The organism is Methylobacterium sp. 13MFTsu3.1M2 (assembly GCF_900112625.1).
Classification (GTDB): domain Bacteria; phylum Pseudomonadota; class Alphaproteobacteria; order Rhizobiales; family Beijerinckiaceae; genus Methylobacterium.
The window spans coordinates 1-57273 of record NZ_FOMM01000002.1 but is presented as its reverse complement, the minus strand read 5'-3'; the positions used below and the strand labels follow the sequence as shown (position 1 = coordinate 57273).

At 71.0% G+C, this 57273-nt stretch carries 48 protein-coding genes and 2 pseudogenes (1 of these 50 only partly in view); 27 read left to right on the top strand and 23 right to left on the bottom strand.

The features are described 5' to 3' along the window. The 5 genes and pseudogenes from BM314_RS00265 to BM314_RS30880 all read right to left on the bottom strand — a co-directional run. Window positions 1–317, bottom strand: a pseudogene (locus BM314_RS00265) (transposase) (its annotated part extends 270 nt beyond the left edge of the window); the annotation flags it as partial. Between the two features lie 254 nt (window positions 318–571). Next, window positions 572–763 (bottom strand): hypothetical protein, encoded by a 192-nt coding sequence (locus tag BM314_RS00260; protein ID WP_020095026.1) that lies wholly within the window; start codon window positions 761–763, stop codon window positions 572–574. A gap of 92 nt (window positions 764–855) precedes the next feature. Further along, on the bottom strand, window positions 856–1026 hold the full coding sequence (locus BM314_RS30430) for a hypothetical protein (protein ID WP_170855082.1): 171 nt from the start codon (window positions 1024–1026) through the stop codon (window positions 856–858). A 200-nt stretch (window positions 1027–1226) separates the two neighbouring features. Beyond that, entirely contained in the window at window positions 1227–1784 is a 558-nt protein-coding gene (locus BM314_RS30885; protein WP_244539813.1) for a hypothetical protein, read from the bottom strand. A 923-nt stretch (window positions 1785–2707) separates the two neighbouring features. Further along, a pseudogene (locus tag BM314_RS30880) lies at window positions 2708–2911 on the bottom strand (hypothetical protein); the annotation flags it as partial. Between the two features lie 389 nt (window positions 2912–3300). Here BM314_RS30880 and BM314_RS00230 point away from each other — a divergent pair. The 3 genes from BM314_RS00230 (at window position 3301) to BM314_RS00220 (ending at window position 6825) form a co-directional block, all read left to right on the top strand. After that, window positions 3301–4287 carry an NAD(P)H-binding protein gene (locus BM314_RS00230; RefSeq protein WP_091976368.1) on the top strand — a complete coding sequence of 329 codons (987 nt, stop codon included), beginning with the start codon at window positions 3301–3303 and terminating at the stop codon, window positions 4285–4287. A 314-nt stretch (window positions 4288–4601) separates the two neighbouring features. Beyond that, window positions 4602–5225, top strand: coding sequence for a glutathione S-transferase family protein (locus tag BM314_RS00225; RefSeq protein WP_091676605.1), 624 nt, complete (start codon window positions 4602–4604; stop codon window positions 5223–5225). Window positions 5226–5814: 589 nt separating this feature from the next. Beyond that, the gene (locus tag BM314_RS00220) at window positions 5815–6825 is read left to right on the top strand and encodes a glycosyltransferase (RefSeq protein WP_091976367.1); all 1011 of its coding nucleotides are present in this window, start codon (window positions 5815–5817) and stop codon (window positions 6823–6825) included. Window positions 6826–7148: 323 nt separating this feature from the next. Here BM314_RS00220 and gcvA read toward each other — a convergent pair whose 3' ends face one another. Beyond that, entirely contained in the window at window positions 7149–8039 is an 891-nt protein-coding gene (gene gcvA, locus BM314_RS00215; protein ID WP_091976366.1) for a transcriptional regulator GcvA, read from the bottom strand. Window positions 8040–8134: 95 nt separating this feature from the next. On the opposite strand from gcvA, the gene BM314_RS00210 reads away from it, so the two are divergent. The 5 genes from BM314_RS00210 (at window position 8135) to BM314_RS00190 (ending at window position 15135) form a co-directional block, all read left to right on the top strand. Continuing rightward, complete coding sequence (locus BM314_RS00210) at window positions 8135–9091, top strand: zinc-dependent alcohol dehydrogenase family protein (protein ID WP_091976364.1); 957 nt, start codon at window positions 8135–8137, stop codon at window positions 9089–9091. A gap of 831 nt (window positions 9092–9922) precedes the next feature. Further along, window positions 9923–11050 carry a Gfo/Idh/MocA family protein gene (locus BM314_RS00205; RefSeq protein WP_056527789.1) on the top strand — a complete coding sequence of 376 codons (1128 nt, stop codon included), beginning with the start codon at window positions 9923–9925 and terminating at the stop codon, window positions 11048–11050. A gap of 2 nt (window positions 11051–11052) precedes the next feature. After that, on the top strand, window positions 11053–12135 hold the full coding sequence (locus tag BM314_RS00200; protein WP_091976363.1) for a Gfo/Idh/MocA family protein: 1083 nt from the start codon (window positions 11053–11055) through the stop codon (window positions 12133–12135). Between the two features lie 794 nt (window positions 12136–12929). Continuing rightward, window positions 12930–13361 carry a helix-turn-helix domain-containing protein gene (locus BM314_RS00195; protein ID WP_056527784.1) on the top strand — a complete coding sequence of 144 codons (432 nt, stop codon included), beginning with the start codon at window positions 12930–12932 and terminating at the stop codon, window positions 13359–13361. Window positions 13362–13527: 166 nt separating this feature from the next. After that, window positions 13528–15135, top strand: a complete 1608-nt coding sequence (locus BM314_RS00190) for a putative bifunctional diguanylate cyclase/phosphodiesterase (protein WP_244539812.1) — start codon at window positions 13528–13530, stop codon at window positions 15133–15135. A gap of 37 nt (window positions 15136–15172) precedes the next feature. Here BM314_RS00190 and BM314_RS00185 read toward each other — a convergent pair whose 3' ends face one another. After that, window positions 15173–16075, bottom strand: a complete 903-nt coding sequence (locus BM314_RS00185; protein ID WP_091976360.1) for an MBL fold metallo-hydrolase — start codon at window positions 16073–16075, stop codon at window positions 15173–15175. A 243-nt stretch (window positions 16076–16318) separates the two neighbouring features. Here BM314_RS00185 and BM314_RS00180 point away from each other — a divergent pair, with 243 nt between their 5' ends. From BM314_RS00180 to BM314_RS00165, 4 genes are all read left to right on the top strand, one after another. Then, the gene (locus BM314_RS00180; protein ID WP_091976359.1) at window positions 16319–16984 is read left to right on the top strand and encodes an SCO family protein; all 666 of its coding nucleotides are present in this window, start codon (window positions 16319–16321) and stop codon (window positions 16982–16984) included. 87 nt (window positions 16985–17071) lie between these two features. Next, a complete protein-coding gene (locus BM314_RS00175) occupies window positions 17072–18661 on the top strand; it encodes an OpgD/OpgG family glucan biosynthesis protein (protein WP_091976357.1) in 1590 nt (529 codons plus the stop codon). A gap of 93 nt (window positions 18662–18754) precedes the next feature. After that, the gene (locus tag BM314_RS00170; RefSeq protein WP_091976355.1) at window positions 18755–18985 is read left to right on the top strand and encodes a hypothetical protein; all 231 of its coding nucleotides are present in this window, start codon (window positions 18755–18757) and stop codon (window positions 18983–18985) included. Between the two features lie 4 nt (window positions 18986–18989). Next, complete coding sequence (locus BM314_RS00165) at window positions 18990–19355, top strand: hypothetical protein (protein WP_091976354.1); 366 nt, start codon at window positions 18990–18992, stop codon at window positions 19353–19355. A 9-nt stretch (window positions 19356–19364) separates the two neighbouring features. On the opposite strand, the gene BM314_RS00160 is transcribed toward BM314_RS00165, so the two are convergent. Both BM314_RS00160 and BM314_RS00155 read right to left on the bottom strand, forming a co-directional pair. Then, the gene (locus BM314_RS00160) at window positions 19365–19631 is read right to left on the bottom strand and encodes a DUF6894 family protein (RefSeq protein ID WP_020095045.1); all 267 of its coding nucleotides are present in this window, start codon (window positions 19629–19631) and stop codon (window positions 19365–19367) included. A 685-nt stretch (window positions 19632–20316) separates the two neighbouring features. Further along, window positions 20317–21036 carry a Crp/Fnr family transcriptional regulator gene (locus BM314_RS00155; RefSeq protein WP_020095047.1) on the bottom strand — a complete coding sequence of 240 codons (720 nt, stop codon included), beginning with the start codon at window positions 21034–21036 and terminating at the stop codon, window positions 20317–20319. A gap of 425 nt (window positions 21037–21461) precedes the next feature. On the opposite strand from BM314_RS00155, the gene rpoN reads away from it, so the two are divergent. The 4 genes from rpoN (at window position 21462) to BM314_RS00135 (ending at window position 27781) form a co-directional block, all read left to right on the top strand. Continuing rightward, a complete protein-coding gene (rpoN, locus tag BM314_RS00150) occupies window positions 21462–23036 on the top strand; it encodes an RNA polymerase factor sigma-54 (RefSeq protein WP_091927410.1) in 1575 nt (524 codons plus the stop codon). Between the two features lie 75 nt (window positions 23037–23111). Next, window positions 23112–24488: a bifunctional UDP-N-acetylglucosamine diphosphorylase/glucosamine-1-phosphate N-acetyltransferase GlmU gene (glmU, locus tag BM314_RS00145; RefSeq protein ID WP_091976352.1), complete on the top strand. Its 1377-nt coding sequence runs from the start codon at window positions 23112–23114 to the stop codon at window positions 24486–24488. A gap of 146 nt (window positions 24489–24634) precedes the next feature. After that, window positions 24635–26461 (top strand): glutamine--fructose-6-phosphate transaminase (isomerizing), encoded by a 1827-nt coding sequence (gene glmS / locus BM314_RS00140; protein ID WP_020095050.1) that lies wholly within the window; start codon window positions 24635–24637, stop codon window positions 26459–26461. A 168-nt stretch (window positions 26462–26629) separates the two neighbouring features. After that, the gene (locus BM314_RS00135) at window positions 26630–27781 is read left to right on the top strand and encodes a M20 family metallopeptidase (RefSeq protein WP_091927408.1); all 1152 of its coding nucleotides are present in this window, start codon (window positions 26630–26632) and stop codon (window positions 27779–27781) included. 4 nt (window positions 27782–27785) lie between these two features. Here the strand turns inward: BM314_RS00135 and BM314_RS00130 are convergent, their stop codons facing one another. Then, on the bottom strand, window positions 27786–28781 hold the full coding sequence (locus BM314_RS00130) for an aldo/keto reductase (RefSeq protein WP_091976350.1): 996 nt from the start codon (window positions 28779–28781) through the stop codon (window positions 27786–27788). A 93-nt stretch (window positions 28782–28874) separates the two neighbouring features. Between BM314_RS00130 and BM314_RS00125 the strand changes: the two genes are divergently transcribed. After that, on the top strand, window positions 28875–29762 hold the full coding sequence (locus BM314_RS00125) for a LysR family transcriptional regulator (protein ID WP_091976348.1): 888 nt from the start codon (window positions 28875–28877) through the stop codon (window positions 29760–29762). Window positions 29763–29776: 14 nt separating this feature from the next. Here BM314_RS00125 and BM314_RS00120 read toward each other — a convergent pair whose 3' ends face one another. The 5 genes from BM314_RS00120 to BM314_RS00100 all read right to left on the bottom strand — a co-directional run bounded on the left by BM314_RS00120 (window position 29777) and on the right by BM314_RS00100 (window position 36774). Beyond that, window positions 29777–30907, bottom strand: coding sequence for a serine hydrolase domain-containing protein (locus BM314_RS00120; RefSeq protein WP_091976346.1), 1131 nt, complete (start codon window positions 30905–30907; stop codon window positions 29777–29779). A gap of 143 nt (window positions 30908–31050) precedes the next feature. After that, the gene (locus BM314_RS00115) at window positions 31051–32028 is read right to left on the bottom strand and encodes an FAD:protein FMN transferase (RefSeq protein ID WP_091976344.1); all 978 of its coding nucleotides are present in this window, start codon (window positions 32026–32028) and stop codon (window positions 31051–31053) included. Then, on the bottom strand, window positions 32025–34199 hold the full coding sequence (locus BM314_RS00110; protein WP_244539811.1) for a 4Fe-4S binding protein: 2175 nt from the start codon (window positions 34197–34199) through the stop codon (window positions 32025–32027). Before BM314_RS00110 ends, BM314_RS00115 begins: the two co-directional genes overlap by 4 nt. A 317-nt stretch (window positions 34200–34516) precedes the next feature. Then, complete coding sequence (locus tag BM314_RS00105; RefSeq protein WP_091976343.1) at window positions 34517–35524, bottom strand: YVTN family beta-propeller repeat protein; 1008 nt, start codon at window positions 35522–35524, stop codon at window positions 34517–34519. Further along, window positions 35521–36774, bottom strand: a complete 1254-nt coding sequence (locus BM314_RS00100) for an ABC transporter substrate-binding protein (protein WP_091976341.1) — start codon at window positions 36772–36774, stop codon at window positions 35521–35523. The genes BM314_RS00105 and BM314_RS00100 overlap by 4 nt, the downstream gene beginning before the upstream one ends. A 217-nt stretch (window positions 36775–36991) precedes the next feature. On the opposite strand from BM314_RS00100, the gene pedF reads away from it, so the two are divergent. The 9 genes from pedF to BM314_RS00055 all read left to right on the top strand — a co-directional run bounded on the left by pedF (window position 36992) and on the right by BM314_RS00055 (window position 45149). After that, the gene (gene pedF, locus BM314_RS00095; RefSeq protein ID WP_210187337.1) at window positions 36992–37420 is read left to right on the top strand and encodes a cytochrome c-550 PedF; all 429 of its coding nucleotides are present in this window, start codon (window positions 36992–36994) and stop codon (window positions 37418–37420) included. After that, on the top strand, window positions 37410–38270 hold the full coding sequence (locus BM314_RS00090; RefSeq protein ID WP_091976340.1) for a substrate-binding periplasmic protein: 861 nt from the start codon (window positions 37410–37412) through the stop codon (window positions 38268–38270). The genes pedF and BM314_RS00090 overlap by 11 nt, the downstream gene beginning before the upstream one ends. Before the next feature lie 347 nt (window positions 38271–38617). Next, window positions 38618–40387, top strand: coding sequence for a PQQ-dependent methanol/ethanol family dehydrogenase (locus tag BM314_RS00085; RefSeq protein ID WP_056527719.1), 1770 nt, complete (start codon window positions 38618–38620; stop codon window positions 40385–40387). A gap of 174 nt (window positions 40388–40561) precedes the next feature. Continuing rightward, window positions 40562–41221, top strand: a complete 660-nt coding sequence (locus tag BM314_RS00080) for a response regulator (protein WP_020095062.1) — start codon at window positions 40562–40564, stop codon at window positions 41219–41221. A gap of 258 nt (window positions 41222–41479) precedes the next feature. Continuing rightward, window positions 41480–41611 carry a hypothetical protein gene (locus BM314_RS31210; protein ID WP_020095063.1) on the top strand — a complete coding sequence of 44 codons (132 nt, stop codon included), beginning with the start codon at window positions 41480–41482 and terminating at the stop codon, window positions 41609–41611. Next, complete coding sequence (locus BM314_RS00070; RefSeq protein WP_091976338.1) at window positions 41608–43656, top strand: FUSC family protein; 2049 nt, start codon at window positions 41608–41610, stop codon at window positions 43654–43656. Before BM314_RS31210 ends, BM314_RS00070 begins: the two co-directional genes overlap by 4 nt. Continuing rightward, window positions 43653–43862 (top strand): DUF1656 domain-containing protein, encoded by a 210-nt coding sequence (locus BM314_RS00065; RefSeq protein WP_091976337.1) that lies wholly within the window; start codon window positions 43653–43655, stop codon window positions 43860–43862. Before BM314_RS00070 ends, BM314_RS00065 begins: the two co-directional genes overlap by 4 nt. Beyond that, a complete protein-coding gene (locus tag BM314_RS00060) occupies window positions 43859–44785 on the top strand; it encodes an efflux RND transporter periplasmic adaptor subunit (RefSeq protein WP_091976335.1) in 927 nt (308 codons plus the stop codon). The genes BM314_RS00065 and BM314_RS00060 overlap by 4 nt, the downstream gene beginning before the upstream one ends. 73 nt (window positions 44786–44858) lie before the next feature. After that, complete coding sequence (locus BM314_RS00055) at window positions 44859–45149, top strand: hypothetical protein (RefSeq protein ID WP_020095067.1); 291 nt, start codon at window positions 44859–44861, stop codon at window positions 45147–45149. A gap of 82 nt (window positions 45150–45231) precedes the next feature. On the opposite strand, the gene BM314_RS00050 is transcribed toward BM314_RS00055, so the two are convergent. Genes BM314_RS00050 through BM314_RS00025 form a run of 7 tightly spaced genes read right to left on the bottom strand, consistent with a single transcriptional unit; the run spans window position 45232 to window position 53746 of the window. Continuing rightward, on the bottom strand, window positions 45232–46704 hold the full coding sequence (locus tag BM314_RS00050) for an NAD-dependent succinate-semialdehyde dehydrogenase (protein WP_020095068.1): 1473 nt from the start codon (window positions 46702–46704) through the stop codon (window positions 45232–45234). Beyond that, a complete protein-coding gene (locus tag BM314_RS00045; RefSeq protein WP_091976333.1) occupies window positions 46697–48709 on the bottom strand; it encodes an acyl CoA:acetate/3-ketoacid CoA transferase in 2013 nt (670 codons plus the stop codon). Before BM314_RS00045 ends, BM314_RS00050 begins: the two co-directional genes overlap by 8 nt. Before the next feature lie 24 nt (window positions 48710–48733). Beyond that, complete coding sequence (gene phaC / locus BM314_RS00040; RefSeq protein ID WP_091976332.1) at window positions 48734–49864, bottom strand: class III poly(R)-hydroxyalkanoic acid synthase subunit PhaC; 1131 nt, start codon at window positions 49862–49864, stop codon at window positions 48734–48736. Further along, window positions 49857–50687: a poly(R)-hydroxyalkanoic acid synthase subunit PhaE gene (locus BM314_RS00035; RefSeq protein WP_091976330.1), complete on the bottom strand. Its 831-nt coding sequence runs from the start codon at window positions 50685–50687 to the stop codon at window positions 49857–49859. The genes phaC and BM314_RS00035 overlap by 8 nt, the downstream gene beginning before the upstream one ends. Window positions 50688–50701: 14 nt before the next feature. Further along, entirely contained in the window at window positions 50702–50878 is a 177-nt protein-coding gene (locus tag BM314_RS30425) for a hypothetical protein (RefSeq protein ID WP_170868012.1), read from the bottom strand. Beyond that, window positions 50875–52050, bottom strand: coding sequence for an iron-containing alcohol dehydrogenase (locus BM314_RS00030; protein ID WP_091976329.1), 1176 nt, complete (start codon window positions 52048–52050; stop codon window positions 50875–50877). The genes BM314_RS30425 and BM314_RS00030 overlap by 4 nt, the downstream gene beginning before the upstream one ends. A 43-nt stretch (window positions 52051–52093) precedes the next feature. Next, the gene (locus BM314_RS00025) at window positions 52094–53746 is read right to left on the bottom strand and encodes an acetolactate synthase large subunit (protein WP_091976328.1); all 1653 of its coding nucleotides are present in this window, start codon (window positions 53744–53746) and stop codon (window positions 52094–52096) included. 264 nt (window positions 53747–54010) lie between these two features. Here BM314_RS00025 and BM314_RS00020 point away from each other — a divergent pair, with 264 nt between their 5' ends. Further along, window positions 54011–55498, top strand: a complete 1488-nt coding sequence (locus BM314_RS00020) for a DUF2252 domain-containing protein (RefSeq protein WP_091976326.1) — start codon at window positions 54011–54013, stop codon at window positions 55496–55498. A 174-nt stretch (window positions 55499–55672) separates the two neighbouring features. Here the strand turns inward: BM314_RS00020 and BM314_RS00015 are convergent, their stop codons facing one another. Beyond that, on the bottom strand, window positions 55673–56611 hold the full coding sequence (locus BM314_RS00015) for a LysR family transcriptional regulator (protein ID WP_020095076.1): 939 nt from the start codon (window positions 56609–56611) through the stop codon (window positions 55673–55675). Between the last annotated feature and the right edge of the window lie 662 nt (window positions 56612–57273).

The window sequence follows — 57273 nt, the reverse complement described above, 5'->3', positions numbered from 1 at the left end:
TCGTTCGGATGCTACGAGGCTCCGGCCGCCACGTCCGCCAACATCTGCTTCTTCAAGGTCAGATCGGCCACGAGCCGCCGCAGCCGAGCCTTCTCGCGCTCCGGATCCTTCATCTTCCGAGCCTGATCGACTCGGAGACCGGCGTACGCCTTGCGCCAGCGTGAGGCACTCTGCTCAGAGATCTCCGCTTCCGCGCACGCAAGCGCCAAGTTCTTGCCCCGGTCTGTCTGCACCTCGATCTGGTGCAGCTTCGGCGCGACCTGCTCCGCGCGCGTCGTCCGACCGCGCCGCCTGTCCGGCTCCTCCGGTCCTGGCAGATCCTCTCGATCAGCTCGGTCCGAAGGCGGCCGGTCAGGTCAGCCTGGACGCAGGCCGGGCGCCGTCCTCGTCGGAGGCTTAAACCGTCCCGCCTGCCCACGCGTCGACCGGGACTCGGCATGCCCTCGAGGCTACCGCCTTCAGCCCCGACGGCACCGTCGCGCGGGACGTTCTCGCTGCTGCTGCACGCCCGCCGGGGCTCGAATCCGGACGGGCCGCCCGGTTCGCCGGTCGGAGCCTTCTTGTCTCGCCCCTAGGCCTTCATCTCGGCGAGCATCTTCGCGCCCTCGGTCAGAAAGAACGCCTTGATCTTCGGATTGCGGACTCGCAGGGCGCAGTGTCTCGCGATCTCGCTCATCGACCGGTTCTTCGGATTGTTGAGGAGATCGGTCAGGTACGTCTGAGCCTGGGCCTCGGTGTCGATGGTGAATGGCTGGGGGTCCACGAAGCACCTCTCGCTTTGACCTGCCCGGCGCGCCGTGGCGCGCCTCTCGATGCCCCGCCGACCGATGAATGGCGAGTCCGTGTCGAGCGCCCTTAGCGCGTCGCCTGCAAATCGATGATCGGGCCGCCGATGTCGAAGAATTCGTCGTCGGTGAACTCTGCCAACTCGATCTCCTCGCGCGGACGCTGAAACGGCAGGAACGCGGAGATCATTCCGAGACACAGCGCCCCGGCAATCAGGACGGCCAACAGCGCGAGGGTCATGGTCAACATCGGAACGCAATGCGATGTCAGACTTATAGAACGGTAATCTTAAAACTTGCTTTCGGTGCATGGGATACCGCCCGGTAACCGCCGGCCGCGAACCTGCCGCCGGGCCGCGTTGCGTATCGGCTCGGCTCACACGCTGGTGAGATCAGGCGCTCCCCCGCCCCGTGAGCAGATCGGGGCGGGGCCGAGCGGGCTTACCGACCGAGGGACGGGCCGCCCGACGTGCCGCCAGTGCCGGGCGGCCCGCTCGTGGGGGTGCCGCCAATGTTGACGCCCGGCGTCGTGCCCGGGATCGACGAGTTGCTCGGGTTGGCCTCATTTCCACGGGTGACCGGGCTCGGTCCGAGATCCCGGGCACCCGGGCCGGCACCTCCGGTTGTCGCCGGCGGGGCGACCCCGGTGTTTCCCGCGCCGCCCGTCACCGTTTGCGCTGAGACCGGCGCGGCCAGGGCGATGGACAAGGCTCCTGCGAGCGCCGCGAGCGTGCGAGTCATGAAGTCGTCCCTGCGATTGCTGTGGCACAGGAACGGTTGATGTCGAGGGAAGTTCAGGGACGGGCGCGTCGCTCGCCAGCCCGCGGCCTCGACCTCGCGGCAGAGTAAGCGCTCGCCGGAGCCCGTGTCGATCACGGTCCGGTCGTAGTCCCTGCTTCCGGGAAGCTGGTCGATCTCGTCGCCCTCGCGCGGGATGTCGCCCTCGATCGCGCAGACAGCCCGCGTGAGCGCTACCGTGGGCGCCGCGGGCTTCTCCATTTCCGGCCGGTCTCGACGCCACTGGCGCACTCGGCACGCTTCCAGTCCGACGGCGGATGCGGGTCCCGCAGATCACCCCGGTGTCGCCGTCGGTGACCGAAACGCGGCTGATCGGTAAACGCGCGGATCAGCCCGCAGCGATGAAAACCGGTCAGACTGACCTCACCCGCAGCCTGTTCCCTCGGCGACAGCGCTATCGAGGGGGGCAGCAACGGCGGTGCGCATCCCGGTGCACCCAGAGGGTGACTGATCTGAGCAGGCGTCTCGCTGGTCCAGAAATAAAGAGTTCGTCGCGGGACTGTCGAGCATTTCGCCTGTGCGAGACCACCATTCGAGCTCGAATGTATCACCGCGCGACGTTATTTAGTTGCAGGCCCGCGCATTGGCCGCGATTCCAGCTCAAGTGAACAATGTTATATCATCATCGACGGGTAAATTATTACTGAATTATCATCTGGCCGACATCGAGGCTCAGCGTATGGAAATATAGATCCAGCTCGTCCGGCTGAATTCTGCAGTGGCCCCTCACTGCTGCCGGAGGGAGCCGCATTCCATGTGCATCGTGAGACAAAGGTGCAAGTGCTCGACCCGCGTTCGGTATCAAATCGGGCAATCGCTTGGTTCACGCGACAAGTGCGCGCATCCGGTCGTGCGCTGGATCGGCTTCTCTAAACGTCGACGTAGTGAGATATCTCGGAGACGATCTGTCGGACAAGAAAGAATCAGCGTCATTCAGTTGAGTTGGGCACAGACATTTGGTCGACCGGTCAGTGTAGCGACGACCGGAATCGTTCAGCCTATGGCGACGGTGGTGCCGTTCGAATCGCCCTCGCGTTGACCGGCTCGAAGCCGATCGCGAGACGAAGAGACCGTTCTCGAGACGGCCGGTCTGGGGGTTCGCGGCCGAGGGGCGCGGCTAACGATCAGCCCTGCAGGCTGTCGGCGACGTCGTCGGGGATCTGCACCCCACTGTCCGGAAATCGTGACGCTCTCCGCCTCGCCGGTTTCACCGCCGGCCACCACCTTCGGCGCCGCTGCGCCCGGCATCCGGCGTCCGGCATTCGCTTGGCCAGATTCTCGGCCTTCTTCGCCACCCCGCTCCCGGCCTGCGCCGGCGTCCTGTCCGCGGCCGACGGTTCCTCGAAGGCGCGCTGGAACTGCCCCGCTGGCGCGTGCCGAACCCGCCCGCCACCTTCCTGCGGCGTAGCGCGGGCTCGTCAGGGAGGGCACCGGCAAGTTCGCGTTGCGCACCCCGCGTTGCGCGACGCAAGTGAGCGAACTGCCGGTTGCGCACGTACAGGGTGCGCACCGTCCGGCTTCGCGACTGCCTGGGGTGGCGAGCGGAAGCCACCTCAGGCCGAGGGTCGACACTGGACAGGCGGTCTCGCGCAGCTGAACGTCAAGATTGACGCGGATCATTCTGCGGATCCCGTCGTATCTTCGCTTTCGCCGTTCGACGGGGCAGCGCAAGCGTCGCCGTCGCGCTAGGATGGTTGAACGTCGTGATGAAGCGATCATGAAAGCGAATCGACCGGACGGTGTGAGGCCGCGCCGTGTCCTCTTCCTGGGAGCGACCGGCACAATCGGCCGGGCAACGGTTCGGGCACTGGTCTCGCGCGGCCACGAGGTCGTCTGCCTCGTCAGGCGCCCTGCCGAAACCGCGATCCCGTCAGGCGCTACCGCGCGCATCGTGGATCTGACCGACACGGTGTCGCTGGCGCGCGACGGTGTCCGCGGCGAACGCTTCGACGCCCTGGTGTCGTGCCTCGCCTCGCGCACGGGGCTGCCCGACGATGCCTGGGCGATCGATTACGGCGCGCAGGTCGAGGCCTTGCACGCGGGCCGGACGGCCGGCGTCACGCATGTCGTCCTTCTGTCGGCGATCTGCGTCCAGAAGCCGATCCTCGCTTTTCAGCACGCCAAGCGCGCCTTCGAGGCAGAGCTGATCGCATCGGGGCTCGACTACACGATCGTTCGGCCCACCGCCTTCTTCAAATCGCTCTCGGGACAGATCGAACGCGTGAAACGCGGCAAGCCATTTCTGGTGTTCGGGGACGGGACCTTGACGGCCTGCAAGCCGATCAGCGACGACGACCTTGGCCGCTATCTCGCGGACTGCCTCGACGATGGGGACCGCCGCAATCGCGTTCTGCCGATCGGCGGCCCGGGCGAGGCGATCACGCCACGCGCGCAGGGCGAGCGGCTCTTCGCCCTTCTGGGGCGCGAACCGCGCTTCACGCACATTCCGGTCGTGCTGCTGGACGCGATCGTCGTCGTTCTGACGACGATGGGCCGATGGGTGCCGGCCCTGGCCGCCAAGGCCGAACTCGCGCGGATCGGGCGCTACTACGCGACGGAGTCCATGCTCGTCCTGGACCCGGCGACCGGGCGATACGATGCCCAGGCGACTCCGTCGACGGGATCGGAGACGCTCTTCGACTACTATGCGCGCGTGATCCGTGGCGAGGCGGTCGCCGAGCGCGGCGACCACGCGGTGTTCTGACGACGCGCGACAGGAGGTGTCGGCTCTTCCGGCAGTTTCACTCCGGAGCAGACCAGCATCTTTCGGCCACCTTCTGCCGCCGCGCATGGCTCTCCCCAACGTCTCAGATGGATGGTTCCCTGCCCGACCGCATCTGGATTGTGGACGCATCGAAGCGGGCGTAGCCGTGGACATCGCTCGAGATCCTCTCGAGGTCGCTCGCTGCATCCGCTTTGCGCACTTGAGACAAGGGCGGTTAACTTCGCGGGTGGAAGATGCAACCACGCCCTCTGTGGTCGTCTCTTCATCATTCCAGCGTTGACTAACCCGCTCCCATGATCCGCATTCTCGGCAAGGCCAGTTCGATCAATGTTCGCAAGGTGCTTTGGACCTGTGCCGAGATCGGATTGGATTACGATCGCCAGGACTACGGCAGCGGCTTCCAAGCAACGGATACCCCGGAATTTCTGGCTCGCAACCCGAACGGCCTCGTGCCCGTGATTGAAGACGCGGCAGGGGCCTTGTGGGAGTCAAATACGATCTGCCGCTACCTCGCTGCGAGCGCCGCTCGGACGGATCTGCTCCCTGCTGACCCGCGTGGACGCGCTCTGGTTGAACAATGGATGGACTGGCAAGCGACCGAGTTGAACGCGTCTTGGCGGGCGGCTTTCCTCGGCCTCGTTCGTCGTGATCCGGCCTACGCCGATCCAGACCGGATAGTGGCGGGGGTCGAGGCCTGGAACGCGAATATGGGGATCCTTGACCACCATCTCTCCTCAACCGGAGCTTATGTGGCCGGAGGAGCCTTCACGTTGGCGGATGTCGTTCTCGGCTTGTCCGTAAACCGTTGGCGCATGACGCCAATGGAGCGCCCGAGCTATCCCGCCGTCTCGGCCTATCATGATCGCCTTCTCGCTCGATCCGGCTACCGAGACCACGGGGCGAATGGGATTCCTTAGTGGGATGCCAACCGCGCCTTCAATCCGAGGTTGCTGGACGATCGATAAGTGGCGGCTTTCGGCAGGCAACGACCGCTCTCCGAACGCCTGGGTTGGGTAGCTTGCGAATCGGCAACGTGGCGTGGATTCCCGCCGGTCAGCTTCGGCGACGCAGATCTGTCGGAGCGCACGCCGTCATCCGGCCGCGTCGATATCCCTTCCGGCCCCCGGCGGGTACAGGTCAATGATCGGAACGTGCAGAACAAGAACTTCATTAGCGCTCTTGCTTTTTGTGGCGAAGGCTATAGACAGTACCGACGACTAAGATGATAAATCAACAGCCTCCGCGTCGGCGCAAAGCGCCACTCTCGAGTTTAAGAAAGACGTTCTTGGTCGGCATCTTACCGAGAGAAGGGAGCAGAATATCTGCTTCGGCCGCCACAGCTCCGTTCATTTATTTGCACCCAAATTCGTTCGATTAAGACTGTGGCCCCAAATGAATACGCGCTCACCCGATGGCAAGAACTCGAGAGGCCAACCGTGACCGAGAGATGGTCTGATTGTTGCTCCGACCGCAGAAGATAGCAATCCGTTTCGTCAGGACATCATCATGCGATACGAACATGGTGTTTCTGTTGTTCTTGCCACGCATAACGGATCGAGATTTATCCGCGAACAGCTTGAAACTCTCGTCGGGCAAACAGTCCATCCTCTTGAGATCATCGTTTCCGACGATGCATCTACGGATGACACGCTAGAAATTGTCCGAAATTTCTCTTGCGGCAGCGCAATCGAGTTCAAAATCCATGAGAACGTGCCCGCGCTCGGCTTTCGAAGCAATTTCTTGAGAGCCGCTCGGTTGGCGCGTGGAAAATTCGTCGCCTTCTGCGATCAGGACGATATCTGGGACACGAAGAAGATCGAGTTTTGCTCGCCCTATCTGGACGATCGCAGCGTCTCGATGATCGCCCATACGGCCATCACTATCGACTCCAACAATCGCGAGCTTGGCGTCTTTCGGCAAGGCATTCATCGTACCGGACTCAGAAAACCGCTCACCTACGATCCGTGGTTGACGTTCTTCGGATTTTCGATTGTCTTTCGACGGGAACTCTTGGATCTGTGGGATGTCGATGACCGTTTCATCGATTTCATTGTCCCCAGCGAGATGATCGCTCATGACCGGTGGGTAATGTTTCTGGCGCAAGTCGTCGGTCAGACCGTCGAGCTCGATGTACCCCTGGTCCGCTATCGGCAGCACGCCCATAATCTGTTCGGACACGGTGAGCGCGAGCGGAGCGCGGGTCGGAGGACGGTAGCTGGGGGCTTGGATCCCTACAGGGAAGCCACGACCGCCATGATCGATATCGTCGAGCGGCTTCCGGAAGCGACGGCTGAGCATTTTCCACTCTTCGATCGGGCAAGGGCGGCCGCTTTCTTTCGCAGCGCGCTTGACCAGCTCGAGAAGCGCGAAGCGATCTATCGAACTGAGACGCGCCTGGAGGCACTCCAGGGCCTGTCGGCACGTGTCGCCGGCGGAACCTATCGGGCGGTTCACAACGGCCGTCCACGATGGCGATCGATCGCGAAAGATCTCAGATTCGCACTCCTTCGTCGTTGACCGCCTTGGCGGGCTTGCAACAGGTCCCGTCGAACGTCTTCATCCACGCCTTTACGACACAGCGTCGCCTGTCATTCTGACTTAAGCTTCGGTTTTACCGGACACTGGGTTTAGGCTTGCTATGACGCCGAGATTTGCCGGCGATCGGCGAAAATTTTCCTCCATGACGAGTACTGCGATCGAGCAGGGAGTTTGGGCCAACGCTTCGGACGGTCGCCGCATCATGGTCGAGATGCCGGGTCCCGCCCCGAACAAAGATTGCCGAACCGCCGACGGATGGCCGCTCGCGAACCGTCATACAGACCTCGCCACATGGTCCTGCGTCACCGGATGGCTGCGTTGCGCAGCCAGTCGATCAGCACCCCGACGCGTCCCGCCCGGGCCGGATGTCGCGGGTGGACGACCCAGTAGGGGTGCGCGTCGAGGACGGGCCCGAAGGGCTGAACCAGCGTGCCGCTCGCCAGGTCGTCGGCGGTCAGTACGACCGAGACCAGCGCTATGCCCTGACCGGCGATCGCGGCCTGGATGACGTGACCTTCGTCGCTGAAGCGGATGCCCGCACCGCCATCGATATCGGTGATCCCGGCCTTCCGCAGCCAGGCCGGCCAGGTCGGCGTCTCGTCGGTCAGGTCGGGCCACTCGAAGTGCAGCAGGGGGTGGCGGGCCAGATCGCTCTCGGATCGAATGGCGAGACGCGGACTGCAAGCGGGTGCGACCCGGTCGACCACCAGCCTGTGCGCGTCGAGGCCGGGATAGGGACCGGGCCCGTATCGGACGGCGACGTCCACGCCGTCGCGGGCGAAGTCGACCAGGCTGTCGGACGCGTGCAGTCGCAGATCGCAATCGGGATGCGCGGCCCGGAAGTCGGCGAGCCGAGGCACGAGCCACTTCGCCACGAAGGCGGTCGGGGCCGAGAGCGTGAGAACGCCGGCCGCGTGCCGGCCGCGGATCTCAGCGATGGCTCGGGCGAACGCGTCGAAACCGTCGCGCAGCACGGGCAGCAGAACGGTGCCCTCGGCGGTCAGCCGGACCCGGCGCGTCTCGCGGTGGAAGAGACGCAGCCCCAGGGTCTGCTCGAGAAGCCGGATCTGATGACTGATGGCGGTCGCCGTGACACCCAGCTCGTCGGCGGCAGCGCGGAAGCTCAGGCGGCGCCCGGCCGCCTCGAAGGCCCGGAGCGCCGCGAGGGGGAGAAGCGATCTCCGCATCGTCATGGCTGAACGTAGCTCATCGACTCCGTGAGGAGAACGCGTTCGTCATCCCGCAGCCCGGCTGACACAAGGTTGGCCGGTCAGGACGGGAGGCTCTCTTGAAGGCGATGGTGTTGACGAAGTTCGGCGGGCCGGACAGCTTCGAGCTCCGGGAGCTGCCGGACCCTCGGCCGGGACCCCGGCAGGTCCGCGTGGCCGTGCATGCCACGTCGATCAACCCGCTCGACTGCCAGATCCGCCGCGGCGACTACACCGATCAGGTCGCGCTGCCGGCCATCATCGGGCACGACGTGTCCGGCGTCATCGACCAGGTCGGATCCGACGTGACCGAGTTCCGCGCGGGGGATGAGGTCTATTACACGCCGCGGATCTTCGGCGGTCCGGGATCGTACGCCGAGTACCACGTCGCGGATGCCGGTATCGTCGCGCGCATGCCGGTCAACCTCACCCATTCCGAGGCCGCGAGCGTCAGTCTCGTCGGCGTGACCGTCTGGGAAGGGCTGGTCGAGCGGGCCCGATTGCAGGTCACAGAGACCGTCCTCGTCCACGGCGGTGCCGGGGGCGTCGGGGCGATCGCCGTCCAGGTCGCGAAGGCCATCGGGGCACGGGTCCTGGCGACGGCGCGCGGCAGCGACGTGGCGCGCGTCGAGCGGCTCGGCGCCTCCGCCGTCATCGATTTCGAGGGCGAGGACTATGTGGACGCCGTCGATCGCCTGACCGAGGGCAGGGGCGTCGACGTCGTCCTGGACACGATCGGCCGCGACACGCTCGCGCGCTCCCCGCGCATCCTCCGCGAGGACGGGCGCGTCGTCACCCTGGTCGACACCGCGACGCCTCAGAACCTCATCGGCGCCTGGGGCCGGAACGCCACCTATCACTTCGTCTTCTCACGCCAGGACGGCCGGAAGCTCGACGCCGTGACGCGCCTCCTCGAGCGCGGCCTCGTGGTGCCGCGAGTCGGCCTGGAGTTTCCCCTCGACGAGGTCGCCAGCGCCCACGCGCGCTCCGAGGAGGGTCGGCTCGGAGGCAAGATCGTGCTCCGGGTGAGATCGTGAGGCGGCCGGACCTCGATCGCTGTCCCTGACCTGACACCGGCAGCGTCCGGCGCCGCGAAGGGAAGCGGCTCACCTGAGATCGAACCCGCGGAAACGGTGATGTCGCACCGTGGCAAGCCCGACCGGTCGGCGGGTCGAGCGGCCCCCGGAGGCACGCGATCCTGCCGTCGACGACCTCGGTTACGTCCGTTCCGGTGACCGCGACCGGCCCGATCCCGACCCGCCTTCCATCGAAGGGATCCCAGGCGGTGGTGCCCGACGGCTACGTCGACCGGGGTGAACCGGTTAAGGGTCAGGGATCCTTGCGCGACCTGAGCACGACGGATCTTCCCGGCGGGAACCCGACCCGACCGCGAACTTAAAGATCTGAGACGCCGGATACTCGGCCGGTGCCGGTCGAATGCCGACCTACGCGCGCCCGAAGTGACGGAGCACGAGGGGCTCGGTCCGGGTAAGCTTGAGGCCGCGCGGCTGCGAGCGGCCGCTCCGGCCGGCGACGACGGCCAGGCCGACGAGGCCGACCGATCCGGTCAAAGCTACGGCCACACACCACCAGAAGGCGACATCGAGCATGGCTGTCCACGGGGCTCCGGTTGCACCGGAACTGTCGGACCGTACGGTAAACGGAGCGTTAAACGCGCGTTCGACCGAATAGCGTCAGCGCCTGCGGCCCGAGCGCCGTGTACTGCCGAGACATGGGCGCCGAATTCGGGCGCCGGAGAGCGTCGCTGAGCTCTCGGCGCATCGATCCTACGCCCAATTGATGAAGGCGCGGAACGGAGCGCTGCCGCTACGACCCGAATCCGGTGCGGATGACCTTCAGGGACAGAGATGCAGATCGGGATCGTCGGCTGCGGTTACGTCGCCGACTTCTACATGACGACCCTCGTGAACCACCCCGAACTGCGCCTCGCCGGCGTCTACGACCGGGACCCGGAGCGGCGCGCCGTCTTCTGCCGTCACTACAACGCCCGCGCCTTCGACAGCCTCGAGGCCCTGCTCGCCGAGCCGGAGATCGGCCTCATCCTGAATCTGACCAATCCGCACAGTCACTACGTCGTGACCAAGGCCGCCCTGGAGGCCGGCAAGCACGTCTACTCCGAGAAGCCGCTCGCCATGGAGTACGCCCAGGCCGAAGCGCTGGTGGAACTCGCCGAGGCGAAGGGCCTCTCGCTGAGCGGCGCGCCCGCGAGCATCCTGGGCGAGGCGGGCGCGACCGTGCGGGAGGCCGTCGCGTCCGGCCAGGTCGGTTCGGTCCGGCTCGTCTACGCCGAGCTGGAGGACGGGCCGGTGTTCCGGGAGCCGGTGCATGAATGGCGGAGCGTGACCGGCGCCCCCTGGCCGGCCGAGGACGAGTACCGGGTCGGCTGCACCCTGGAGCACGCCGGCTACTACCTGACCTGGATGAGCCTGATGTTCGGCCCGGTCGAGCGCATGACTGCCTTCGCGTCGCGCCTGTACCCGGACAAGGGCACCGGCCAGCCCCCGGACTCGGTCGCCAACGACTTCTCGACAGCGTGCCTGGAGTTCCGATCCGGCGTCGTCGCGCGGATCACCTGCGGCCTCGTCGCGCCGCAGGACCGATCCCTGCACATCATCGGCGACCGGGGCGTCCTGACCGTGACCGATTCGTGGGCCAGCCAGGGCCCGGTCTATCTCCGTTCGCCGAGCGGCGAGGCGCCCGGGCGGCTCGGCCGGCTGCTGCACCGGATCCAGCGCTACCTGCCCGGGCGGATCTTCCTAGGTCGGAAGCTGCCGACTCCCCGCTTCGGGGGCAAGCTGCCCAGCTACCCGTCGCAGATGGATTTCGCCCGCGGACCCGCGGCCCAGGCCGCGGCGATCCGGGCGGGCGTTCCGGCGCCGCTCCCGGCGCGGTTCGTGCTGCACATCACCGAGATCGCGCTCGCCATGCAGAATGCCGGCGGCGGCGCCGTGATCCAGCTGAGATCCAGGTTCTAGCCATGGCACAGACCGTCTCGTGGGGCGTCCTCGGCACCGGGATCATCGCCCAGCGCTTCGTCAGCGACCTTCTCGGGCGGCCGGACGCGCGCCTCACCGCCGTCGGGGCGCGGAGCACCGGGAGCGCCCAGGCCTTCGCCGCGGCCTTCCCCCAGGCGTCCGGCGCGCCGGCCGCCGTCGCCGGCGTCGAGGCCCTGGCCGCACGGCCGGATATCGACGTCGTCTACATCGCCACGCCCAACAGCGACCACATGGACAGCGCGCTGGCCTGCATCGAGGCCGGCAAGTCGGTCCTGATCGAGAAGCCGATCGCGCTCTCGGGCGGGCAGGCGCGGCGCATCGCGGAGGCGGCGCGGCGGAAGGGCGTCTTCTGCATGGAGGCGATGTGGATGCGCTTCACGCCCGGCGTCGTGCGGGCCAAGGCGATGCTGGAGGCGGGCGAGATCGGCGATCCCCTGCATCTCGACGCCCGCCTGTTCTTCCCCCGCGCGCCGAACCCGCCCGGACGGACGGACGATCCGGCCGAAGGCGGGGTGATCCTCGATCTCGGGGTCTACCCCGTGTCGCTGGCGCTCCACCTGTTCGGCGCACCCAACGAGGTCTCGGGCGTCGGCCTCGATCGGGGCGGTGCGGCGGCGCAGCAGGCCGCGCTCGCGCTCGGCTGGAACGCCAGGACCGCGACCCTGAGCTGCGGCTCGACCGGAGAGGCCGACAACGCCGCCGTGATCGTCGGCACGCGCGGCCGCATCCACCTGCACCGGCAGTTCCTGTGCCCGCCCTTCCTCACGCGCGTGCGCACCGCCGCCGCGCCGGCGCCCGCCGACCGTGCCCCGCCGCGCCGCCAGGCCGTCGGCCGGCTGGCCTTCGCGAAACGCCTCCTGCAGCCGCTGGACTTCCGCCGCGTCGCGCTGATCCCGACGCCGTACCTCGGGTTCGGACTGCGGCATCAGATCGACGAGGTGCATCGCTGCCTGCTCGCCGGCGCCCGCGAGAGCCCGATCATGCCGCTCGCGGACAGCATCCGCACCCTCGACATCCTCGATCGCGTCCGCGCCCGGCCGCAGCCGCTGGAGGCCGTCGCCTAGGAGGGGCGTCCGGACCGGGCGCCCGTACCGAGCGGATAATCCGTCCGGGCAGGTCGCGGCGCCGTTCCCGGCAGTCGAGGTCAGGTCGTCTTCGTCGCCTTGGCGGGAGGCAGCCTGCGCAGAATCCGCGCGATATGCGCGCGCAGGGCCGACGTCTCGGATCCCGGCCCGGCCTGCCCGGCTGGTTCGGCTGGCTCCTGGAGGGTGACGAGAAGGTCGGTCATCGACGAGGGCGCTGTGATGGGAGACCGACTCTACCGTCGAGCCTGGCCGGTGAATACATCATTTCATAGATTTTCTCGACCGGGACTTAAAGTGTTTAGGCCGGCGATAGACGCGGCCCGATGTCGGAAACAGGGGTGTGTGTCCCGCCGGCCGCGACATTCGCGCCGGTGAATTGCATCGCCGATGTCTTGATGGAGACCCGCGGCCGCAGTCCCATCACAATGCCGGCCGCATCACATATCCGTCACCGTCCGCCACGACGATCGGAGGCCTCGGTACTTTACCACCCCTTCGACCGATCTCCGATGTATCGTCGCGCACAGCGACTGAGAGGCTGCCGTAGCCGGCGAAGACAGGCGCAGGAGGGAAACCGTCTGTGCGCTGCGTGACGGATACAGTTGACCATTGCGGTTTCACCGTCCCTGGGCGTACAACCAACAGCCAAGCCATGCGTCCAGTGCAACTAGGAATTGCGCAACTTATTGGTGCGCTAAGCAGTTTTCGGTTGTGTTTTTTTCCGCGACTCTGGGTAAGTGCCACTCATCCAGCATGCTGAAGGTTTCCGTTCGATGTCGTCCTCCCCGAAGCCCAAGTCCGCCACCGAGACCGATCGCTCGATCGGCGGCCGCATCGCGGCGCTCCGCGTGGCACAGGGCCTGAGCCAGACCGATCTCGGTCAGGCCATCGGCGTCAGCTTCCAGCAGGTTCAGAAGTACGAGAAGGGGCGCAACCGCATCGGCGCAGGGCGTCTTCAGGCCATCGCCGACCTGCTGAGGGTGCCGGTGGACACGTTCTTCGCGGATCCGCGGGACAACGGCGGCGGACGCGTCGGACCCGCGGCCCTGTTCGAGGATCCGAAGGTCATGGAACTCGTCCTGGCCTTCACCAGCATCACCGACGAGACGACCCGCGGCGGGATCCTGTCGATCGTCAAGGCCGCCGCCACCCTCCAGGAGAGCCGCGCGGCCGCGCAGCGTCCGGACGCCGTCGACGAGGCGTGACGGCGCGGCCCTGTCCATCTCTTCCCGCGACGGAACATACCGGCGCCCCCGAGCCGCGCGCAGCGTGGCGGCGCGATTTAATCCAAATTAAACCAAGACAAAGACCCGTAAAGATGTAGAGAAGTTGCCGCGTCCGGAGCTGATCTACAGCGCGTGAGCGGACGGCATGCTTCGCTCTGACGTTGGAAACCAGGTCCTGACCATGCCGATCGAGACGTCGAGAGCCTGGGGCCGCGGCGAGCTGTACGAGACCCTGTGCCTCCTCGTGATCGGCGTCGGGATCTGGTTCGTCGGCGTCACGCTCGGGACCTTCGCGTATCTGAACAGCGTCGTCGCCACCTACAACCTCACGGACCTGCTGCTGCTCGCCGCCTGCATGGGCGTGGCGCAGTGGGGCGCCAGCATCCGCAAATCGATCATCCTCCGGCGGCTCATGCTCGAGCGCGCCGCCGCCGCCGCGCAGGCCGAGGCGATCGCCCGGCACGACGGGCTGACCGGTCTGGCGAACCGTCGCCGCTTCATCGACGCCGTGGAACGGGCGCACGCGCCGGGCGCCGCGGACGCGGCGGTGCTCCTCATCGACCTCGACCGGTTCAAGCCGGTCAACGACCTCTACGGCCACGCGGCCGGGAACGCGGTCCTGTGCGCCGTGGCCGAGCGTCTCCAGCAGCTCGTGCCGTCGGGCGGCCTGGCGGCCCGTCTGGGCGGCGACGAGTTCGCCATGCTGGTCCCGCTCCGCTACGAGAGCGAGGCGCTGCGGCGCCTCGCCCAGGCGGTCATCGCGCGCATCGCCGAGCCGGTGACGTGGAACCAGAACGACCTGAAGGTCGGCGCCACGGTCGGCGTCGCCGCGGTGTCGGCCGAGCACGGGGACGCCGACGCGATCCTGCACGCGGCCGACCTCGCCATGTACCAGGGCAAGAAGGACGGGCGCGGCAATGTCCGCTTCTTCCGCAGCGCCATGGACGCGGAGCTGCGCGCCCGCGCCCGCATGGAGACGGAACTCCGCCTCGCCATCGAGACGGGCGCGATCGAGCCCTTCTACCAGCCGGTGGTGTCGCTCCCCGAGAAGGAGATCGTCGGGGTCGAGGTCCTGGCGCGCTGGCGCCACCCGACGCGCGGGGTGGTGGGCCCGAGCGAGTTCATCCCGGTGGCCGAGGAGACCGGGATGATCGCGGATCTCAGCTACAGCCTGATCCGCCGCGCCTGCCTGGATGCCCGGGCCTGGCCGCCGCACCTGATCCTCGCGGTGAACATCGCCCCGCAGCAGTTCCAGGACGCGTGGCTCGCCCAGCGCATCCTCGGGATCCTGACCGAGACCGGCTTCCCGCCGCAGCGCCTGGAGGTCGAGATCACCGAGAGCGCCCTGATTCAGGACCTGGAGGCGACCCGGACGACCCTGCTGTCGCTGCGCGAACTCGGCGTGCGCATCGCACTGGACGATTTCGGAACCGGCTATTCCAGCCTTTACCACCTGCGCGAACTGAAGTTCGACAAGCTGAAGATCGACCGCAGCTACGTCGACGCCATCACGATGAGCGACGAGCGGGCGAAGCTCGTCGACGCCATCATCAAGCTCGGGGCGAGCCTCGGCCTCTCCACCACCGCCGAGGGGATCGAGACCGACGCCAGCCTCGACTGGCTCTCCGAACAGGGCTGCCATTTCGGCCAGGGCTACCTGTTCGGCCACGCCATGCCGAAGGCCGAGATGGACGGCGTGCTCGCCGCCGTGCGATCCCCGGCCCCGTTCCAGAATCTCGCGCGGGCCTCGTGAGGCGCGGGATTCCGCCCGCGCGGCCGCATCACGCCGGTCAGCGCGGCGCCCTGTAGGCGGAGCCGTCGGCGGCTTCGAGCGGGTGATCCACGAACCGGCCCGTCTCTGGGACCGCGACCCGGTCGAAGTCCGCCGCCAGGGCGTCGAGGGCGCGGCGCATCTCGGCTCCCTGGAGCGGCCGGCCGTGTCCGGTGATGACCCGCTCCGGGGCGAGCGCGGCGAGCGCCCGCACCGACGCGCGCGCCGCCGGCCAGTCGATCGTCAGGTACATCGGCGGCCCGTGCAGCTCCGGCGCCTGCGTCGCGACCGCGTAGGCGGATTCCTGCGCCGTGGTGATGAAGGCGTCGCCCGCGATCAGCGTCCGGTCGGATTCGCGCCAGAGCGAGACGTGGCCTGGCGCGTGGCCGGGCGTGTGGATCCAGCGCCAGCCGGGCAGGGGCGGCACCGAACCGTCCTCCGGCAGGAGGCGGAGCCGCCCGGAGACGTCGACCGGGCTCGTCGGGAACAGCGGCGACAGGCGACCGAGGAGTCCGCCGCCGACGCTCGGATCCGGCGTCGGGTAGGCGGCGCTGCCGTCGAGATAGGGCCGCTCCAGGGCGTGCACGTAGACCGGGACGTCCCAGTCCTCCGCGAGGTCCTCCAAGACGCCGACATGGTCGAAATGGCCATGGGTCAGGACGATCGCGGCCGGCCGGGCGCCTTCGCCGAAGCGGGCCCGGGCCGCGGCCTCGATCCCGCGCTTCGCGCCCATCACGCCGGCGTCGATCAGGACCCAACCCCGGTCGCCCGCGCCGGGGGGCCCCACGAACACGACGTTGACCAGGACGTGGCGCTGATAGGCGACGTCATCGGCGATGGCGTGGGTGGCGTCGTCCCGCTCGGCGTCGCGGGGGGGATCGTCGGCCCGGGCCTGCGGGTCGACGGGGATCTGCTGGGCCATCTGGGGCGGCTCCCGTGCGCGGTCGCGGAGGGGACGGTCGGGCCCGCGGCCCGAGTGTCCCGGCGCCGGATGGCGCGAGCGCCCGTACCCTGGCCAACCGGCCTCTCCCGGGCGTGTTCCTGACGTCGTCGCCTCTCCAGGTCCGGCCCCGCACGGGAGGCCGCGGCCTCACGCCTGTCGACACGGACCCCATATTGGCGGCATCGATACCGGCCACCCCGACGCGCCGTCGCAGGTCACAGCATGGCACCGAGCCCTCTCGCCCTCATCGCCTCCGTTGCCCTCGTCGCCGTGATCGCTACCGGCACCGGGGCGATCGTCCTCCAGCAGGGATCGCGGTTCAGCCATTCCCGGAAGGTCGGCGGCCCGTTCACGATGGCGGATCTCGACGGCCGCCCGGTGACCCAGGCCGATCTCCGCGGCAAGCCGTCCGTCCTGTTCTTCGGCTTCACCCACTGCCCGGACGTCTGCCCGACCACGCTCGCGACCCTGGCGTCGGCCCTCGGCCGTATGGGCCGCGACGCGGACCGCCTCAACGTCGTCTTCGTCACTCTCGACCCGGAGCGGGACACGCCCGACACCCTGCGGGCGTACCTGGCCTCGTTCGACCCGCGGATCCGCGGCTTCGTCGGCACGCCGCAGCAGGTCGCCCGCATGGCCGACGCCTACCACGTCGCCTACAAGCGCGTGCCGACCAAGGACGGCGACTACACGATGGAGCATTCCGCCACCGTGGCGCTGTTCGACAGGACCGGCCGCATGGTCGGCGAGATCGGCTACGGCGAGGACGAGGCCAACACCTTCGCGAAGCTGATCACCCTGGCGCTGCCGGGGCAGTGCCCGCCGGGGGGCGGCGCCAACCTCTGGACGACCGACGGCAGCACCGGCAACTGCGGTCCGCGGAGCTGAGCCGCGGCCGGGAAATTGCGCCGCCGCGCCGGCGTGGCTAGAGGGCGGCGCGGGTCGCGAGGCCCGACCGAATCCGGGGGTTCCAGCTTGATCACGCGCCGCGTCCTGACCGCCATCGGGCTCCTCGCCCTCGCGCCGTATCCCGGCCTCGCCCGGGCCGCCGGCGGCGGGCCGCGCCTCGCACCGCCCGAGCCCATGGACCTCGACCGGCTGAAGGATCTCGCCCGGACGCTGCGGGACCGGCCCTACGCGCCGCCCCCGGAGGCGCCCGCCTCGGCGGCCCTCGACGCCCTGACCTACGGGCCGCTCCAGGAGATCCGCTACCCGCCGGGCCACGCCCTGTTCGCCGACAGCCCGTACCCGGTGACCTTCTTCCACCTCGGCAACTTCTTCCGCCATCCCGTGAAGGTCTACGCCCTGGAGGGCGGGCAGGCCCGCGAGGTGCTCTACAGCCACGACCTGTTCACCTACCCGCCGGGCAACCCTGCCAAGGACGTTCCGGACGGGGCGGGCTTCGCGGGGTTCCGGTTCCAAAAGGCGCCCGCCGGGCAGCCGGGCGACGACGGCGACTGGCTGGCCTTCCTGGGCGCGTCGTACTTCCGCGCCGCCGGGGACGGCGCCCAGTACGGGGCCTCGGCCCGGGGCATCGCGATCGACACGGCGCTCGGGCCCGGGAAGACCGAGGAATTCCCGGTCTTCACCCGCTTCTATGTCAGCCCGGCCGCGGACGGCGCCGTGACTGTGCTGGCGCTCCTCGAGGGCCGGAGCCTCACCGGCGCCTACCGGTTCGTCGCCCGGAAGGAGCCGCACGTCGTCATCGACGTCGCCTGCACGGTCTACATGCGCAAGGCGGTCGAGCGGTTCGGCATGGCGCCCCTGACCTCGATGCTGTGGTACTCGGAGGGCATGAGCCGCTTCCTCGCGAGCGACTGGCGGCCCGAGGTGCACGATTCCGACGGGCTGCTGATGCAGACCGGCGCCGACGAGCTGATCTGGCGGCCGCTCAACAACCCGCCCCGCCTCAGCGTCAGCGCCTTCGCCGACCGGTCGCCGAAGGGCTTCGGCCTGCTCCAGCGCGACCGCGCCTACGAGAACTACATCGACGACGGCTTCGAGGAGAACCGTCCCGACATCTGGGTCGAGCCGCAGGGCGACTGGGGCCGCGGCAGCGTCCAGCTCGTGGAGATCCCGACCCATCAGGAGACCGACGACAACATCGTCGCTCTCTGGGTGCCGGACGACGCGCCGCAGGCCGGGTCGGACCGCAGCTTCGCCTACCGGCTGCGCTGGACCGTCAAGGAGCCGGTCGCCACCGACCTCGCCCGGTGCGTCGCGACCCGGGCCACCAAGGCCGCGTGGCTCGCGGATGCCGACAGACGCCCGGGCCGGGCCAACCTCGTGCGGCAGTTCGTGCTGGAATTCGAGGGCGCGGCCCTGTCGGGCCTCGATCCCGAGAAGGCCACGGTCGCGCTCACCCTGTCGCGCGGCAGCGTGGAGGAAGTCGGCGCCACCTGGGCGCCCTACGGCAAGCCGAGCCCCTGGCGGGTCTTTCTCAAGGTCTACGCCGAGGGGCCGGATCCGGTGGAGATGCGGCTGCAGTTGAAGTCCGGGGAGAGGCTGCTCTCGGAGACCTGGGCCTACCAATACTACCCGCAGGCACCCGGCACGGTGCTGTGAGCGGCGGTCGTCGCCGGACGGCCCGTCGCCCGAACCGGTCCGGCTCCGGGCGGTTCCGCCCCGGACCCGCCCATCGTCGCATCGGAGACCGCCATGACCGGCGAGACACCGCCCGGCCCGCACCTCCCGGAGGTGCTGACGCGGCTCCTCAAGGCGCCCCGGGCGGCGATCTGGCCGACTCCGGAGGACCGGAACCGCCTGCGCCCCGGCCGGTCGCGACCGCGGCAGCCGAGCCGCGCCGTCCTGGGTGTCTGGATCTGGGCGATCCTCTACAACGTTCTCGGCTTCGCGATCCTCGCGGCCCTGTGGTGGACGATGCGCTGACCCGATGAGCCGACACGCCCTGATCCCCGGCCGAGCGATTCTCGCGGCAATCCTCCTGCTCGGCCTCGCCCTCTCCGCGGCGCAGAGCCAGGGGGACGCGCTCAACGCCGACGACGGCACCGGGGCGGTCAAAGTCTGCTCGCCCGTGGCGATGCCGCGCTGGCGGTCCATGACCCCGGTGCCGAAGACCTGGACCTTCCTGGACTGCATGGGCTTCGCGGGCGAGATGGGCGCGACCCACTTCCAGCTCGGCTGCCTCTTCGCCAACGTCACGCCCCACGCCCAGAAATACGCCTGGGGCGCGATGGTGCCGATCGAGAAGTCGGCCATGGCCAAGGCGCAGCCGCCGATCCCCAATTGCGGCTGGTAGGGCCCGCGCTCAGCCGTCGGAGGGCTGCCAGTCCAGATCGAGGGTGAGGCGGGCGCGGAAGACCGTGCTGCCAGTCGCGTCGCGGACCCGCGCCTCCAGCACCAGGCCGGCATCTCCGGGGGCCGGCCGGTCCGCCCGGACGCGGAGCCGGTCATGCACGGCCTCGATCAGGGCCTCGGTCGCCGACAGGCACGCCTCGTGACGATCGGCGAAGGGCAGCCCCTCCTCGTCGAGGGACAGGCCGCGGTCGTCGGTGAAATCGGTGAAGTAGCGCATGGCGCAGAACCTCACGGCCAGCTGAGGAGCGTGCGCCGCGACCTGAGCGGTGTCGTTAACCTGTGTGTGCGCGCCGCACGCCCTCGCGCGACGGGCCGCCGGATCCTCGCGCCGCGGCGACCGCGCGGAGAACGCGGCCGCGCGGGCCGCGATCCGCCCGCCCTCAAAGAAAATGTATGAGTGTGGACATACGCCGCGGGTGCGGCACGGACTGTGCCGATCCCCGAACCCGCTGCACGAAAGTACGATATGGCCGGCGCGGTCGACCCGGTACCCGTCAGTGCGCGAGCGGCCGCCCTTGCGCGCGCCGCCCGTCTCGGCGGACACTCGGCGGCCGGTCCCCGCGCGGCGTGGTTCACGCCGATCCGACAACCCGCTCAGGCCCGCGACGCCGTTCCCGATGGCGCGACACCCTGTCTTCGACGGGCGCGCCGGGGGCCCCGCTGGCCGACGCTCGAAGGGGATGTGACCTGCCCCGTTTCTTCCTCAACGTCCGACGTCACGGGACGCTGATCGCCGATCGAGAGGGCGACGATCTGCCCGATCGGACGGCGGCCGAGCATCTCGCCCGCGACATCCTGCGCGAGATGCGCCGGCTGCCGCACGTCTACGGCGCGCCGCGCGGCTGGCGCGCCGACACCTTCGTCATCACCGACGAGGCCGGCGCGGTGGTGGCCGAAGTCCCCTACGCCAGCGTGCTCTGAGGCCGCCGCAGCGGGCCGATCAGGCGCTCGTACTCGGCCTCGGCCGGGCCGTAGGTCTGGCCGGCGGCCTCCTCCAGGCGGGTGCGGCTCAGGACCCGGATCCGGCCGCGCCGGGCCCGGATCAGGCCGGCGCCCTCCAGAGTGTGGATCGCGACCGTGACGGTCGGGCGGCGCACGCCGAGCATGATCGACAGGAACTCGTGCGTCACCGACAGGTCGTCGCCGTCCTGCCGGTCGTGGTACATGAGGAGCCACCGCGCGAGCCGCTCCTCGGCGGGCGCGCCCGCGTTGGCGATCGCGGTCTGGGCGACCTGGACCAGGAAGGTCTGGACGTAGCGCAGCAGCAGGTTGCGCATCGACGGGCTGGATTTCAGGGCGTCGCGCAGGGCCGGCACGGAGATCCGGCGCCCTCGGCCTGCGACCTGCATGAAAATCTGGTACGGGATCGTGTCGGTTCCGAGCAGCAGCGCCGGTGCGGCCATGCCGTCGCGTCCGAACAGGCCGACCTCGATCCGGCCGCCCTCGGCGAGGGTCGACACCACCGAGCACAGGCCGGTGTCGATGAAGACCGCGTGCGGGATCGCGGCGGCCGGCTCGACGAGCACTTTGCCGAGGGGCAGGTCGATCGCCTCCAGATGAGGCCCGAGCAGTGCGCCATCCGCCTCGGATAGGGCGGCCAGAAGGCGGTTCTGATGCGGCATCGGCAAACGCGTACGCAGAAATCGACCTCCGCGCAGCAGCTCTCGTGCGGGAACCGCGGCGCACCCCCGAGCCATGCTCGGATCAACACGGAATAGCGAGCGGATATTGCATCTAGCGGGGGAAGCGTCTGCAACCAGACAAAGCTTTGCCGGCGGATTTCGGATGTCCTGGCAAATGCGCGCGGATGATTGCGCAAACCTTCCTTTAAGATCTGCCCTCAGACTGCCGGGCGGCGGATCGGGATGTGACTGGAACGCTGCGCGTCCCGGAGCGCCATGCACTTGCCAACAGCGGCGTGCACGGTCGCGCTTTGACGCGCGGGTCGGATCGCGTTACAGAAAGTGCGACGGAGCAAGCAAGAACCATGCCGTGAGCAGCGTGGCTCCGGCTGGCGAACCGCGCCGGAAGGGCATCGGGGCCTCGCATGAGTTTGGTGCAACGGCTGGAAGTACGTCAGGGCCAGGCCCTGGTGATGACGCCGCAGCTCCTGCAGGCGATCAAGCTTCTCCAACTCTCGCACCTCGATCTCTCGGCCTACGTCGAGGCCGAGCTGGAACGCAACCCGCTGCTGGAGCGCGCCGAGCCGGACCTGCCGGCCGCGGGTGACGCCGCCGAATCGGGCAGCCATGCCGAGGAGGCGGGGGCCGACGGCTTCGACGCGCCGGAGCCCGACTCGTGGCTCTCGGCCGACCTCAACCCGAGCCGCGGCGAGATCGAGAGCGACTTCGACACGCGCCTCGACAACGTCTTCCCCGACGAGAGCCCCGTCCAGGCGCGCGAGGCGGGCGGGGGCGACATGCTCTCGCTGACGCCGCCGCCCTACGGCAGCACCGGCGGCAGCTTCGACGCCGAGGCGCCCGATTTCGAGGCGACCCTCACGGCCGAGACTTCGCTGCGCGAGCACCTCGCGGGCCAGCTCGACCTCGCGACCCGGGAGCCGGCCGAGCGGTTGATCGGCGGCTTCCTGATCGACGCCGTCGACGAGGCCGGCTACCTGCGCGAGACGGTGGAGGGCGTGGCCGAGCGGCTCGGCGCCGACCCGGCCCTCGTCGGCCGGATGCTGGCGCTGGTCCAGACCTTCGACCCGCCCGGGATCGCGGCCCGCGACCTCGCCGAGTGCCTCGCGATCCAGTTGCGCGAGCGCGACCGGTTCGACCCGGCGATGCAGGCGCTGGTCTCGCGGCTCGACCTCGTGGCCAAGCGCGACTTCGCGGCCCTGCGCCGGCTCTGCGGCGTCGACGACGAGGACCTCGTCGACATGCTGGGCGAGATCCGCCGCCTGGATCCGAAGCCCGGCCGGGCCTTCGGGTCGAGCGCCGTCGAGGTCCTGGTTCCGGACGTGTTCGTGCGCGCCGCGCCGGACGGCTCCTGGCTGGTCGAGCTGAACAGCGAGGCGCTGCCCCGGGTCCTGGTGAACCAGAGCTACTACGCCCGCGTCTCGCGCAACGCCGCCGCGGAGGGTGACAAGGCCTTCCTGTCGGAGGCCCTCCAGAACGCCAACTGGCTGACCCGCTCGCTGGAGCAGCGCGCCCGCACCATCCTGAAGGTCGCCACCGAGATCGTCCGCCAGCAGGACGGATTCTTCGTCCACGGCGTCACCCACCTGCGGCCGCTGAACCTCAAGACCGTGGCCGAGGCGATCGGCATGCACGAATCGACCGTCTCGCGGGTCACCTCCAACAAGGCCATCGGCACGAGCCGCGGGACCCTGGAGATGAAGTACTTCTTCACCGCGGCGATCCCCGGGGCGGCCGGCGCCGCCGCACACTCCTCCGAGGCGGTGCGCCACCGCATCAAGCAGCTCGTCGACGGCGAGACGCCGGACGACGTGCTGTCCGACGACGCCCTGGTGCAGAAGCTGCGCGGGGAGGGCGTCGACATCGCGCGGCGCACGGTGGCGAAGTACCGGGAATCCCTGCGGATCCCGAGCTCGATCGAGCGCCGCCGGGAGCGCTTCGCCCACGGTTCGGGCCAGCACGTCGCCCTGGCGCTGCGCTGATCGGCCCGGACGGGGTTGCGCCGGGCGCCCGTCCGGCCCATCCGTCTTGGCCCTCGATCGATGCCTGGACCCGCGATGACCCCGACCGGAACGCCCTCGCGCAGCCTCACCGCCATCGTGCTCGCGGCCGGGAAGGGCACGCGGATGCGCTCGGACCTGCCGAAGGTGCTGCACCGGATCGCCGGGCGCAGCATGCTCGGCCACGTCCTGGCCGCCGTCCAGGCGGCGGGCGCGGGCCGGATCGCCGTGGTGGCCGAGCCCGGCCGCGACGACGTCGCCGCCGAGATCGCGCGGGCGGCCCCCGGCGCCCGGGTCTTCCCGCAGGCCGAGCGCCTCGGTACCGCCCACGCGGTGCTCGCCGCCCGGGAGATCCTGGCCGACCCCGACGACGACGTGGTGATCGCCTTCGGCGACACGCCGCTCGTCTCGGCCGACACCTTCCTGCGTCTCCGCGCGCCCCTGGCCGACGGCGCCGCGGTGGCCGTGCTGGCCTTCGAGACGGCGACACCCTCCGGCTACGGGCGGGTGCTGACCGACGGCGACCGCGTGCTCGCCATCCGCGAGGAGAAGGACGCCAGCGCGGCCGAGCGGGCCGTGACTCTGTGCAATGCCGGGCTGATGGCGCTCGCCGGACAGCACGCCCTGGCCCTGCTCGCCCGCATCGGCAACGACAACGCCGCCGGTGAGTACTACCTGCCCGACGCGGTGGCGCTGGCGGTGGCCGACGGGCTGCCCGTCACGGTCGTGCCGGTGGACGAGGCCGAGGCGCAGGGCGTGAACGACCGGGTGCAGCTCAGCGTCGCGGAGGCCGCGATCCAGGCGCAGCTGCGCCGCAGCGCGATGCTGGGCGGCGCCACGCTGATCGCCCCCGAGACGGTGTTCCTCAGCCACGACACGGTGCTGGGGCGCGACGTGATCGTGGAGCCCAACGTCGTGTTCGGCCCCGGCGTGCGGGTCGCGGAGGGCTGCACCGTGCGGGCCTTCGCGCATCTCACCGAGACCAGCCTGGAGACGGGCGTGAAGATCGGACCGTTCGTGCGGCTGCGCGGCCACGCCGTTCTGGAGGCCGGCGCGGAGCTCGGCAATTTCGTCGAGCTGAAGAACGCCCGGATGGGGGCCGGCGCCAAGGCCGCGCACCTCACCTATCTCGGCGACGCCGAGGTCGGCGCCAAGGCCAATATCGGCGCCGGCACGATCACCTGCAATTACGACGGCGTGCTCAAGCACCGGACCACGATCGGCGCGGGCGCGTTCATCGGCTCGAACTCGGCCCTGGTCGCCCCCGTCTCGGTGGGGGAGGGCGCCTACGTCGCCTCGGGCTCGGTGATCACCGACGACGTGCCGGCGGACGCCATGGCGGTGGCCCGGGGCCGGCAGGCGGTGAAGCCGGGCTGGGCCGGGGAGAAGCGCGCGGCGCTGCAGGCCGAGAAGGCGCGGCGCGGCAAGGCGTGAGGCCGGGCACGCCGCGCGGGCGGGGCTGGCCCTGCGCCGTGCCGATCCGGTAGAAGTCCCGCTCGGCCCCGCACGGCGCGGGGCGGCCCGGACCTTGCGCACGACCTGCGCGCGGCCATCCGGGCGCGACAGCGAGAGACACTCCTATGTGCGGCATCGTCGGCATCGTCGGGCGCGACGCGGTGGCGGGGCAGGTGATCGAGGCCCTGCGGCGGCTCGAGTACCGCGGCTACGATTCCGCCGGCATCGCCACCCTGGAGCACGGCCGGCTGGCGCGGCGCCGGGCCTCGGGCAAGCTGGTCAACCTGGAAGCCAGGCTCGCCCAGGAGCCGCTCACCGGCACGATCGGCATCGGCCACACCCGCTGGGCCACCCACGGCCGGCCCAACGAGACCAACGCCCACCCGCACGCCACCAAGCGGCTGGCGGTCGTACACAACGGCATCATCGAGAACTTCCGCGAGCTCAAGCAGGAGCTGGAGGCCGACGGCGTCGTCTTCGAGACCGAGACCGACACCGAGGTCGTCGCCCAGCTCGTCAGCCGCAACATGGACCGGCAGATGGGGCCGGTGGAGGCCGTGGCCGCCGCCCTGCCGCGGCTGCGCGGCGCCTTCGCGCTGGGCTTCCTCTTCTCCGGGGAGGAGAACCTGCTGATCGGGGCCCGCCACGGCGCGCCGCTGGCCATCGGCTTCGGCGAGGGCGAGACCTACCTGGGCTCCGACGCCCTGGCGCTCGCCCCGTTCACCGACGCCATCACGTATCTCGACGAGGGCGACTGGGCGATCCTGTCCCGGGGCGGCGCCGAGATCCGCGACGCGTCGGGCGCCACGGTCGAGCGCGCCCGGCAGACGATCGCCACCCAGGCCTACCGGATCGACAAGGGCGAGTACCGCCACTTCATGGCCAAGGAGATCCACGAGCAGCCCGAGGTGGTGGGCCGCACGCTCGCCCACTACGTCGACATGGCGCAGGGGCGAGTCGCGCTGCCCGAGGCGCTGCCCTTCGACTTCGCCAAGCTCAGCCGCGTCTACATCACCGCCTGCGGCACGGCCTACTACGCGGGCCTCGTCGCCCGGTACTGGTTCGAGCAGGTGGCCCGCCTGCCGGTGGAGATCGACGTCGCCTCCGAGGCCCGCTACCGCGAGGCGCCGCTGGAGAAGGACGGGCTGACGCTGGTCATCTCGCAGTCGGGCGAGACCGCCGACACGCTGGCCTCCCTGCGCTACGCGAAGTCGAAGGGCCAGCACACGCTGAGCGTGGTCAACGTGCCGACCTCGACGATCGCGCGGGAATCCTCCGTGGTGATGCCGACGCTGGCCGGGCCGGAGATCGGCGTCGCCTCCACCAAGGCGTTCTCGTGCCAGCTCACCGTGCTGCTCTGCCTCGCCATCGCGGCGGGCCGGGCCCGCGGCACCCTCGACGCGGCGGGCGAGCGGCGGCTGATCGACGGCCTGATCAAGGCGCCGGGCCTGATGGCCGAGGCGCTCACCCACGAGGCGGCGATCGAGGGTCTGGCCCGGGAGGTCGCGAAGGCGCGGGACGTGCTCTATCTCGGCCGCGGCACCAGCTACCCGATGGCGCTGGAAGGCGCGCTGAAGCTCAAGGAGATCAGCTACATCCACGCCGAGGGCTACGCGGCGGGCGAGCTGAAGCACGGGCCGATCGCGCTGATCGACGAGAGCGTGCCGGTGATCGTGATCGCGCCGCACGACGCGGTGTTCGAGAAGACCGTCTCGAACATGCAGGAGGTGGCCGCCCGCGGCGGGCGCATCGTGCTGATCGGCGACGCCAAGGGCGCGGCCGAGCACGGGCTCGACACGCTCGCGACCTTCACCATGCCGGCGCTCGACCCGACGGTGGCGCCGATCGTGTACGCGGTGCCGATCCAGCTGCTCGCCTACCACACGGCGGTGTTCATGGGGAAAGACGTCGACCAGCCGCGGAATCTGGCCAAGTCGGTCACTGTGGAGTAGGCGCCGCCGACCACATCGGCGGTCGATTCGGACGCTGCGCCGTCTTTGCGAGCGGAGCGAAGCAATCCAGTCTGCGCTATGCTGCCAGAGGTTGCGCGACGCTGGGTTGCTTCGCTGCGCTCGCAAAGACGGTCTGCGCAATCCTGCTGACCCCGGTATGAGGCCCCCATGACCGCCCATGACACCGACGTCCTCCGCTGGCTCGACGGGCAGGAGGGCGCGATGCTGGCGCTCCTCGAGGAGCTCGTGAACATCGATTCCGGCTCCTACGACAAGCCGGGCGTCGACGCGGTCGGCATCCGCATCGCGGAGTTCCTCGCCGGCCACGGCATCCCGGTGACCACGATCCCGGTCGACGGCTACGGCGACGCGCTGAAGGCGAGCGTGGCCGGGTCGGGCGGCGGCAACCGGCCGGTCGTGCTCATGGGCCACCGCGACACCGTCTTCCCGAAGGGGGAGCCGGCCCGCCGGCCGTTCCGGGTCGCCGACGGCCGCGCCTACGGGCCGGGCGTCGCCGACATGAAGGCGGGCCTCGTGATGAACGCCTTCGTTCTGGCCGCCTATCACCGCGCCGGCGGCGCGCCGGTGCCGCTCGTCGGCCTGTTCACCAGCGACGAGGAGATCGGCTCGCCGGCCTGCCGGCCGATCATCGAGGAGACCGCCCGGGGCGCCCGCGCGGTGCTGAATTCCGAGCCGGGGCGGCCGACCGGCAACGTCGTCACCGGCCGCAAGGGCGGGGTGTTCATGCACCTCGAGGTGCTCGGCAGGGCGGCCCATTCCGGCGGCAACTACGCCGACGGGCGGAGCGCCATTCTGGAGCTCGCCCACAAGACCGTCGCGCTTCACGCGCTCACCGACCTCGACCGCGGCACCACGGTGAATGTCGGCCTGGTCTCCGGCGGCCAGTCGGTGAACACCGTGGCGCCCCGGGTGACCTGCGAGATCGACCTGCGCTACGTGACCCCGCCCGACCGCGAGGCCGCCATGGACCGGATCGCCGCGATCGTGGCCGGATCGACGGTGCCGGACACGACCGCGCATCTCACCATCAAGGGCGAGTTCCTGCCGCTCGTGCAGGACGAGGCCTCGCGGGCCCTGTTCGAGACCTACGCAAGGGTGAGCGCGGAGGGCGGCAACCCCGTCACCGGCGAGTTCGCCGGCGGCTGCGCCGATTCGGGTTTTACCGCCAGCGTCGGCTGCCCCACGCTCTGCGCCGTGGGCCCGGTGGGCGGCAAGGCCCACTCGCCCGAGGAGTACTTGGAGGTGGGAAGCCTCGTGCCGCGGGCGCGCGCGGTGGCCGAGACCATCGCGGCGCTCTGACGGCTCAGAGACCGACCATCGCCAGCCCGGCGGCGCCGTAGCGGTCGCCGGTCACCGCCTCGGCGGGCATCGCGTCCGCGATGGCCCGCAGGTCGGCCTCGGCCAGGACGAGACCGGCCGCCGCCGCGTTCTCCTCGAGGTTCCGGATCTTGCGGGCGCCCGGGATCGGCACGATGAAGTCGCCCTGGTTCAGCACCCAGGCGATGGCGAGCTGGGCCGGCGTGACGCCCTTGTCGCGCGCCAGGACGGCGAGCGTGTCGAGCAGCCGCTGGTTGGCCGCGAGGTTCTCCGCCGCGAAGCGCGGCATCGTGCGGCGGTAATCGTCAGCGGCGAGGCTGTCGCGGTCGCGGATCGCGCCGGTCAGGAGTCCGCGCCCCAGGGGGCTGTACGGCACGAAGCCGATCCCGAGTTCGCGGCAGGTCGGCAGCACCTCGGCCTCGGGATCGCGGCTCCAGAGGGAGTACTCGCTCTGCACGGCGGCGATGGGGTGGACCGCGTGGGCCCGCCGGATCGTGGCAGCGCCGGCCTCGGACAGGCCGAGCGCCCGGACCTTGCCGGCCCGCACCAGATCGGCCATGGCGCCGACCGTGTCCTCGATCGGCACCGCCGGGTCCACCCGGTGCTGGTAGAACAGGTCGATGACGTCGACGCCGAGGCGCCGGAGCGAGGCGTCGCAGACCGCCCGGACGTGCTCCGGCCGGCTGTCGACGCCGATGATCCGGTCGGGGCCCTGGCCGGTCTCGGAGATCTTGAAGCCGAACTTGGTGGCGATGATCACCCGGTCGCGGACCGGCGCCAGGGCCTTGCCCACCAGCTTCTCGTTCTCGAAGGGGCCATACATCTCGGCCGTGTCGAAGAGGGTGATGCCGAGGTCGACGGCGCGGCGCAGGGTGGCGGTGGCCTCGCCCTCGGGCTGGCCGCCATAGGCGTAGCTCATGCCCATGCAGCCGAGGCCGAGGGCGGAGACGGTGAGTTCGGTTCCGAGTCGGCGGTGATCCATGCGGGCCTCCCGTGATGCGGGCCGGACTTCGCACGGGGCGCCGGCGGCGATAATCCGTGACCTGCGGCGCAGGCTGTTCTATGCGGCTCAACAGTGAGACGCGCCGACCTCCCCGCTCTGTCGCTTTTCGCCGCGGTCGCTGCGCGCCGGAGTTTCCGCGGCGCCGCGCGCGATCTCGGGCTCTCGGTCTCGGCGGTGAGCCACGCGATCAACGGCCTGGAGGCGAGCCTCGGCGTGCGCCTCCTCGCGCGGACGACCCGCAGCGTCGCCCCGACCGAGGCGGGCCAGCGCCTGCTCGACGGTCTCGAGCCCGCCCTCGCGGCGATCGCCGACGCGGTCGAGGCGGCGACCGCCGCGGAGCGGCGGCTCACCGGGACGCTGCGGATCTCGGTGCCGCGGTCGGCTGCCGAGATGCTGCTGGTGCCGCTCGCCGTCGCGTTCACCCGCGCGCATCCGGGCGTCGAGATCGAGATCCGCGCGCAGGACGGCTTCCGCGACATCGTCGCCGAGGGGTTCGATGCCGGCGTCCGCTTCGCCGAGAGCCTGGACCAGGACATGATCGCGGTGCCGCTCGGCCCGCCGCAGCGCGGCGCGATCGTCGCCGCGCCGGACTATCTCGCCCGTCACGGGACGCCCGCGGACCCGCAGGACCTGCACCGGCATGTCTGCGTCCGGCGCCGCTTCCCGAGCGGCGGCCTCTACCTCTGGGAACTCGAGAAGGACGGGATCGCCCAGTCGATCCCGGTCACCGGCACCCTCGTCCTCGACGATGACGGGCTGGTGGCCGAAGCGGCGCGCGGCGGCGCCGGCCTCGCCTACCTCTTCGAGGCGCAGGTGGCGGCCGACATCGCGGCCGGCCGCCTGATCCGGGTCCTCGACGCGTGGTGCCCGCCCTTCCCGGGCTTCTTCCTCTACTACCCGAGCCGCCGCCTGATGCGGCCGGTCCTCCGGAGCTTCGTCGATCACGTCCGGGGCCGCTAGCGCCGCCGGCCCGCCTACGGGCGCAGGGCCGCCACGAGGCGCAGCAGGAAGCCGTCGAGGGCCGCCTTGTCGATCCAGCGCAGGACCGCGACGAGGTCGTGCTCGGGATCGCACCAGATCACGTTGTTGCCCGCCCCGAGGGCGCTGAAGGCCGAGGCCGGCAGTTCCGGCTTGGCGGCCGCGCCGCGGTTCAGCCACCAGAGGTAGCCGTAGTTGTCGAGGGTCGGAGAGGGCGTCAGCATGGCGCGGATCCAGCGCTCCGAGAGCAGCTGCCGCCCGTTCCAGGCGCCGCCGCGGGCGACGAGGAGGCCGAAGCGGGCGTGGTCGTCGGCCCCGATGAACAGGCCGCCGCCCCAGTGGCCGCCGCCGGGGACCGACTGGACCCGCGCGCCGTCGACCGCGACCCAGGCCGTGTCGTAGCCGTGCCACGCCCAGTCGCGGGAGGCGCCGATCGGATCCATGATCCGCTCGCGGAGCACGTCCGGGAGGGCCCGGCCGAAGCGGCGCATCAGGCAGTACGACAGCAGGTTCACCCGGACGTCGTTGTACTCGTAGTAGGTGCCGGGGCGCCGCAGCGCCCGCGCCTCGCCCTTGCGGCTGTTGTCGGCGCTCGGGCCGATCTGCCGGAAATGATCGACCTGATCGGACTTGCCGAACAGGGTCCCCTGCCACTCGCTCGACTGCTGCAGGAGGTGGCGCCACGTGATCGCGCCGTTGTGCGGGCCGTCGAGGAGCGGGTCGGGTACGCTGTCGCGCACCGGCGCGTCGACGTCGGGGATCAGGCCGTCGTCGTGGGCGAGGCCGGCCAGCACCGCGAGGTAGCTCTTGGCGATCGAGAAGGTCATGTCCGGGCGGGCCGTGTCGCCCCAGGCGGCGACGCGCCGGCCGCCCTTCAGGATCACGCCCGCCGGGCCGCCGCGCGGGCGCACCGGCCCGTCGACGGTGCTCCAGGGCCCCGTCTCGTTCCACTCGACGATCCCGACGTAGCGCCCGTCGGGATAGTACAGGCTGCGCGGCCACGCGCTCTCGTGGGCCTGCGCGAAGGCGACCGCGTCCGCGAGCCGCCCGGCATCGAGCCCCGCCGCACCCGGGTCCTGCTCCGCCCAGTCATCCGTAGGCCAGTACGGCCCGGTCGCTTCGGTCACGCGCGTCTCCTGACGGTCCTCTCCGGTCCGGGCGCATGCAGGGCCTGCGCCGCGGATCGGACCCTCCGTAGAGCCATCGGCCCCGCGAGGGCAGGGCGCGCGCCGCGGTTCGGGGCTCGCCCCGCACGACGGGGCCGGATGTGTCAGCCCTTCCCGGTGAAGCGCACGGCGCAGCCCGGACGGGCCGCGACGAGGTCCGCGCCGCGCGCGCGGCCCAGGACCATGCAGGCGGTCGACAGCCCGTCGGCGACGAGCCCCGTCGGCGCGGTGACCGTCACCGACGACAGGCCGCGCGGCGACCGGCCGGTGGCCGGGTCGAAGATGTGGTGGTCGGTGCGGTCGTGCGAGAAGCTCATGTTGTAGTCGCCCGAGGTCGCGGCGAAGCCGGTGAACGGGGCGATGACGGCGGCGATGTCGCCGGGATGGCGGGGATCGGCCAGCCCGAGGCGCCAGGGTGCGCCGTCCGGATGCGCGCCGGCAGCGCCGAACTCGCCGGTATCCACGAAGGCGTCGTCGATGCCGCGCGCCCGGAAAGCCGCCATGACCTGGTCGGCCGCGTAGCCCTGGATCAGGGCGTTCAGCGTCAGGGCCGTCCCGGACTCCAGGACGATCCGGTCCGTCGCGACCCGCACGCGCCGCCAGCCGACCCGCGACAGGGCCCCCCGCAGGGCCTCCGCCCCGGGGCGCTCGCCGCGGGCGGCCGCGCCGGCCCAGACCGGCCAGAGCGGCTGGACGGTCGGGTCGAAGGCGCCGCCGGTCTCGGCCGCGAGGGCGAGGGCGAAGCGCAGCAGGGCGAGCAGGTGCGGGTCGGGCGCCTCGAGGGACCCGTCCCGGTTGAGGCGGGCCAGGGCGCTGTCGGCCCGGAACAGGCTGGCGGCCGCCTCCACGGCGCGCATCGCCGCGAACCCGTCGTCGAGCGCGGCCTCGACCGCGGACGGGTCGGGCCCGGCGGCGGTCAGGGCCACGGTCGTGCCGAAGGCGAGGCCGGCGCGGGTGCGCAGCGCCAGCCCGCGCGACGCCGCGGCGGCGCGGAACGCCGCGACGCCGCCGAGCGCGGCCAGCCCCGCGGCCCCGACGAGGAGCCGGCGCCGGGCCGGCGCGAAGTGCGGCGGCGCGCTCATCCGACGGTCACCGGCCGGGGCGCGGCGCGGCGGCCCCGCTTGCGCGCCACGACCTGCGGCACGCACTGCCCGGGATCGTGGATGATCGTCACGCACTCCATGCACTGGAAGCACTCGGCGTAGTCGACCCGGCCGGAGGGCGCGATGGCGCCGTAGCGGCAGCGGACCTTGCAGAGCTGGCACGGCGAGCCGCACTCCGCCCGGCGCGGGATCCAGTCGAGGACGCGGACCCGCCCGAGGAGGGCGAGGGCGGCGCCGAGCGGGCACAGGTAGCGGCAGAAGCCCTTGTAGACGAGCAGGTTGAGCACCAGCAGCCCGGCCGCGTAGGCGACGAACGGCCACGCCCGGACGAAGTACAGGGTGATGGCGGTCTTGAACGGCTCGACCTCGGACAGGGTGTCGGCGAGGGGCGACCCCGCGGCGGCGGCACCGAGGATGCCGGCGAGCACGACGTATTTCAGCGACCGCAGCGCCCGGTCGAGGCCGGGCGGAACCGCGATCGGGCGGATGCGCAGCGGCCGGGCGAGCAGCGCGACGAGTTCCTGCAGCGCGCCGAAGGGGCAGAGCCAGCCGCAGAACGTCCCGCGCCCCCAGGCGACCAGGGCGGCCAGCGCGAAGGCCCAGAGCACCAGCGAGGGCGGGTCGTAGAGCAGGAAGGCGAGGTCGTGGGTCACGGTGGCGGCCCGCACGAGGCCGACGAGGGTCACGATCGAGAGTTGCGCCTGCGCGTACCAGCCGACGAAGCCGAGCGTCAGCGCCAGGAAGCCGAGGCGGAAGAGGGTGAAGCGGCGCTGGTCCGCCACCAGCCCGCGCTGGCGGCTCAGGACCGGCACCAGCACCGCGAGCATCAGCCCGATCAGCGCGAGTTCGGGCGCCCGGGCCCGCCAAAGGTCGGTCCAGCTCGGCCCGTCATCGGGCCGGACCCGCGTGAACAGGTCGGCGGGCAGGGCGGTCTCGACCGTGAAGGTCCGGGCGATCTTCTCCGACAGGATCTGCCCGCGGTCGCGGACGATCGTCTCGGTCAGCACCCAGGGCGCGGACGGGTCGAAGCCGGCGGCCTGGTCGATCCGCAGGATCGTCCAGGGGCCGGGCGGCAGCCCCTCGGCAAGGCCGGCGTCGCGGCGCTCCACCGCCATGTCGCGGGCGTTCACGATCAGGCCGGCCTGGCCGATCGCCAGCCGGTCGGGGACGGCGCCCAGCACGAACCGGTCGCCGACCGGGTTCTCGGGCGCGTCCTCCGGCCCGGCGCTGACGACCATCACGGCGTGGTTGCCGGCGCCGAGCTCGCGCATGAGCGCGTCGTAGCGCGCCGGCCCCAGCAGGTTGCGGCCGATCGAGGGCGGGTCCAGGGCGGCGACGTAGAGGTCGGTCAGCACGGCGTCGGCCGGACCCTCGGACGGATCGACCACGCCGGTGCCCCGGAAGGCCGCGGCGGCGTCCGCGTTCGTGACCGTCAGCCGCCGGACCCAGCCCCGGGCGAGCAGGTCGGCCAGGGTCAGCGGCTCATAGAGGTCGGGCCTCGCCTCGACCTTCAGGCCGACATTGGCCGCCCCGAAGCCGAGCTTCGCGCGGGCGACCGCCAGCGCCGAGGCCAGGATCGACTGGTTGATCACCCGGGTCGAGGCGGTGGCCATGGAGATGCCGTCGACGGTGGTCTGCGGCGCGGCGCCGGCGGCCCGCGCGTTGGGCCGCCCGACCCGGATCGCCTGCCGGGCCGACAGGCCGGCATACTGCTCGACGAAGGCGAGGAGCGGCTCCGGGCCGAGCCCCTCGAGGAAGACCGGCTCGTGGTGCGAGAGCACCGTCACGTCCCGGAAGGTCCCGTCGGGGGCGAGCGCGATCAGCAGGTCGGGGGGCGTGCCCCCGAAGCCCGGGATCGGCGCGAGGTCGACGGATTCGAACGCGTAGGCGAAGACCTCGTAGGACCCGGCCTGCTGCTTCAGGATCGGCCAGACCGGGAGCCTGTCGTCCTTCTCGCCGACCACCAGCGGGGGCGGGAAGTGGCGTTCGACGCCCGCGCGATCGAGCTGGCCGGCCCGGGCCGGGAGGGTCGGCAGGAGCAGGGCGAGAAGGAGCAGCGCGGCGCGCAGGAGCAGGCCCGCGCCCCGGGCCAGGGCGGTGCACGGCGCGGGCGGCCTGGGAGACGGTGCGCTCCGCAGCGGCCGAGTCATCTGGCTGCCTCCGCCCCAGGCCGCGTCGGTCACAGGCCCGGGTCGCGCACCGACGCCGGCGGCAATGCGCGACGGGCCCCCTCTCCCGAGCGGGAGAGGGTCGGGGTGAGGGACGATGAGTTTCAGGATGGAGCACGGTCTTGACCCGCGGTCGCCTCGCGCCTCGTCCCGACGGCCCTGATCCCTCACCCTGTCCCTCTCCCGCACGGGAGAGGGGACCCGAGTGTCCTTCGGCTCCGCTGTGGCCCAGCCCCCAGTGTGGATCCGGAAACCTCCAACGAGGGAGGCGGATGCCTGGGTCCGCGTCAGCCAGACTGTCACGGCACCGCACCGGCGGCGCGCCCGTCCGTCGCCTGCGCCGAAGGCATCGGCCGCGCCGCCGCGCCCCAGGGGAAGCGGCCGACCTTCACGGACTTGATCGGCTGGAACGTCGCGGCGTCGATCACCGTCACGTCGCCGGAGACGCCGTTGGTGGTGAAGAGCCGCGTGCCCGCCGCGTTGAGCGCGAGCTGCCAGACCCGGCGGCCGACCAGGATGTAGCTCTCCACCCGGTAGGTCGCGGTATCCACCACGGCGACCCGGTCGGACGGCCCCAGCGCCACGAAGGCGTGGCGCCCGTCCTTGGCCATCTGGATGCCCACCGGCTGGATCCGGTCGGCCGCGATCCCCTTCACGGCGAACTCGATCGTCGCGATCACCGCGCGGGTGGCGACGTCGATCACCGACACGGTGCCGCCGATCTCCGAGGACGCCCACAGCCGGGACCCGTCGGCCGTGAAGGCGGCGAAGCGCGGTCGCTGCCCGACCGGCGTCGCGTCCACGGCCGCGAGGGTCTGCGTGTCGATCCAGTGGACCATGTTGGTCGTCTCGGAGGTCGTGACGGCCGTGCGCCCGTCCGGGCTCACCGCGACGCCCTCCGGCTCGATGCCGACGTCGATCTGCGCCAGCACCCGGCGGGTCTGCGCGTCCACCACCGTGGTGGTGGCGTTCTCCTCGTTGGCGATGAACAGGGTGCGCCCGTCCGGCGCCAGGGCGAACTGCTCCGGATCCTCGCCCGAGGGCAGGTCGTGCCGGACCTGCCCGGTCTCCGGGTCGATCACCTGCACGGCGTCGGAGTCGCTGGCGCAGACGTAGAGCGACCGCCCGTCGCGCGAGAAGGTCAGCCCGCGGGGCCGACGGCCGACCGGGAAGGTGCGCAGCACCTCCAGGCTGTCGCCGTCGATCACCGAGACGGTGTTGTCGCGCTCGTTCGAGACGAAGATCTCCTCGGCCCACGCGGGGCCCGCGAGGCAGAGCAGCAGCGCGAGGGCGGCGAGCCGGGTCATTCTGACGTCCCCGAGAAGGCGCGGCAGGCACTCTCGGGCGCGTCGAGGCCGAGCGTGTCGAGTTCCGTGCGGTGGTGGAGGAAGCCCTCGATCGGCGCCGTCGCGGTGACGGCCCCGGGCCAGAGCAGGAAGACCGGCTGGCGCAGCTGCCCGTCCCAGGCGCGGAAGCTCAGGGGGCGGCCCTTGAAGCCGCCGATCTCGAAGCCGGGCGCCGTCAGGGCGGCGCGGACCGTCGCGGGGTCGGTGCTGCGCGCCTTCACGGCCGCCTCGCCGACGGCGTGCACCGCCATCCAGCCGGCCCAGTCGACGGGCCGCATGGCGCGCCCGGCGAGCTTGCGGAACCGCCCCTGGAGCTGCACGGCGGCCCAGGCCTCCACGGGCCGCCCCCAGGCGGCCGGCGCGAGGCCCTGCGTGCCGACGAGGGGCCGGGGCGAGGCGGTGTTGTAGTTGAGGCTCGCGCCGAACGCGCCGGCCTCGTCGGCCACCGCGACCACGTCGTGCTCGGGCCCGCGGGTCGGCAGGGCGAACTCGCGCAGGGCCGTGTCGCGGACGTCGCCCCCCTGCGGGTCGTAGCGCGACTCGGCGACGATCCGCGCGCCGAACTTCCTCGCGCTGCGCCGCAACGCCTCGGCGAAGAGCGCGTCGCCTGGCGCCGGCCCGGTCACCAGCAGGATCCGGGACCAGCGCTTGAACGCCAGGAACTGCACCAGCGCGTCGGACAGCATGGCGCGGGACGGCAGGACGTGGAGCAGGTTCCTTCGGCAATCGGCGTCGCGCAGGCGCGTGTCCGGGGCGCCGATGTTGAGGAGCACGCTGCCCTTCGCCTCCGGCAGGTCGGCGAGCGCGAGAACGTCGGCAGCCGGGGCGTTGAGCACCACGAAGCGCCGGTCGGCGAGGTCCCGGAAGGCCTGGCGGATGTCGGCGCCCGGCTCGACGATCGTGGTGCCGAGGTCGAAGCCGAGGCCGAGGAACCGGCCGGTGGCGTTGGAATCGCGCAGGCCGAGTTCCGCGCCCTTGGCGCCCTCGTCGTCGGGGATCGGGTCCTCGTTGTTCAGCGGCGCCGACCGCTCGACCCGCCGCTCCAGGTAGCGGATCGTCAGGGGCGGGCCGGCCGGCGCGGGCGCGGCCTGCCCCTGCGCGAGCGGCGCCAGGGTCGCCATGGCCGCCACGGCCGTCAGCACGACGGCGCGCCGCAGGCCGGCCCATGGCCCGCCGCGCATCCCGGGCCGCCGCGCACCGGAGGACACCATCCCCGCCCGTCTCCTCCAGCCCCGCGGCGCTCGTCTTTGGCCGGGAGTCTAGGAGCGGAGTAGCGCCCTCCGATATTATACCAAGGTGCACAAACCGGGTTTGATGCAGTGCAACACAAGTCGTCGATGGCGCTAATCTGGCCGATCCGTACCAAAGCATAATGGGTCCGCCGCCCGGTACTTGCTAACCGTCGTGCAACGACGACGGGAGGGGCGGATGCGCACGATGAAGACGGCGGCGGGCGGCGTGATCGCGGCGCTGGGACTGGCCCTGGCCGCCGGCGGCGCCCTCGGGCACGGCGATGTCCAGCCCCAGCCGGTCAACACCGACGGCCTCAAGCCGCTGGGCGCCGAGTGGGTCGCCGAGAACCCCTACAAGGACGACAAACACGCCATCGCGATCGGCGCCTCGGGCTTCAACCAGAACTGCGCCCGCTGCCACGGCCTGGAGATGATCTCCGGCGGACTCGCCCCTGACCTGCGCTACCTGCCGCAGGGCAAGGAGGGCGACGAGTACTTCGTCGAGCGCATGAAGCATGGCGCCGTCATCAACGGCGTGACCAAGATGCCGGCCTTCGAGGGTGTGATCTCGCAGGAGGGCCTGTGGGCGATCCGGAGCTACATCGAGTCGAAGCATGAGGAGTAGCGCGCGGCTCCTCCTCGCCTGCGGCCTGCTCGCGGCCCTCCGGTTCCAGCCGGAGGCGGCCGCGCGCCCCCTGGACCAGGTCGTGGCCGACGGCACCCTGCGTGTGGCGGTCTACGGCGACAACGCGCCGTTCTCCGGGGAGGAGACCGGCAGGCCCCGCGGCATCGACGTCGATCTCGCCCGCGCGATCGCCGACAGGCTCAAGGTGAAGCTCGACCTGCGCGTGGTCGACGCCGGCGAGAACGTCGACGGCGACCTGCGCCTGAACCTGTGGCGCGGCGACCTCGCCGGCACGCCCCTCGCCGACCTGATGCTGCACGTGCCGACCGACCGGCAGCTCGCCCTGCGCAACGAGCAGGTGTTTTTCACGGCGCCGTACTTCGAGCAGGAGATCGCCTTCGCGTACCGCAAGGGCGTGCTGGACGGCTTCGACAGCCTCGACGACATCGGCGACCGGAGCGTCGCGCTGGAAGGCACGGGCGCCGCCGACCTGATGCTGCTGACCGCCCAGGGCGGCCGCTTCCGCCCGAACCTGAAGCACTACAGGAGCTTCGAGGAGGCCGCGAAGGCCTACCTCGCCGGCGAGGCTCCGATCCTGGCCGGAACCCGCGCGGCGATCGAGGCGGCGCTGTCCGCCGCGAAGGCCCCGAAGGACGACAACCCGATCGCCACGGCCCCGTCGACGGGGCTGGTGAAAACGCGCTGGGAGATCGGCGGCGCGGTGAGGACCGATTCCCGCGACCTCGCCTACGCGGTCGGGGACGCGATCACGGCACTGAACGCGGAGGGTCGGCTCAGGGCGATCTGCGAGAGCTACGGCGTCACCTACGCGCCGCCGAAGGGGTATTGAGCGCATACGTCATCGCGAGCGCAGCGAAGCGATCCAGACAGCGCGCCATCGTGGGATGCTGTGCTGCCCTGGGTCGCTTCGCTGCGCTCGCGATGACGGTAAGAGCGAACATCAGATCTCCCGAACGAGACCTCCCTCGGATTCGCGCCAATCCGAGCGCCGATCTCGACGAATACATTGCATTCGCCGGTCCGCAGAGTGGCCTTATTGGACCAATGGCCAATAAGACTTCTCTGAGAAGCCCGATAGCTTCGTCCTCCAAGGGGGCGCCCCGCGACTCGTGCGGCCCGCGTCGAAACCCGGATGCCCCGGCCACACGGACCGGGGCCGACCACGGAGGACACGTCATGAGAATGCGGACCCGGTTCCTCGCCGCGGTGGGCGTCGCCGCCCTCGTGGCGGGCGGCGCCCTGCCGGCCATGGCCCAGGGGGTCACCGAGCAGGACATCATCAACGACGCCAAGACGCCCGGCGACGTGGTCACCTACGGCCTCGGCCCGCAGGCCCAGCGCTTCAGCCCGCTCAAGACCCTCAACCGCGACAACATCAAGGGCCTCGTCCCGGCGTGGTCGTTCTCGTTCGGCGGCGAGAAGCAGCGCGGCCAGGAGAGCCAGGCGCTGGTCAAGGACGGCATCATCTACGTCACGGGCTCGTACTCGCGCATGTACGCGATCGATTCCCGCAGCGGCGAGAAGAAGTGGGAGTACGACGCCCGCCTGCCGGAGGGCATCCTGCCCTGCTGCGACGTCGTGAACCGCGGCGCCGCGCTCTACAAAGACAACGTCTATTTCGGCACGCTCGACGCCAAGCTCGTCGCGCTCAACACCAAGACCGGCAAGGTCGTCTGGCGGAAGGAGATCGACGACTTCAAGGCCGGCTACAGCTACACGGCCGCCCCGATCATCGTGAAGGGCAAGATCATCACCGGCGTGTCGGGCGGCGAGTTCGGCGTGATCGGGCGCATCGAGGCCCGCGACGCCGAGACCGGCGAGGTCGTGTGGAAGCGGCCCGTGATCGAAGGCCACATGGGCGAGCTCAACGGCAAGCCCTCGACCATGACCGGCAAGGTCAACGAGAGCTGGCCCGGCGACATGTGGAAGTTCGGCGGCGGCGCCACGTGGCTCGGCGGCACCTACGATCCCGAGACCAACCTGATCTACTTCGGCACCGGCAACCCCGGCCCGTGGAACTCCTGGCTCCGGCCGGGCGACAACAAGTGGACCTCCTCGCGACTCGCCCTCAACCCCGACAACGGCGAGATCGTCTGGGGCTTCCAGACCACCCCGCACGACGGCTGGGACTTCGACGGCGTCAACGAGTTCGTGCCGTTCGACCTGAACAAGGGCGGCAAGACCATCAAGGCCGGCGCCACCGCCGACCGCAACGGCTTCTTCTACGTCCTCGACCGGACCAACGGGAAGTTCATCTCGGCGACGCCGTTCGTCGAGAAGATCAACTGGGCCAAGGGCATCGATGAGAACGGCCGCCCGATCTACAACGAGGAGAACCGCCCCGGCGACCCGAGCAAGGCGACCGGCGACGACAAGAAGGGCAAGTCGGTCTTCGCGGTGCCGAGCTTCCTCGGCGGCAAGAACTGGATGCCGATCGGCTACAGCCCCGACACCAAGCTGTTCTACGTGCCCTCCAACGAGTGGGGCATGGATATCTGGAACGAGCCGGTGAACTACAAGAAGGGTGCCGCCTACCTCGGCGCCGGCTTCACCATCAAGCCGGTCTTCGACGACCATATCGGTTCGCTCAAGGCGATCGACCCGGCCTCCGGCAAGGTCGTGTGGGAGTACAAGAACAAGGCCCCGCTCTGGGCCGGCGTGCTCACCACCGCGGGCAACCTCGTCTTCACCGGCACACCGGAGGGCTTCCTGAAGGCCTTCGACGCCAAGACCGGCGAGGAGGTCTGGAAGTTCCAGGTCGGGACCGGCGTGGTCTCCTCGCCGATCACCTGGGAGCAGGACGGCGAGCAGTGGGTCGGCGTCGCGGCCGGCTGGGGCGGCGCGGTCCCGCTCTGGGGCGGCGAGGTCGCCAAGTCGACGGCCGGCATTAACCAGGGCGGCAGCTTCTGGGCGTTCAAGCTGCCGAAGACGGTGGCGTCGCGCTGAGGGCCCGCAACCGAAAGCGTGCCGGTCCCCGCGGGCCGGCACGCCCAGGTCCCGGGGCCGGGCTGTCGTCTCAACACCCGCTTGCGCCCCGGGGCCGCATCGATCACCTTCGGACCTCCCGCCCGCGTATTCGGCGGATCCTGTGAGGATCTCGAGCGAAGGACCGAGGTCTCCGTGCATCTCCTGATCGTCGATGACCACCCGCTGTTCCGCGACGCCCTGGCGGCCACGATCCGCCTCGCGCACCCGGACGCGGTGCTGCACGAGGCCGACGGGATCGAGGCGGCCTGCGCGGTGCTGGCCGCGAACCGCGGCATCGACCTGACGCTCCTCGACCTGTCGATGCGGGGCGTCACCGGCTTCGACGGGCTGATCACCATCCGGGCGAGCTTCCCGCGCATCCCGATCCTGATCGTCTCCGGCCACGAGGATCCGCGCATCGTCCGCGAGGCCCTGCAGCACGGGGCGGCGGGCTTCGTCCCTAAGGCCATGGACAAGGCGACGCTCACCCGGGCGATCACCGAGGTGATGAGCGGGGCGCTGTTCCTGCCGCCGGGGCTCGCCGAGGCCGGCGCGCCCGCGCCCCGGTCCAAGAAGGCGCCGCTGGCCGAGCGCCTCGCCCGGCTGACGCCGCAGCAATTGCGGGTCCTGATGATGATCCGTCAGGGCAAGCTCAACAAGCAGATCGCCCACGAGCTCCAGGTCGGCGATTCGACCGTGAAGGCGCACGTCTCGGAGATCCTGCGCAAGCTCGAGGTCATCAGCCGCACGCAGATCGTGATCGACACGGCGTCCCTCGACTTCGACCAGATCCACAACAGCCACTCGGCCTGACGACGCGATCGCGGGATCCGGCCTGCGGCTCGGGGATCGCCGCGACCGCGGCTGCGCGTCCGGACCCGCCCCGTGAAGCGACCGGATCATATGCGCCTGCCGCAGAACAAACCCAAGTTATGGGTCGACTCATTCATCTGACGCAGTCCTGACCCCCTCGCGGCATCCCTCAATCGAGATCGATATGAGGCTATCTATCGGCGTGCGAGCCGATTGATCCGGTGACCTCGCCGGCTCCTCGCGACGGTGGATCAGGTTGTGACCGGCATCGATGGTCCGACGACGCGCGGGCGACATCAGCAGATCGACACCCACGCCCTCCTGACCACCGGCCGCCACCGGCGCCGCGCCACCGTCGGGGCCGCGCCCGAGCCGGAGCCGGTGCCGTGACCCTCCCCGGATGGCGCGACTGGGCCTTCGCGCTGAAGACCTACGCGGCGGCGATGCTCGCCCTGTACCTCGCGCTCTGGATCGACCTGCCGCGGCCCTACTGGGCCCTCGGCACCGTCTACATCACCAGCCAGGTCCTCTCCGGCGCGACGCGCGCGAAGGCCGCGTACCGGGTCTGCGGCACCGTGCTCGGCGCGGCGGTCAGCGTCGTGCTGGTGCCGAACCTCGTGAACGCGCCGCTCCTGCTGAGCCTCGCGGTGGCGCTCTGGGTCGCGCTCTGCCTCTACGTCTCCCTCCTAGACCGGACCCCCGCGAGCTACCTGCCGATGCTCGCCGGCTACACGGCGGCGCTGATCGGTTTCCCCGCCGTCGACGATCCCGGGGCGATCTTCGACACGGCGGTGGCGCGGGCCGAGGAGATCTCCCTCGGTATCGTCTGCGCCAGCCTCGCCGCCACGCTGATCCTGCCGCAATCGGCGGCCCCGCTCATCGTCGGACGGCTGAACGACTGGTCGGCGGAGGCCCGGGCCTGGATCCGGAGCGCCCTCGCGGCCGCCCGAGCGCCGGAGGCCGTTGGGCCGAGCCAGGGCCGGCGCCTGCGCCTCGCCTCGGACGCGATCGGCCTCGACGCCCTCGGCCTCGCCCTGCGCAACGAGGCGACGGGCGCGGAGCGCGCCGCCGAGGCCTTCGCGCCCCTCCGTCAGCACATGCTGATGGTCCTGCCGATCGTCGCCGCCGTGGCGGACCGCGTCGCCGCCCTCGAGCAAGCCGGCGCGGTTCCGGCGCGGGTCCGGGCCTTCCTGTCGGACCTCATCGCCTGGCTCGCCGACGAGGTCGACGATCCGGATCGCGCCGCGCGGCTGCGCGACCGGATCGACGGGTTCGAGCCCGCCCTCGGCCGGGCGCCGGACTGGAATACGCTCCTCCTCGCGAGCCTCGCGGCGCGCCTGCGCGACGTCATCGACCTGCGCCAGGATCTGCGGGCACTGCGCGGCCACCTCGCGGCCGGCACCGCGCCCCGCGCGCCGCTCGCCTTCGCCTACACGGCCCGCGTCCGGTCGATCCGCCACCGGGACCACGGGCTGGCCGCGTTCTCGGCCTTCGGGGTGTTCGCGGGCCTGCTCGCCTGCTGCGCCATCTGGATCGCCACCGGCTGGCCGGACGGCTCCGCGGCGCCGATGATGGGCGCGGTTGCCTGCTGCCTGTTCGCCGCGCAGGACGATCCCGCGCCGCAGATCCTGAGCTTCGCCAACTCGGCGATCGTCGGCGCCCTCGGCGCGGGCCTCTACCTATTCGCTGTGCTGCCGCTCGCCACCTCCTTTGAGATGCTGGCCCTCGCGCTCGCGCCGGCCCTGATCCTGTGCGGATTGATGATGACGCAGCCGCGCACCGCCCCGATGGGCATGGGCGCGGCGCTGAACGGCGCGACCCTGCTGGCCCTCCAGAACGGCTACAGCGGGGACTTCGCGCCCTTCGCCAACGGGGTGATCGCCTCGGTGGTGGGCATGTGGATCGCCGCCGCGGTGACCCGGGTGATCCGCTCGGTCGGCGCCGGCTGGAGCGCGCGGCGGCTGATCGGGATCAACCGGCGCAGCCTCGCGGCCGCCGCGGCCGGGCGCGGCGCCGGCCACGGGCTCGAACTCGCGGCCCTCATGCTCGACCGCGTCGGCCTGATCGCGCCGCGGCTGGCGAGCCTGCCCGCGGACACGTCCGCCTCCGTGGGCGACCTGCTGGCCGATGTCCGGGTGGGCATCAACCTCGTGGAGGTCCGCCGGGTGCGCCGGCGGCTGACGGGCCCGGCCCGCAACACAGTCGACCGGGTCCTCGCGCTGGCGGCGCGCCAGCTGCGCGGCCGGACCGACCGGCCGGACGCGGCGCTGCTCGCGGCGCTGGACGAGGCGCTCGACGCCGTCGCGGGCGCGGCCCCGTCGCCGGAGCGGCGCGCCGCCCTGATCGGCCTCACCGGCCTGCGCCGCGGGCTCTTCGCCGACGCGCCGGCCTACCGGGCGGCGCCAGCCCTGGACCACCGGGAGATGGCGGCATGATGGGCGAGATCGACCTCTGCGGCGTGTTCGTACCGGGCCTCGCCCTCTGGATGGCGCTGGCCTTCGCCCTCGGCCTGCCGCTGTGCCGCCTGCTCGCGGCGACCGGCCTCTACCGCCTCGTCTGGCACCGGCCGCTCTTCGACCTCGCCCTCTACGTCGTCCTGCTCGGCGGCGTGGTGACCCTCGCCCACCGGACCCTGCCATGACCGCCCTGTTCTCCGCCCTCGGCCGCCTCCTGGTCACCCTCGGCATGGTCGCCGCGGCGCTGATCGTCGGCCTCGGCCTGTGGGACTATTACATGGACGCCCCCTGGACCCGGGACGGGCGCGTGCGCGCCGACGTGGTGGCGGTGGCCCCCGACGTCTCCGGCCTCGTCACCGAGGTGCTGGTGGAGGACAATCAGGTCGTGCGGAAGGGCGACATCCTGTTCCGGATCGATCCGGACCGGTTCCGCCTGGGGCTGCGGCAGGCGGAGGCGATGGTGGAGGGCCGCAAGGCGACCGCCGAGCAGGAGGCGGCCGACTACGCCCGCTACAGCAGGCTCTCCGACGCGGCGGTGTCGCAGCAGCGGGTCGAGGCCGCCAAGGCGGCCGACCTGTCGGCGCGGGCCGCCTACGAGCAGGGCCTGGCGGATCGCGACCTCGCCAAGCTCAACCTGGAGCGCTCGGCGGTGCGCGCCCCGGTCAACGGCCGGATCACCAACATGGAGCTGCGGCCGGGCGCCTACGTCACCACCGGACGCGGCGTCATGGCGCTGATCGACAGCGACACCGTCCGGATCGAGGGCTACTTCGAGGAGACGAAGCTGCCGCGGATCCGCGTCGGCGCGCCCGTGACCATCGAGCTCATGGGCGAGGACGGGGCGCTCCGCGGCCACGTCGCCAGCATCGCCGGCGGCATCGGCGAGACCGGCCGCAGCGACGCCTCCAACCTGCTCGCGAACGTGAACCCGACCTTCTCGTGGGTGCGCCTCGCCCAGCGCATCCCGGTGCGGATCAGCCTCGACGGCGGCACGGCGGATCCGCGGCTGGTGAGCGGCCGGACCGCGACGGTCTCGATCGCGCCGGCGGCCGGCGGGGAGGCCCTGCGCTGGCCCTGGACGGGGTGGCGCGAGGCGCGCACCCGCTGAAGGCGCGACCGAACCATCCGGGCGCGCCCGGGTTGGCCTCACACCACAGCCCAACGACCTGTCAGGAGGCCCCATGTCGAAGACGATCCTCGCCCTCGCCACGTCATTCGTACTCGCCACGTCCGGGGCGGCGCTGGCCCAGGCGCCGCAGACCGGCGGCGCCAACCAGGGCAACGTCAACAAGTCCGGCGCGGTGGGCGGCACCGGGACCGGGACCGGCTCGATGGAGAGCACCGGGTCCACCGGCGCCGGCATGGCGCCCGGCACCAGCGGCGGCCCGCGCGTCAGCACCCCGGGTGCCCCCGCCGGCAGCAGCTCGGGCAACGGCGCCACCGGCAGCGGCGCTGCGCCCAGCGGGAAGTAGGCCCCGCCGGTTCTCCCTCCCGCCGCCGTGGGGGGAGGGAGAACCCGTCAGGTCCCGATCCGGACCGGCGTGTGCCCCGGCCCTACGCGCCGAGGCCGCCCACGCACAGGTACTTGGTGTTCAGGTAATCCTCGATGCCCTGGTACGAGCCCTCGCGGCCGAGGCCGGATTCCTTCACGCCGCCGAAGGGCGCCACCTCGGTGGTGATGATCCCCTCGTTGATCCCGACCATGCCGTATTCCAGCGCCTCCGCGACCCGGAAGGTGCGGCCGAGGTCGCGGGTGTAGAAGTAGCAGGCGAGCCCGTACTCGGTGTCGTTGGCCATGCGGATCGCCTCCGCCTCGTCGCGGAAGCGGAACAGCGGCGCCAGCGGCCCGAAGGTCTCTTCCCGGGCCACCGCCATGGCGGGGGTGGCGCCGGTGATCACCGTCGGCTCGAAGAACTGGCCGCCCAGCGCGTGGCGGTGGCCGCCCGCCACCACCCGGCCGCCCTTCTCGACGGCGTCGCGGATATGGGCCTCGGTCTTCTCCACGGCCGCCATGTCGATCAGCGGCCCCTGGGCGACGCCGTCCTCGACGCCGTTGCCGACCTTCAGGCGGTTGGCCGCCTCGGCCATCTTCTCCGCGAAGGCGTCGTAGATCCCGTCCTGCACCAGGAAGCGGTTGGTGCAGATGCAGGTCTGGCCCGAATTGCGGTACTTGGCGAGCATCGCGCCGGCCACCGCCTTGTCGAGGTCGGCGTCGTCGAACACGATGAACGGCGCGTTGCCGCCCAATTCCATCGAGACCTTCTTCACCGTGTGGGCGGCCTGCTCCAGCAGCACCTTGCCGACCTCGGTGGAGCCCGTGAAGGTGATCTTCTTGACGAGCGGGTTGCCGGTCATCTCGGCGCCGATCGCCCGGGCCGAGCCGGTGAGGATCGAGACCGTGCCGGCCGGGAAGCCGGCGCGCTCGCACAGCACGCCCCAGGCGAGGCCCGAGAGCGGGGTCTGCGAGGCGGGCTTGATCACGATCGGGCAGCCGGCAGCGAGCGCCGGGGCGATCTTGCGGGCGATCATCGAGGACGGGAAGTTCCACGGCGTGATCGCCGCCACCACGCCGACCGGCTCCTTGGTGACGAGGATCTTGCGGTCGCCCCAGGGGGAGGGAACCACGTCGCCGTAGACGCGGCGCGCCTCTTCCGCGAACCACAGCACGTAAGCGGCCGACATGGCGACCTCGCCGCGGGACTCGGTCAGCGACTTGCCCTGCTCGGCGGTGAGGATCTGCGCCAGATCCTCCTGATGCTCGGTCACGAGCGCCGCGAGCTTGCGCAGCAGCACGGCGCGCTCGTTGGCGGTCTTGGCGCGCCACGCCGGGTAGGCCTCGTGCGCCGCCTTGATCGCCTGCCGGGTCTCGTCGGCGCCGGCATTCGGCACCTTGGCGATCAGCGCGCCGGTCGCCGGGTTGGTGACGTCGATGCTGCCGGAACCGGCCTTCGACCATGCGCCGCCGATCAGGCAGGCATCGACCAGCAGGGCGCGGTCCTTCAGGGAGGGGGTCTCGAACTCAGGCATCCAACGGTTCCTTCGGCGGCCGCGGCATGTCGGGCTGGGACATGCCGGGCCGCGGCTTGAGAGGCACGCTCTGGGCCGTATTCCTCGCCTGCGCCTCGGCTTTTGTCTCGAAGACATGGGGAGCCAGGTCGCGGCTCGCCAACGAGGCGCCGAGTTTCAATCGCAAGAACGCGCTCGTGGTATACCGGGACGCGGTCTCGTAATAGCGGTTTTCGAGATAGGCGATCGCCGAGAAGTAGGCGTCGCTCACCGTCGGGTCGATCTCGAACCCGTCGTAATTGGCGATCAGGTGGACCTTCCTGCCGATCTCCTGGCAGGCGCGCTCGTATTCGCGGCGCACCAGCTCAACGTCGTCGATGGTCCGGACCTGGAAGCCCTCGAGGTTTGAGAACAGGATGTTGCGCTCCGGGTCGTAGCTGATCCGCTCCGACAGCGAGAGGCCCAGCAGCCAGGGTTCCAGCGCCATCACGGACTCGCGGAACAGGCGCGGATCCATCGGCTGCGGATCCTGCACGATCGGGGTGAAGCCCATCTGCCCGAGGATGTCGCGCGCGATGTCGATGCCCGGCGCGACCTCGACCAGCTCCATGCCGGCCCGGGTCCGCCGGAACACGCAGCGCTCGGTCACGTAGAGCACCGGCTGGCCGCGCTCGGCCGCGTAGGCCCCCGAGAACGTCACCTGCTCGACCGCGGCGATGAATTTTTGCGAGCGGCCCTCGCTGAGGATCCGGATGCCGCCGTCCTCCACCGCCACCTTGAGGCCGTCGGCCGTGAAGGTGCCGGCGAAGACGAGGCTCTTGGCGTTCTGCGAGATGTTGATGAACCCGCCCGCGCCCGCGAGCTTCTTGCCGAACCGGCTGACGTTGACGTTGCCCTCGGCGTCGCACTGGGCGAGGCCCAGGCAGGCGAGATCGAGGCCGCCGCCGTCGTAGAAGTCGAACTGCTGGTTCTGGTGCAGCACCGCGGCCGGGTTGAGGGCGGCGCCGAAATCCAGCCCGCCCTGCGGCAGGCCGCCGATCACGCCCGGCTCGGCGGTGAGCGTCAGGTACTTGAGCACCCGCTCCTCGGCGGCGACCGCCGCGACGCCCTCGGGCATGCCGATGCCGAGATTGACCACGCCGCCGGGCGGCAGCTCGAAGGCGCAGCGCCGGGCGATGACCTTGCGGGTGTCGAGCGCCATCGGGGCGACGCGGTCCAGCGGCACGCGCTGGCGGCCCGTGAAGGCGTGGTTGTAGGGCGTGCCGTAGGTCTGGCGGTGGTTCTCGGGCGTGCTCAGCACCACGCAATCGACCAGCACGCCGGGCACCTGCACCTCGCGCGGGTTGAGGGAGCCGGCCTCGGCGAGCCGCTCGACCTGGGCGATCACGAAGCCGCCCGAGTTCTTCGCCGCCATGGCGGCGGCGAGATTGTCGAGGGTGAGCGCCTCGCGCTCCATGGTGATGTTGCCGGCCGGGTCGGCCGTGGTGCCGCGGATCAGCGCGACGTTGACCGGGAAGGCCTTGTAGTGGAGCCAGGATTCGCCGCCGAGCTCGACCACGCTGACGAGGTCCTCCTTCGTGACGGCGTTGAGCTTGCCGCCCTCCAGACGGGGGTCGACGAAGGTGCGCAGGCCCACCTTGGTGATGTGGCCCGGCGTGTGGGCGGCGATCTCGCGGTAGAGGTGCGAGACCACGCCGAGCGGCAAGTTGTAGGCCTCGATCTCGCCCGCCACCGCCATGGCGCCGAGCTTCGGCACGAGCGCCCAGTGGCCGCCGACGACGCGGCGGACGAGGCCCGGGATCGCGAGCTTGTTGAGGCCGCGCTCCTTGCCGTCGCCGGGGGCGGCGGCGAACATCAGGCCGATCCCGTGCGGGCCGTTGCCGGACTCGAAGCGGCGGGCGAGCGCCAGGATCAGCTCGTCGGGCGTGCCGATCCCGACGAAGCCCGAGACCGCGACCATGTCGCCGTCCTGCAGGATGGCGGCGGCCTCATCGGCGCTGACGATCTTGTTCTTCAGGCTGCCCATGCGGCACTCCCCCGAGCCTGCACGTTATCCCCGCTTGCCGAGCCAGTCGGCGATGCCGGAGCCCAGCAGCTTCTGTGCCTTGCCGCCGACGAAGACGCCGACATGGCCGCCGGGCAGCCCCATCTCGGTGTAGTCGGTGGTGCCGATCTTATCCTTCAGCGCCTGCGAGGTGGCCGGCGGGATGATGTGGTCATCCTGGGCGAAGACGTTCAGCACCGGGCAGGTGATGGCCTTCAGGTCCACCCGCCGGCCGCCGAGCTCGAAGGCGCTCTCGACCAGCTTGTTGTCCTGGTAGAGGTCCTTCAACCACTGCTTGGCGGCCTCGCCGGGATGGTCCGGCCGGTCGGCGATCCACTTCTCCATGCGGAGGAAGTTCAGGAACTTCTTCTTGTCGTCGAGGGCGTCGAGCAGGTCGAGGTTGTACTTCGTCATGGTGCGCATCGGCGTCATCATCGAGAACACCGAGCCCATGAAGGCGCCGGGCAGCGACCCCTGCGCCTCGATCAGCCGGTCGACATCCTCGGGCGTGAGCGACCGGGTCCAGACATTGATGAAGCCGTGGCCGGCCCGGTTCTCCCGCGTGTCGGCGTGGAAGTCGATCGGCGTGATGGTCAGCACCATCGCGTTGACGGTCTCGGGGTAGAGCGCCGCGTAGCAGGTGGTGAAGACGCCGCCCTCGCAGATGCCGAGCAGGCTGATCCTCTCCCGCCCGGCCGCCTCCTGGATGAAGGCGACGCACTCGGCGAGGTAGCCGTCCACGTAATCGTCGATGGTGACGTAGCGGTCGGCCCGGCCCGGATTGCCCCAGTCGACCACGTAGAGGTCGAGGCCGAGATTCAGCAGGTTGCGGACGAGCGAGCGGTCCTCCTGAAGGTCGGCCATCGTGTAGCGGCCGATCAGGCCGTAGACGATCAGCACCGGCGGCAGGCCCTTGCTCTCGGCGAGCGGCCGGTAGCGGTAGAGGCTGACCTTGTCCTGGCTCCAGACCAGGTCCTTCGGCGTGGTGGCGATCTCGACATCGGCGTCGCTGACATCGGCGAACAGCCTGGCGCCCTCGCTGATGCGGCGGCCGAGGGTGCCGACCTCGGCCAGCAACGCGGCCGGGGTGAGATTCAGCGGGGCGGCCGGCCCCTTCGGCTTCTCCTGATCAGCCATGGGCGTCCTCCCCGACCCGTGAACCGCCGGCTCTCGCGGTCTTGCCGGCCTGCCGACGCTCGCGGCGGAGCGCCCGGACTTCCCGGCGCAGCTCGGTCAGGCTCTTGTGGACGTCGTCGAGCTCGGCCCGGGTCGGCTGGCCGTAGAACTCGGACAGGAAGGCCGCGACGTCCTGCTGGGCGAGCCGGAGGTCCGTGGAGGCCCGCAGGACCGCCCGCTGCGAGGCCAGGAACGCGTCGGAGCGCTGGACCTCCAGTAGGACCGCGTTGGCGGTCTCGATCCACCGGCTCATCATCTCGCGGGCGGAGGCGAAGCTCTCGCCGTTTTCGGCGCGGGCATTGGCCTCCTTCGCGAAGGTCCCGGCCGCCCGCGTCCAGGCCTGCAGCATCACGGCCTGATGCTCGCTCTGCGCCCGCCGCAGGCTCGCCCAGGCGGTGAACAGCGCCGCGTAGCGCCGCTCGGTCTGCCACAGGTCGGCGAGCTGCGGGCCCTCGGCCATGCGGGTCAGGGCGGCGTCGAACTCGGCCGAGCCGCCGAGCCAGGCCTGTGGATCGAAGATCCGGGCGAGCACCGCTCCGGCCGTCGGGTCCGGCGCGCCGGGGCCGCCCTGGAGCGAGCGCGTCAGCGTCTGCGAGAGGGCGCTGGCGGCGGTCCAGGCCTCGGTCAGCTTGGCCTGCGCCGCGGCGAGATCCGCGAGGTCGCCGCCCGGGAAGGTCGGCCAGCCGAACCCGGGCGCGGACTGCCCAGCGCCCGGGGTGAAGAAGCCCGCGCCGGCCCGCGTCCAGAACTCGCTCATCGCCCGGAACGCGTCGAACTGGTCCATGCTGGCGTCTCTCCTCACAGCCCCGAGGCTGAAACCGTCGCCCCCGTCCCCGCGAGCGGAGCGAAGCAATCCAGCAGCGCCACGCTCGGCGAGGGCGCGCCGCCCTGGGTCGCTTCGCTGCGCTCGCGATGACGGTGTGGGCTGGACTGATCGGGCGACAGCCCCAGCATCACCGCCGTCGTCATGCTCACGCCGCCGGCCGCGCCTCTCCCAGCGCCTCGGCGTAGATCGCGAAGGCGTCGTCGTAGGTGACCTCGCGCGGGTTGTTCACGAGGAGCCGCGTCTGCTTCATCGCGTCGGTGGCCATGCGCTCCAGGTCCTGCCGGGCGACGCCGACCTCGGCGAGCGAGGCCGGCACCTTGCAGTCGCGGCAGATCGCGTCGAGGCTCTCGACGAAGCGCTGGGCGGCCTCAGGCTGCGGCAGGTCCGCGGCCGCGGGGTCGAGGATCGGCGCCAGCTCGGCGTAGAGCGCCTCCGCGTGCGAGAGGTTGAAGCGCATCACCCCCATCAGCACCAGGGCGTTCGAGAGCCCGTGCGGCACGTGGAAGATCGCGCCGACCGGGTAGGCGAGGGCGTGCACCGCCGCCACCGGCGCGTTGGCGAAGGCCATGCCGGCGAGCATCGAGCCGAGCAGCATGCCGGAGCGCGCCTCGAGGTTCTTCCCGTCCGTGCAGGCAGTCCGGATGTTGGCCGAGAGCAGCGCCAGGGCCTGCTTGGCGAGCTGGTCGGAGATCGGGTTCTTCTTGTTCTTGCTGGTGAAGGCCTCGATGGCGTGGACCATGGCGTCGATGCCGGTCGCCGCGGTGACGTGCGACGGCAGGCCGAGCGTCAGCTCCGGGTCGAGCACCGCCCAGTCGGGCAGGAGCTTCGGCGCGACGACGCCCTTCTTCTCGGTGGTCGGCGTCGTGACGATCGAGATCGGCGTCACCTCCGAGCCGGTGCCGGCCGTGGTCGGCACCAGGATCAGCGGCAGGCGGTCGCCCTTGGCGAGGCCGACGCCGTAGATCGCGTCGAGCGGCTCGTCGGACTTGGCGAGGTAGGCCACGAGCTTGGCGGTATCGAGCGCCGAGCCGCCACCGATCGACAGGACGAGGTCGGTCCCGAGCTCGCGGGCGCGCTTGGCCGCCGCCTCGATCACCGTCGAGGGCGGGTCGGCGACCACGTCCTCGTAGACGTCGAGGGTGACGCCCGCGGCGGCCAGGGCCGCCTCGGCGGCCTGGGTGAGGCCGGCGCTGCGCACGCCCTTGTCGGTGACGAGGAGGACGCGCTTGGCCCCGAAGCTGCCGACGATCTCCGGCAGCTTCTTCGCGGCGCCGGCCTCGAACAGCACGTTCGGCGTGGTCTGGAAGGTGAACGGGTTCATCGCGCTGCCCTGTCTTGCGTGCCGACCATCTGCGAAACCGGCCTCACTCGGCCGGCTCGAAATCCTTCACCTTGGCGCGCAGCTCGTCGACCAGCACGCGGGTGTTCTCCGAGTAGTCGATCGGCACCGCCACGAGGTGCACCCCGCCCGCCGCGAAGGCCCGGTCCAGCGTCGGCACGAGGTCGTTGACCGACTCGACTCGGTGGCCGGTGGCCCCGTACGACTTGGCGTAGAGGACGAAGTCCGGGTTGCTGAAGGTCATCCCGTAATCGGCGAACTTGTCGACCGCCTGCTTCCAGCGGATCATCCCGTAGGCCGAGTCGTCGAGCACGAGCACGACGAGATTGAGCTTCAGCCGGACGGCGGTCTCCATCTCCTGGCTGTTCATCATGAAGCCGCCGTCGCCGCACACCGCCATGACGCGCCGCTTCGGGTAGAGCATCGCCGCCATCATGGCCGAGGGCAGGCCGGCGCCCATCGTGGCCAGGGCGTTGTCGAGGAGCAGCGTGTTGGCGACGTAGGTCCGGTAGTTCCGGGCGAACCAGATCTTGTACATCCCGTTGTCGAGGCAGACGATGCCGTCCTCCGGGATCACGCGGCGCACGTCGCGCACGAGGCGCTGCGGCGTCACCGGGAAGCGGTCCTCGCCGGCCCGGTCGCCGATATGGCTGAGGATGTGCTCGCGCAGGTGCAGCAGCGCGCCCGCGTTCGGGAGCTTGCCGTCGAGCTTGTCGGCCAGGAGCTTCAGCGTCGGCCCGAGGTCGCCGACCACCTCGGCATCCGGATAGTACACCTGCTCGACGTTGGCCGGCATGTAGCCGATGTGGACGACCTTCTGGTCGGCCTGGCCCATGAAGAAGGGCGGCTTCTCGATCGTGTCGTGGCCGATGGCGATGATCAGGTCGGCCTTGTCGATCGCCTCGTGGACGTAGTCGCGCTCGGACAGGGCCGCGGTGCCCATGTAGAGGTCGGTCCCGCCCGCCACCGTGCCCTTGCCCATCTGGGTGGTGAAGAACGGGATGCCGGTGCGCTGCACGAAGCCGCCGAGCTCGCCGGTGGCGCGGGGGCGGCTCGCGGCGGCGCCCAGCATGATCAGCGGGCGCTTGGCCTTCAGGATCATGTCCGCGGCGCGCGCGATGGCGGTCGGGTGGGCGACCGGGATGTCGATCGGGTGCGAGGGGACGAGGTCGGCCTCGGCCTCCTCGGAGGCAATGTCCTCGGGCAGCTCCAGCAGCACCGGGCCGGGGCGCTCCTCGGTGGCGACTCGGAAGGCGTCGCGCACGATGGTGGGGATCGAGGAGGCCGAGACGATCTGCCGGGCCATCTTGGTGATCGGCTTCATCGACGAGATCACGTCGACGATCTGGAACTTGGCCTGGCGCGAGGACAGGATGCCCTTCTGGCCGGTGATGATGATCATCGGCATGGCGCCGAGATGGGCGTAGGCCGCGCCGGTGGAGAAGTTCAGGGCGCCCGGGCCGAGCGTCGAGAGGCAGACGCCGGGGCGGCCGGTGAGTCGGCCGTGGGTGGCGGCCATGAAGCTCGCCGCCTGCTCGTGGCGGGTCAGGACCAGCTCGATCTTGGAGTTGCGCAGAGATTCGACGACGTCGAGGTTCTCCTCCCCGGGAATCCCGAAGATGCGGTCGACGCCCTCGTTCTCGAGGGCCGCGACGAGGAGATCTGAACCTTTGGGCATGCGACGTCTCGCTGATGTAACGGTGTTCCCCGGCCGTCCGGGTCGATTCCGGCACTGTGATCGCGAGGCCGTGAACGACACGAGACGGAGGAACACCCCCCGAATACTCGGTTCGTTAGAGGGCCCCCCTGTAGGGTGGTCAAGGGCCGTCCGGGCCCGTGACGTCACAGAGCCGGCCGGATGCTAACGTGCGGTCCGCCGCCCCGGCTTCGGGCCGGTCGAGCGCACCGGCGGGGCCGACCCGGCTGCCGCGATGGGACAGCGATGGATCGCATCGAGAGCGACAAGACCGTGCCGCCGGAGGACCAAGAGGCGGATGCCCCGGCCGTGGACTCGGTGCTGGCACCGGTCGCCGATTTCCCGCGGATCGACCTCCGCGCGGGCGTCGAGGCCTGGGACAAGCGGCGCAAGGCCGGCAAGCGGCTGCGCGCCGAGGTGCCCCACGCGGGCCAGGCCGCGCTGGCTTCCGATCCCGACCGGCCCGACCCGGTCGCCCTAATCGAGGCCGCCCACGCGGGCCGCCAGCCGCACCTGATCCCGCTGCGGGTCGCCCGGATGGCGAGCTCGCCCTTCGCGTTCCTGCGCGGGGCCGCGCACGTCATGGCCTGGGACCTGTCGCGCGGGCCGCGCAGCGGCATCGACGTCGTGATGAACGGCGACGCACACACCGACAATTTCGGCCTGTTCGGCACGCCGCAGCGCGACATCGTCCTCGACCTCAACGATTTCGACGAGGTCACGATCGGCCCGTGGGAGTGGGACCTCAAGCGCCTCGCGGCCGGGCTGGCGGTCGCCACCGACGACGCGGGCCTGCCGGCAGGCGAGCGGCGGGCGGCCGTCATGGAGGCGGTCTCCGGCTACCAGCACACGATGCGGCGCCTCGCGCCGCAGGGCTCCCTCGACGTCTGGTACCAGACGACCCGCGCCGACGGCCCGCACATCGCCGGGCTACAAATGAACGCGGAGGCCCGGGCCGTGGTCCGCCGGGCGGTCGACAAGGCGCGGCGTCGCAACAACCGCAGCCTGCTCGCCCAGGTGGCCGAGCGGCGCACCGACGGCACCTGGCAATTGCAGACCGACGCGCCGATCCTGGCGCCCGTGGACGCGGCGACCCGCGAGGGCGTCGTCACCGGCCTGGAGCGCTACGCCGAGACCCTGCCGCGGGAGCGGCGCTTCATGCTCGATCGCTACCACGTGGTCGACGTCGCCCACCGCGTCGTCGGCGTCGGCAGCGTCGGGACCCGGGCCTACCTCGCCCTGCTGTTCGGCAATTCCGACGCCGACGCGCTCTTCCTGCAGGTCAAGGAGGCGGTCCGACCGGCGCACGCGCCGTACCTGCCGGGCGTGCCGGCGCCGTTCTCCGGGCACGAGGGCGAGCGGGTGATCTACGGCCAGCGCCTGCTCCAGGCGGTGGGCGACCCGCTGCTCGGCTGGACCAGCATCGCGGGCCGGCCGTTCTACGTGCGCCAGATGAAGAACCTGAAGGGCGCGATCCCGCTGGCGCGGATGTCCGGCGCGCCGCTCCTGACCTTCTCGTACGCCTACGGGACGCTGCTGGCGCGCGCCCACGCGCGGACCGGGGACGCGGCGGCGATCGCCGGCTATTGCGGCAGCGGCAAGCACCACGACCTGAGCGGGGCGATCGCCGACTGGGCCGCGGCCTACGCGGAGCGCAATGCGGCCGACTTCGCCCTGTTCCGCGCGGCGATCGCGAGCGGCCGCCTGGAGGCCGCAGCGGATCCGTGCCTGTGACGGTGCGGTCTGCTCGCGGCCGGTCGATGCCGTCCGCACGTCCGTCCTCGCGAGCGGAGCGAAGCGATCCAGATCGCGCGACGCCGGCCAGCCTCGCGCTGTCCTGGGTCACTTCGCTCCGCTCGTGAGGACGGCACGGAATGCGTCGACCGTCGCGTTCAAGCGGAAAGCGTATCAGATGATGCCCGGCGCCGGCGGCTCGTGGGCCAGCCGGACCAGGAGGTCCCGCAGCCAGCGGTGGGCCGGGTCGTGGTCGTAGGAGGCGTGCCACAGCATCGACACGGGCACGTCGTCGAGGGGCACCGGCACGGGGCTGACGCTCAGCGCCAGGGCGCTGGCGAAGGAGGTGGCGAGCCGGGCGTGCATCGTGGCGATCACCGGCGCCGCGCGGACCATGAACGGGACCACGAGGAAGCGCGGGGTCGTCACCGCCAGGGTGCGCGAGCGCCCGATCAGCGCGAGGGCGTCGTCGACGACCCCGTGGGCGGTCTCGCGCAGGGACGTCAGCACGTGGGGGAAGCGCAGGTAATCGTCGAGCCCGATCGGCGGCTCCAGGCCGATCAGGGCGGCGTTGAACAGCACCACGTAGCTGTCCCGGTAGAGGAGGCGCTGCTTGTGGTGGAGCTGCCCCTCCGAGAACAGGCCGATGGCGAGGTCGACCCGGTCGGCGTCGAGCTCGTCGAGGATCCGGGTCCGGTCGACCGAGCGCAGCAGCAGCCGGATGCCGGGCGCCTCCCGCCGGAGCTGCGCGATCAGCCGCGGCCCGAGCAGCGCCTCGACGCTGTCCGGCAGGCTCACCGTGAAGACGCGTTCGACGGTGGCCGGGTCGAACCGCTCCTCTCGGTGCACCAGCGCCTGCACCTGCCGGAGGGTGGCGCGCAGCGGCTCGGCGATCTTCAGGGCGCGGGGCGTCGGTCGCATCCCGTCCGGCGCCCGGGTCAGGAGCTCGTCGTCGAACAGGCGGCGCAGGCGAGCGAGGCTCGAGCTCATCGCCGACTGGCCGATCCCGACCCGCGCGGCGGCCCGCGTGACGCTGCGCTCGTCGAGCAGCGCGTCGAGGGCGACCAGCAGGTTCAGGTCGATCCGGCTGAGATCGATATGGTCGATGGCCACGGGCGTCGCGTTCGGTGGAGGATCGGAGTGCCGACATAGCAGATGCGACGGCTTGCCCGTCATCCCGAAGTCGCGCCGCAGCGTCCCGGAGTGACGGCAGGGCTCGGCCCATGTGACGGTGCCCGCGGCCGATGGTTTCTCGGCACCGACGTCCTTGCGAGCGGAGCGAAGCGAGCCAGCAGCGCGACGCCTGCCGATGTTGCGCGACCCTGGGTCGCTTCGCTGCGCTCGCGATGACGGAGAAGCGTCGTCGAGAGCGGCACGCGGCTCAGTTTGCCTTGACAATGTTCCTATTTTGTGCTTCCTGACCGCACCTGTCCGCGGCGGCCCGGGAGCGATCCCGGGGCGTCCTTCGGGGGCCCGCCCGGTGGCTGACCGCGCGGGTCCGGGGACGGGGCGGCGCCCGCGTCGGTGGCTCTCAGCCGCCATCGCCCCGGGCGACGGACCGGTGCGGGGCGTGCCTCGGACGCGGGCGTGAGACCGGGCGGCACTCTGCCCGGCGGGGTGAGGAAATGCCCCCGCGCCGACCCGCCTCTGGGCCGACCCTGAGCGACCTGCGGACCCGCCCACTACGAGGCGGGGGACGGCTGGAAGGCCACGGCGCCGATGCGGGTTCCGGAGGTGCGGGCACGGCGTGCGAGTACGGCGTGCCTGCACCTCGA

Bases quoted from the DNA above. Each gene is read 5' to 3' on its own strand.
- BM314_RS30430 (WP_170855082.1), bottom strand. From the start codon at position 1,026: ATGACCCTCGCGCTGTTGGCCGTCCTGATTGCCGGGGCGCTGTGTCTC.
- BM314_RS30885 (WP_244539813.1), bottom strand. From the start codon at position 1,784: ATGGAGAAGCCCGCGGCGCCCACGGTAGCGCTCACGCGGGCTGTCTGC.
- BM314_RS00230 (WP_091976368.1), top strand. From the start codon at position 3,301: ATGAAAGCGAATCGACCGGACGGTGTGAGGCCGCGCCGTGTCCTCTTC.
- BM314_RS00225 (WP_091676605.1), top strand. From the start codon at position 4,602: ATGATCCGCATTCTCGGCAAGGCCAGTTCGATCAATGTTCGCAAGGTG.
- BM314_RS00220 (WP_091976367.1), top strand. From the start codon at position 5,815: ATGCGATACGAACATGGTGTTTCTGTTGTTCTTGCCACGCATAACGGA.
- gcvA (WP_091976366.1), bottom strand. From the start codon at position 8,039: ATGACGATGCGGAGATCGCTTCTCCCCCTCGCGGCGCTCCGGGCCTTC.
- BM314_RS00205 (WP_056527789.1), top strand. From the start codon at position 9,923: ATGCAGATCGGGATCGTCGGCTGCGGTTACGTCGCCGACTTCTACATG.
- BM314_RS00200 (WP_091976363.1), top strand. From the start codon at position 11,053: ATGGCACAGACCGTCTCGTGGGGCGTCCTCGGCACCGGGATCATCGCC.
- BM314_RS00195 (WP_056527784.1), top strand. From the start codon at position 12,930: ATGTCGTCCTCCCCGAAGCCCAAGTCCGCCACCGAGACCGATCGCTCG.
- BM314_RS00190 (WP_244539812.1), top strand. From the start codon at position 13,528: ATGCTTCGCTCTGACGTTGGAAACCAGGTCCTGACCATGCCGATCGAG.
- BM314_RS00185 (WP_091976360.1), bottom strand. From the start codon at position 16,075: ATGGCCCAGCAGATCCCCGTCGACCCGCAGGCCCGGGCCGACGATCCC.
- BM314_RS00180 (WP_091976359.1), top strand. From the start codon at position 16,319: ATGGCACCGAGCCCTCTCGCCCTCATCGCCTCCGTTGCCCTCGTCGCC.
- BM314_RS00170 (WP_091976355.1), top strand. From the start codon at position 18,755: ATGACCGGCGAGACACCGCCCGGCCCGCACCTCCCGGAGGTGCTGACG.
- BM314_RS00165 (WP_091976354.1), top strand. From the start codon at position 18,990: ATGAGCCGACACGCCCTGATCCCCGGCCGAGCGATTCTCGCGGCAATC.
- BM314_RS00160 (WP_020095045.1), bottom strand. From the start codon at position 19,631: ATGCGCTACTTCACCGATTTCACCGACGACCGCGGCCTGTCCCTCGAC.
- BM314_RS00155 (WP_020095047.1), bottom strand. From the start codon at position 21,036: ATGCCGCATCAGAACCGCCTTCTGGCCGCCCTATCCGAGGCGGATGGC.
- rpoN (WP_091927410.1), top strand. From the start codon at position 21,462: ATGAGTTTGGTGCAACGGCTGGAAGTACGTCAGGGCCAGGCCCTGGTG.
- glmU (WP_091976352.1), top strand. From the start codon at position 23,112: ATGACCCCGACCGGAACGCCCTCGCGCAGCCTCACCGCCATCGTGCTC.
- glmS (WP_020095050.1), top strand. From the start codon at position 24,635: ATGTGCGGCATCGTCGGCATCGTCGGGCGCGACGCGGTGGCGGGGCAG.
- BM314_RS00135 (WP_091927408.1), top strand. From the start codon at position 26,630: ATGACCGCCCATGACACCGACGTCCTCCGCTGGCTCGACGGGCAGGAG.
- BM314_RS00130 (WP_091976350.1), bottom strand. From the start codon at position 28,781: ATGGATCACCGCCGACTCGGAACCGAACTCACCGTCTCCGCCCTCGGC.
- BM314_RS00115 (WP_091976344.1), bottom strand. From the start codon at position 32,028: ATGAGCGCGCCGCCGCACTTCGCGCCGGCCCGGCGCCGGCTCCTCGTC.
- BM314_RS00110 (WP_244539811.1), bottom strand. From the start codon at position 34,199: ATGACTCGGCCGCTGCGGAGCGCACCGTCTCCCAGGCCGCCCGCGCCG.
- BM314_RS00105 (WP_091976343.1), bottom strand. From the start codon at position 35,524: ATGACCCGGCTCGCCGCCCTCGCGCTGCTGCTCTGCCTCGCGGGCCCC.
- BM314_RS00100 (WP_091976341.1), bottom strand. From the start codon at position 36,774: ATGGTGTCCTCCGGTGCGCGGCGGCCCGGGATGCGCGGCGGGCCATGG.
- pedF (WP_210187337.1), top strand. From the start codon at position 36,992: ATGCGCACGATGAAGACGGCGGCGGGCGGCGTGATCGCGGCGCTGGGA.
- BM314_RS00090 (WP_091976340.1), top strand. From the start codon at position 37,410: ATGAGGAGTAGCGCGCGGCTCCTCCTCGCCTGCGGCCTGCTCGCGGCC.
- BM314_RS00085 (WP_056527719.1), top strand. From the start codon at position 38,618: ATGAGAATGCGGACCCGGTTCCTCGCCGCGGTGGGCGTCGCCGCCCTC.
- BM314_RS00065 (WP_091976337.1), top strand. From the start codon at position 43,653: ATGATGGGCGAGATCGACCTCTGCGGCGTGTTCGTACCGGGCCTCGCC.
- BM314_RS00060 (WP_091976335.1), top strand. From the start codon at position 43,859: ATGACCGCCCTGTTCTCCGCCCTCGGCCGCCTCCTGGTCACCCTCGGC.
- BM314_RS00055 (WP_020095067.1), top strand. From the start codon at position 44,859: ATGTCGAAGACGATCCTCGCCCTCGCCACGTCATTCGTACTCGCCACG.
- BM314_RS00050 (WP_020095068.1), bottom strand. From the start codon at position 46,704: ATGCCTGAGTTCGAGACCCCCTCCCTGAAGGACCGCGCCCTGCTGGTC.
- BM314_RS00045 (WP_091976333.1), bottom strand. From the start codon at position 48,709: ATGGGCAGCCTGAAGAACAAGATCGTCAGCGCCGATGAGGCCGCCGCC.
- phaC (WP_091976332.1), bottom strand. From the start codon at position 49,864: ATGGCTGATCAGGAGAAGCCGAAGGGGCCGGCCGCCCCGCTGAATCTC.
- BM314_RS00035 (WP_091976330.1), bottom strand. From the start codon at position 50,687: ATGGACCAGTTCGACGCGTTCCGGGCGATGAGCGAGTTCTGGACGCGG.
- BM314_RS00030 (WP_091976329.1), bottom strand. From the start codon at position 52,050: ATGAACCCGTTCACCTTCCAGACCACGCCGAACGTGCTGTTCGAGGCC.
- BM314_RS00025 (WP_091976328.1), bottom strand. From the start codon at position 53,746: ATGCCCAAAGGTTCAGATCTCCTCGTCGCGGCCCTCGAGAACGAGGGC.
- BM314_RS00020 (WP_091976326.1), top strand. From the start codon at position 54,011: ATGGATCGCATCGAGAGCGACAAGACCGTGCCGCCGGAGGACCAAGAG.